The organism is Mumia zhuanghuii, assembly GCF_042681565.1.
Taxonomy (GTDB): domain Bacteria; phylum Actinomycetota; class Actinomycetes; order Propionibacteriales; family Nocardioidaceae; genus Mumia.
Map to the genome: position 1 here is coordinate 221647 of NZ_JBHUFT010000002.1, position 57671 is coordinate 279317.

46 protein-coding genes (2 of these 46 only partly in view) are annotated in these 57671 nt (G+C 70.2%); 30 read left to right on the plus strand and 16 right to left on the minus strand.

Going from position 1 to position 57671, the window contains the following annotated elements:
* The 13 genes from ACFSDF_RS04270 to ACFSDF_RS04330 all read left to right on the plus strand — a co-directional run.
* Window positions 1–1137 carry the 3' portion of a bifunctional metallophosphatase/5'-nucleotidase gene (locus ACFSDF_RS04270; RefSeq protein WP_377156334.1) on the plus strand. 555 nt of this gene lie to the left of the window's left edge, so the window shows 1137 of its 1692 coding nt (coding positions 556–1692); its start codon lies off the left edge, out of view; its stop codon occupies window positions 1135–1137.
* A 9-nt stretch (window positions 1138–1146) separates the two neighbouring features.
* Window positions 1147–2616, plus strand: a complete 1470-nt coding sequence (gene dacB / locus ACFSDF_RS04275) for a D-alanyl-D-alanine carboxypeptidase/D-alanyl-D-alanine endopeptidase (RefSeq protein ID WP_377156336.1) — start codon at window positions 1147–1149, stop codon at window positions 2614–2616.
* Window positions 2617–2626: 10 nt separating this feature from the next.
* On the plus strand, window positions 2627–3709 hold the full coding sequence (locus tag ACFSDF_RS04280) for a zinc-dependent metalloprotease (RefSeq protein WP_243843046.1): 1083 nt from the start codon (window positions 2627–2629) through the stop codon (window positions 3707–3709).
* A 10-nt stretch (window positions 3710–3719) separates the two neighbouring features.
* Window positions 3720–4706 carry a tRNA lysidine(34) synthetase TilS gene (gene tilS, locus ACFSDF_RS04285; protein WP_377156338.1) on the plus strand — a complete coding sequence of 329 codons (987 nt, stop codon included), beginning with the start codon at window positions 3720–3722 and terminating at the stop codon, window positions 4704–4706.
* Between the two features lie 50 nt (window positions 4707–4756).
* On the plus strand, window positions 4757–5314 hold the full coding sequence (gene hpt / locus ACFSDF_RS04290) for a hypoxanthine phosphoribosyltransferase (RefSeq protein ID WP_167006245.1): 558 nt from the start codon (window positions 4757–4759) through the stop codon (window positions 5312–5314).
* A 171-nt stretch (window positions 5315–5485) separates the two neighbouring features.
* On the plus strand, window positions 5486–7525 hold the full coding sequence (gene ftsH / locus ACFSDF_RS04295; RefSeq protein WP_377156340.1) for an ATP-dependent zinc metalloprotease FtsH: 2040 nt from the start codon (window positions 5486–5488) through the stop codon (window positions 7523–7525).
* Window positions 7526–7550: 25 nt separating this feature from the next.
* Window positions 7551–8120, plus strand: coding sequence for a GTP cyclohydrolase I FolE (folE, locus tag ACFSDF_RS04300; RefSeq protein WP_243843074.1), 570 nt, complete (start codon window positions 7551–7553; stop codon window positions 8118–8120).
* Window positions 8120–8971, plus strand: coding sequence for a dihydropteroate synthase (gene folP, locus ACFSDF_RS04305; protein ID WP_377156344.1), 852 nt, complete (start codon window positions 8120–8122; stop codon window positions 8969–8971). Before folE ends, folP begins: the two co-directional genes overlap by 1 nt.
* On the plus strand, window positions 8964–9368 hold the full coding sequence (locus ACFSDF_RS04310) for a nuclear transport factor 2 family protein (protein ID WP_167006236.1): 405 nt from the start codon (window positions 8964–8966) through the stop codon (window positions 9366–9368). The genes folP and ACFSDF_RS04310 overlap by 8 nt, the downstream gene beginning before the upstream one ends.
* Window positions 9365–9742 carry a dihydroneopterin aldolase gene (gene folB / locus ACFSDF_RS04315; RefSeq protein WP_167006233.1) on the plus strand — a complete coding sequence of 126 codons (378 nt, stop codon included), beginning with the start codon at window positions 9365–9367 and terminating at the stop codon, window positions 9740–9742. Before ACFSDF_RS04310 ends, folB begins: the two co-directional genes overlap by 4 nt.
* Complete coding sequence (gene folK / locus ACFSDF_RS04320; protein WP_167006230.1) at window positions 9739–10302, plus strand: 2-amino-4-hydroxy-6-hydroxymethyldihydropteridine diphosphokinase; 564 nt, start codon at window positions 9739–9741, stop codon at window positions 10300–10302. The genes folB and folK overlap by 4 nt, the downstream gene beginning before the upstream one ends.
* A gap of 4 nt (window positions 10303–10306) precedes the next feature.
* On the plus strand, window positions 10307–10789 hold the full coding sequence (locus tag ACFSDF_RS04325; protein WP_377156347.1) for a DUF3180 domain-containing protein: 483 nt from the start codon (window positions 10307–10309) through the stop codon (window positions 10787–10789).
* Between the two features lie 53 nt (window positions 10790–10842).
* A complete protein-coding gene (locus ACFSDF_RS04330) occupies window positions 10843–11463 on the plus strand; it encodes a hypothetical protein (RefSeq protein WP_167006224.1) in 621 nt (206 codons plus the stop codon).
* Window positions 11464–11475: 12 nt separating this feature from the next.
* Here ACFSDF_RS04330 and ACFSDF_RS04335 read toward each other — a convergent pair whose 3' ends face one another.
* On the minus strand, window positions 11476–12618 hold the full coding sequence (locus ACFSDF_RS04335; RefSeq protein WP_220471278.1) for an ABC transporter ATP-binding protein: 1143 nt from the start codon (window positions 12616–12618) through the stop codon (window positions 11476–11478).
* 3 nt (window positions 12619–12621) lie between these two features.
* Between ACFSDF_RS04335 and ACFSDF_RS04340 the strand changes: the two genes are divergently transcribed.
* Genes ACFSDF_RS04340 through ACFSDF_RS04350 form a run of 3 tightly spaced genes read left to right on the plus strand, consistent with a single transcriptional unit; the run spans window position 12622 to window position 15076 of the window.
* Window positions 12622–13341: an ABC transporter permease gene (locus tag ACFSDF_RS04340; protein ID WP_377156349.1), complete on the plus strand. Its 720-nt coding sequence runs from the start codon at window positions 12622–12624 to the stop codon at window positions 13339–13341.
* Window positions 13338–14075, plus strand: coding sequence for an ABC transporter permease (locus ACFSDF_RS04345; RefSeq protein WP_167006222.1), 738 nt, complete (start codon window positions 13338–13340; stop codon window positions 14073–14075). The genes ACFSDF_RS04340 and ACFSDF_RS04345 overlap by 4 nt, the downstream gene beginning before the upstream one ends.
* A 41-nt stretch (window positions 14076–14116) precedes the next feature.
* The gene (locus ACFSDF_RS04350; RefSeq protein ID WP_167006219.1) at window positions 14117–15076 is read left to right on the plus strand and encodes an ABC transporter substrate-binding protein; all 960 of its coding nucleotides are present in this window, start codon (window positions 14117–14119) and stop codon (window positions 15074–15076) included.
* Window positions 15077–15091: 15 nt separating this feature from the next.
* Here ACFSDF_RS04350 and ACFSDF_RS04355 read toward each other — a convergent pair whose 3' ends face one another.
* The 3 genes from ACFSDF_RS04355 to ACFSDF_RS04365 are packed head-to-tail and all read right to left on the minus strand — an operon-like array spanning window position 15092 to window position 18584.
* Window positions 15092–15877 (minus strand): metallophosphoesterase, encoded by a 786-nt coding sequence (locus ACFSDF_RS04355; RefSeq protein ID WP_167251437.1) that lies wholly within the window; start codon window positions 15875–15877, stop codon window positions 15092–15094.
* A 53-nt stretch (window positions 15878–15930) separates the two neighbouring features.
* Window positions 15931–17157 (minus strand): NADH-quinone oxidoreductase subunit D, encoded by a 1227-nt coding sequence (locus ACFSDF_RS04360; protein WP_377156352.1) that lies wholly within the window; start codon window positions 17155–17157, stop codon window positions 15931–15933.
* Window positions 17158–17204: 47 nt separating this feature from the next.
* The gene (locus ACFSDF_RS04365) at window positions 17205–18584 is read right to left on the minus strand and encodes a M14 family zinc carboxypeptidase (RefSeq protein WP_167006212.1); all 1380 of its coding nucleotides are present in this window, start codon (window positions 18582–18584) and stop codon (window positions 17205–17207) included.
* A 186-nt stretch (window positions 18585–18770) separates the two neighbouring features.
* On the opposite strand from ACFSDF_RS04365, the gene ACFSDF_RS04370 reads away from it, so the two are divergent.
* The gene (locus ACFSDF_RS04370; RefSeq protein ID WP_167006210.1) at window positions 18771–20408 is read left to right on the plus strand and encodes a long-chain fatty acid--CoA ligase; all 1638 of its coding nucleotides are present in this window, start codon (window positions 18771–18773) and stop codon (window positions 20406–20408) included.
* A gap of 1 nt (window position 20409) precedes the next feature.
* Here ACFSDF_RS04370 and ACFSDF_RS04375 read toward each other — a convergent pair whose 3' ends face one another.
* The 6 genes from ACFSDF_RS04375 to ACFSDF_RS04400 all read right to left on the minus strand — a co-directional run bounded on the left by ACFSDF_RS04375 (window position 20410) and on the right by ACFSDF_RS04400 (window position 28264).
* Window positions 20410–21327 (minus strand): SAM-dependent methyltransferase, encoded by a 918-nt coding sequence (locus ACFSDF_RS04375; protein ID WP_377156355.1) that lies wholly within the window; start codon window positions 21325–21327, stop codon window positions 20410–20412.
* Window positions 21324–22151, minus strand: coding sequence for a class I SAM-dependent methyltransferase (locus ACFSDF_RS04380; RefSeq protein ID WP_377156357.1), 828 nt, complete (start codon window positions 22149–22151; stop codon window positions 21324–21326). The genes ACFSDF_RS04375 and ACFSDF_RS04380 overlap by 4 nt, the downstream gene beginning before the upstream one ends.
* 64 nt (window positions 22152–22215) lie before the next feature.
* Window positions 22216–23595 carry a sugar nucleotide-binding protein gene (locus ACFSDF_RS04385; RefSeq protein WP_377156359.1) on the minus strand — a complete coding sequence of 460 codons (1380 nt, stop codon included), beginning with the start codon at window positions 23593–23595 and terminating at the stop codon, window positions 22216–22218.
* Window positions 23592–24590: a dTDP-glucose 4,6-dehydratase gene (gene rfbB, locus ACFSDF_RS04390; RefSeq protein WP_167006199.1), complete on the minus strand. Its 999-nt coding sequence runs from the start codon at window positions 24588–24590 to the stop codon at window positions 23592–23594. The genes ACFSDF_RS04385 and rfbB overlap by 4 nt, the downstream gene beginning before the upstream one ends.
* A gap of 80 nt (window positions 24591–24670) precedes the next feature.
* Window positions 24671–26464, minus strand: a complete 1794-nt coding sequence (locus ACFSDF_RS04395; protein WP_377156361.1) for a glycosyltransferase — start codon at window positions 26462–26464, stop codon at window positions 24671–24673.
* Window positions 26465–26500: 36 nt separating this feature from the next.
* The gene (locus ACFSDF_RS04400; protein ID WP_377156363.1) at window positions 26501–28264 is read right to left on the minus strand and encodes a glycosyltransferase family 61 protein; all 1764 of its coding nucleotides are present in this window, start codon (window positions 28262–28264) and stop codon (window positions 26501–26503) included.
* Between the two features lie 69 nt (window positions 28265–28333).
* Between ACFSDF_RS04400 and rfbA the strand changes: the two genes are divergently transcribed.
* Both rfbA and ACFSDF_RS04410 read left to right on the plus strand, forming a co-directional pair.
* The gene (gene rfbA, locus ACFSDF_RS04405) at window positions 28334–29197 is read left to right on the plus strand and encodes a glucose-1-phosphate thymidylyltransferase RfbA (RefSeq protein WP_167006191.1); all 864 of its coding nucleotides are present in this window, start codon (window positions 28334–28336) and stop codon (window positions 29195–29197) included.
* Window positions 29194–31446 (plus strand): CDP-glycerol glycerophosphotransferase family protein, encoded by a 2253-nt coding sequence (locus ACFSDF_RS04410; RefSeq protein ID WP_377156365.1) that lies wholly within the window; start codon window positions 29194–29196, stop codon window positions 31444–31446. Before rfbA ends, ACFSDF_RS04410 begins: the two co-directional genes overlap by 4 nt.
* On the opposite strand, the gene ACFSDF_RS04415 is transcribed toward ACFSDF_RS04410, so the two are convergent.
* Entirely contained in the window at window positions 31447–32553 is a 1107-nt protein-coding gene (locus ACFSDF_RS04415) for a mannose-1-phosphate guanylyltransferase (protein ID WP_377156367.1), read from the minus strand.
* Window positions 32554–32663: 110 nt separating this feature from the next.
* On the opposite strand from ACFSDF_RS04415, the gene ACFSDF_RS04420 reads away from it, so the two are divergent.
* From ACFSDF_RS04420 to ACFSDF_RS04440, 5 genes are all read left to right on the plus strand, one after another.
* The gene (locus tag ACFSDF_RS04420; protein WP_377156369.1) at window positions 32664–34796 is read left to right on the plus strand and encodes an acyltransferase family protein; all 2133 of its coding nucleotides are present in this window, start codon (window positions 32664–32666) and stop codon (window positions 34794–34796) included.
* 112 nt (window positions 34797–34908) lie between these two features.
* Complete coding sequence (locus ACFSDF_RS04425) at window positions 34909–35832, plus strand: Rossmann-like and DUF2520 domain-containing protein (protein WP_377156371.1); 924 nt, start codon at window positions 34909–34911, stop codon at window positions 35830–35832.
* On the plus strand, window positions 35829–36695 hold the full coding sequence (panC, locus tag ACFSDF_RS04430; protein WP_377156373.1) for a pantoate--beta-alanine ligase: 867 nt from the start codon (window positions 35829–35831) through the stop codon (window positions 36693–36695). Before ACFSDF_RS04425 ends, panC begins: the two co-directional genes overlap by 4 nt.
* Window positions 36695–37120, plus strand: coding sequence for an aspartate 1-decarboxylase (panD, locus tag ACFSDF_RS04435; protein WP_167006182.1), 426 nt, complete (start codon window positions 36695–36697; stop codon window positions 37118–37120). Before panC ends, panD begins: the two co-directional genes overlap by 1 nt.
* 26 nt (window positions 37121–37146) lie before the next feature.
* Window positions 37147–37914: a type III pantothenate kinase gene (locus tag ACFSDF_RS04440; protein WP_167251487.1), complete on the plus strand. Its 768-nt coding sequence runs from the start codon at window positions 37147–37149 to the stop codon at window positions 37912–37914.
* A 14-nt stretch (window positions 37915–37928) separates the two neighbouring features.
* On the opposite strand, the gene ACFSDF_RS04445 is transcribed toward ACFSDF_RS04440, so the two are convergent.
* Window positions 37929–38825 carry a CmcI family methyltransferase gene (locus tag ACFSDF_RS04445; protein WP_377156376.1) on the minus strand — a complete coding sequence of 299 codons (897 nt, stop codon included), beginning with the start codon at window positions 38823–38825 and terminating at the stop codon, window positions 37929–37931.
* A gap of 126 nt (window positions 38826–38951) precedes the next feature.
* Between ACFSDF_RS04445 and lysS the strand changes: the two genes are divergently transcribed.
* Window positions 38952–40457, plus strand: coding sequence for a lysine--tRNA ligase (gene lysS, locus ACFSDF_RS04450; protein ID WP_377156378.1), 1506 nt, complete (start codon window positions 38952–38954; stop codon window positions 40455–40457).
* A gap of 60 nt (window positions 40458–40517) precedes the next feature.
* Entirely contained in the window at window positions 40518–40856 is a 339-nt protein-coding gene (locus tag ACFSDF_RS04455) for a histone-like nucleoid-structuring protein Lsr2 (RefSeq protein ID WP_377156380.1), read from the plus strand.
* Between the two features lie 34 nt (window positions 40857–40890).
* On the opposite strand, the gene ACFSDF_RS04460 is transcribed toward ACFSDF_RS04455, so the two are convergent.
* Both ACFSDF_RS04460 and ACFSDF_RS04465 read right to left on the minus strand, forming a co-directional pair.
* Window positions 40891–42204 (minus strand): UDP-glucose dehydrogenase family protein, encoded by a 1314-nt coding sequence (locus ACFSDF_RS04460; RefSeq protein ID WP_377156383.1) that lies wholly within the window; start codon window positions 42202–42204, stop codon window positions 40891–40893.
* A gap of 43 nt (window positions 42205–42247) precedes the next feature.
* Window positions 42248–43075: a class I SAM-dependent methyltransferase gene (locus ACFSDF_RS04465; protein WP_377156385.1), complete on the minus strand. Its 828-nt coding sequence runs from the start codon at window positions 43073–43075 to the stop codon at window positions 42248–42250.
* A gap of 352 nt (window positions 43076–43427) precedes the next feature.
* On the opposite strand from ACFSDF_RS04465, the gene ACFSDF_RS04470 reads away from it, so the two are divergent.
* Window positions 43428–46421 (plus strand): glycosyltransferase, encoded by a 2994-nt coding sequence (locus tag ACFSDF_RS04470; RefSeq protein ID WP_377156387.1) that lies wholly within the window; start codon window positions 43428–43430, stop codon window positions 46419–46421.
* Between the two features lie 33 nt (window positions 46422–46454).
* Complete coding sequence (locus ACFSDF_RS04475; protein ID WP_377156389.1) at window positions 46455–47042, plus strand: class I SAM-dependent methyltransferase; 588 nt, start codon at window positions 46455–46457, stop codon at window positions 47040–47042.
* Between the two features lie 3 nt (window positions 47043–47045).
* Here ACFSDF_RS04475 and ACFSDF_RS04480 read toward each other — a convergent pair whose 3' ends face one another.
* Window positions 47046–50378: a glycosyltransferase gene (locus tag ACFSDF_RS04480; protein ID WP_377156391.1), complete on the minus strand. Its 3333-nt coding sequence runs from the start codon at window positions 50376–50378 to the stop codon at window positions 47046–47048.
* Window positions 50379–50960: 582 nt separating this feature from the next.
* Here ACFSDF_RS04480 and ACFSDF_RS04485 point away from each other — a divergent pair.
* Both ACFSDF_RS04485 and ACFSDF_RS04490 read left to right on the plus strand, forming a co-directional pair.
* Window positions 50961–53600, plus strand: a complete 2640-nt coding sequence (locus ACFSDF_RS04485) for a rhamnan synthesis F family protein (protein WP_377156393.1) — start codon at window positions 50961–50963, stop codon at window positions 53598–53600.
* Window positions 53597–56116, plus strand: coding sequence for a CDP-glycerol glycerophosphotransferase family protein (locus tag ACFSDF_RS04490; protein WP_377156395.1), 2520 nt, complete (start codon window positions 53597–53599; stop codon window positions 56114–56116). Before ACFSDF_RS04485 ends, ACFSDF_RS04490 begins: the two co-directional genes overlap by 4 nt.
* Here ACFSDF_RS04490 and ACFSDF_RS04495 read toward each other — a convergent pair.
* Window positions 56102–57671 carry the 3' portion of a rhamnosyltransferase WsaF family glycosyltransferase gene (locus tag ACFSDF_RS04495; RefSeq protein ID WP_377156397.1) on the minus strand. The gene runs 32 nt beyond the window's last position, so the window shows 1570 of its 1602 coding nt (coding positions 33–1602); its start codon lies beyond the right edge, outside the window — the gene reads right to left on this strand; the stop codon is at window positions 56102–56104. The two genes, ACFSDF_RS04490 and ACFSDF_RS04495, sit on opposite strands and share 15 nt — an antisense overlap.

Genomic DNA, 57671 nt, shown 5'->3' on the forward strand with positions numbered 1-57671 from the left:
CGCTTCACCGACGTCGTCGACGCGGCTGGGCCGCTGGTCGCCGAGGTGCGGGCGGCCGGCGCGGACGTCGTCGTCGCGGTCGTGCACTCGGGGATCGTGGAGCCGTCGACCCCGGAGAACGCGGCCCTCGACCTCGCGCGCTGCGTCCCTGGCGTCGATGTCGTCGTGGCGGGCCACGCGCACGTCGAGGTCGCCGAGCGGCACGTCACCGGACCGGACGGGCGTCCGGTCCTGCTCACCGAGCCGCTGTGCTGGGGGATGCGGGTGGCGGTGGTCGAGATCGACCTCGCACGCACGGCCGACGGCTGGGCCGCTCACGAGGCGCGCTCGCGGCTCGTCGACACCGCCGATGCCGAGGAAGACCCCGAGATCGTCGCGCTTGTCGCGCCCCAGCACGCACACGTCCGTGCCTGCGGCGACCGCGTGGTGGGCCACGCCGAGGCGCCGATCGAGACCGAGCCGGCGCGCTACCGGCCGACCACGGCGCTCGCCCTCGTCGCCGCCGCACAATCCGGCGCGCTGCGCGGGATGCTACCGGGCGACCTCCCCCTGCTCAGCCTCGTGAGCCCGACCAACCGGTACGCGAGGGTGCCGGCGGGCCCGGTGCGCCAGCGCCACGTCGCGGCGTTGTGCCAGTTCGACAGCGGGCTGGTCGTGGTCGCCATGACCGGGGCCGAGCTGCGTGCGCACCTCGAGCACGCGGCCGCGTTCTTCGCCGCCACACAGGCACCCGGCCCCCACCATCCCGACGCGCTCACCAACGCCCCCACCCCGCGGACGCCGCACGGCACGCCGGACTTCGACTACGACGTCGCGTACGGGGCCGAGGCGCCTCTCACGTACGACATCGACCTCGCGCGCCCGCTCGGTGCACGGATCGCTGCACTGTCGTACGACGGCCGTCCGCTGCGAGACGCGCAGCACTTCTACGTCGTCGTCAGCCGCCATCGTGCCTCGGGCGCCGCCTCGTACCCGCACGTCAGCGGTGCGCCCGTCGTCCACGAGCTCACCGAGCCGCTGCGGACACTGGTCGCCAGACACCTCGCCGACGGGCGCCCGTACGCGCAGGAGCCGCACTGGCGGCTGATCCACGACGGTCAGCCGCTCGCCGTCCTCGACCTTCCCCTCCTTGGCTAGGCTCGAAACATGCCTTCACACCACTCCGAGCGCGGCCGCGCCTGGCCGTACGTGCTCCTCGCGGTGGTGCTCGTCCTGACCGGCGGGGGCGTCGCCGCGTACAGCCTCGGCCACCTCGACCGCTGGCTCTGCGAGGGCGGCACCTGCGAGTCACGCGAGGCCGATCCCGCGTCAGTGCCTGTCACCCCGGCCGAGCCCGAACTCGCGCCGGTTCTCGCCGCGCCGCAGTCCCGTCCTCTCGACGCGGACCGCGTGCAGCGCGCGATCGCGCCGCTGCTCGGCCGCAAGGCGCTCGGCACGCACGTCGGGTTCGCCGTGTCGGATCTCTCTTCGGGGGAGCAGGTCTGGAGCTCCGGGACGGGCGCGTTCATCCCCGCGTCGACGCTCAAGCTGTTCACGTCGCTCGCCGCGATGCAAACGCTGGGGCCGGAGCACCGCTTCCGTACGACCGTGCTCCGTGACACCACCGGAGAGGATCAGCCGTCCGCGACCGACGCGGCACCGACGACCGGCGCGCCCGCACCCGGGCCCGCGAAGCTGGTCCTCGTCGGGGGCGGCGACCCCTATCTCACGGCGACGTCGAACGCCGCCGCACGGGCGTCGTACCCGCAGCAGGCCTCGCTCGCACAGCTCGCCCGCCAGACGGCCAAAGCGCTGCAGGCCGACGGCGTCACCGAGGTCTCGCTCGGGTACGACACCTCGCTGTTCACCGGGCCGGCGGCGAACCCGACCTGGGAGCCGAGCTACATCACCTCGTTCGTGACCTCGCCGGTCAGCGCCCTGTGGGTCGACCAGGGGCGTGACGGGTGGCGTCGCACCGCCGACCCGGCCCGCCAGGCCGCCGCGACGTTCGCCAAGCAGCTGAAGGCGCGCGGCCTGAAGGTGACGGGCGTCGCGAGCACGGGCCGGCCGGTGGAGTCCGAGGAGCTCGCCGCGGTCAGCAGCGGCACCGTCGCGCAGATCGCGCAGTCGGTGATCGAGCACAGCGACAACCAGGCGGCGGAGGTGCTGCTGCGCCACGTCGCGATCGCCGAGAAGCAGCCCGCGACGTTCGAGGGCGGGGCCAAGGCCGTCCGGGACGTGCTCACCGGGCTCGGGGTCGACTGGGAGGGCAACCGCGTCTACGACGGGAGCGGGCTCTCGCGCGACAACCGCGTCACGCTCGCCTCGATGCTCCAGGTCGTGTCGACCGCGTCGGAGCTCTTCGACCGCTATCCGATCGCGGGCTTCAACGGCTCGCTGGCGACGCGCTTCACCGACAGCGGTACGGAGGCGGGGCTCGGTGTCGTCCGTGTGAAGACCGGCACGTTGTCCGGTGTCCACTCCTATGCCGGCACGACCGCCACCCGCGACGGGACACCCGTCGGCTTCGTGATCTTCACCGACCGCGTGCCCGATCGGCGTACCCTCGACGCCCGGACGATGCTCGACCGCATCGCCGCGCGGCTGTCGGCCTGCTCCTGCGCAGCCGCCGCGTAGGCTCGCAGGCATGACGGACAGCATGATCGACTGGGACTTCGCGCTGACCACCGCCGCGCGGATGACCCGGCCCGGTCCCGAGATCGCCAGCGCCGAGGCCGAGCAGGTCGTCGCCGAGCTCCGTGAGGGCGCGGCGCGGTCGGAAGGCCCCGTACGCGAGTTCACCGGGCTCGTGGCGGAGTCAGCGACCGCACCCGTCCTCGTCGTGGACCGCCCGGGCTGGGTCACGGCCAACGTGTCGTCGTTCGAGGTCGTGCTCCGGCCGATGCTCGAGAAGGTCCAGGCGGCGGCTGAGGCGAAGGGGCAGGCTCCCGGGCGCTTCGGACGGGCGATCGGCGCCCGCGTGACGGGGGCGGAGGTCGGCGCTGCGCTGGCCTTCATGTCGACAAAGGTGCTCGGGCAGTTCGACCCGTTCTACACCGCACCCGCAGCAGACGGTGGGCTCCCGGTCGGCGGACGCCTCCTGCTGGTGGCCCCGAACGTCGTGCACGTCGAGCGCGAGCTGGACGTGGACGCGCACGACTTCAGGCTCTGGGTCTGCCTGCACGAGGAGACCCACCGCGTGCAGTTCACGGCAGTGCCGTGGATGCGGGCGCACATCCAAGGTCTCGTCGACGGGCTGATCGACGCCACCGACACCGATCCCGAGGGCGTCTCGCGCTCGCTCGGCGAGGCGTCGAAGGCGGCAGGCCGTTTCGTACGAGGCGAGCGCGTCTCCTTGATGGACGTGCTCCAGAACGATCGCCAGCGCGAGATCATCGCGCAGGTCACCGGCGTCATGTCGCTCCTGGAGGGCCACGCCGACGTGGTGATGGACGGGGTCGGGCCCTCGGTGATCCCGACCGTGCGCCACATCCGGCGTCGCTTCGACAAGCGCCGTCAGGGCGGTGGTCTGCTCGACCGGCTCGTACGCCAGGTGCTCGGCCTCGACGCGAAGATCCGCCAGTACCGTGACGGCGCCGCGTTCGTCCGATCTGTCGAGAAGTCGGTCGGTCGTGAGGGCTTCGACGCCGTGTGGGCCTCGCCGGTCAACCTGCCGTCCGCGGAGGAGATCGAGCAGCCCGACCAGTGGGTCGCACGCGTTCACGGATGAGATCGTCGCCGTGACCGTGCGCCGTACGCCGCCCCTCGACCCCGTGGTCGCGCGCGGGCGTCGTGCGGTCTCGGACGCGCTCGCCGACCTCCCGGGCGACGCCACGGTCGTGCTCGGCGTCTCGGGCGGCGCCGATTCGCTCGCGCTGGCCGCGCTGACGTCGTTCGTCGTTGCCGGCCGTGGCGGTCGTGCGCTCGCGCTCGTCGTCGACCACGGCCTGCAGGCGGGGTCGGACCAGGTCGCGCAGCACGCCGCCGCGCAGTCGCGCGACCTCGGGGTCGAGGCCCGCGTCGAGCGGGTCGACGTCGGGTCCGACGGGGGCCCGGAGGGTGCGGCGCGCGTCGCACGTCGTGAGGCGTTGCAGGCATGCGCCGACGAGCTCGGTGCCGCCGCCGTCCTGCTCGCGCACACCCGCGACGACCAGGCCGAGACCGTGCTCCTCGGGCTGGCCCGAGGGTCCGGTGCACGCTCGCTCGCCGGCATGGCACCCCGTACGGGAATCTGGCGGCGCCCGCTGCTCGGCCTCACCCGCGCCGACACCGAGCAGGTCTGCCGCGCGGTCGGCCTCACCTGGTGGGACGACCCTCACAACGACGATGCCCGCTACGCCCGGGTGCGCGTCCGTCGCACGGTCCTGCCGTTGCTCGAGCGCGAGCTCGGACCGGGCGTCGCAGCCGCTCTCGCGCGTACGGCTGACGGCCTGCGCGACGACGCCGACGCCCTCGACGTGCTCGCCCGTACAGCAGCGCGCGAGGTTACCCGCGACGACGGGGCGCTCGACGTCGCCGCGCTCGCTGTCCTCCCTCGCGCCCTACGGACGCGGGTGCTGCGCGCTGCCGCGATCGGCGCCGGATCGACCGCGAACGACCTCACGGCAGCGCACGTCGCCGGGGTCGAGCAGTTGGTCACCGCCTGGCGCGGCCAGGGCGGCCCGGCGCTTCCCGGCGGCCTGACCGTCCGCCGCGCGGGCGGTGTACTCCTCTTCATCCCGTCGTGAGCGGCGGGCCCCCGGACGCGTCGTCAGGGTCGCTGTGCGAGGCTGGCTCCGTGGACGCGAAGCAGATCGAGGGCGACCTCGCGCTGGACCAGACGTACATCCCCGAGGCCGACATCCAGGCCCGCCTCCGAGAGCTCGCCGCTGAGATCGCGCGCGACTACGAGGGCGAGGACCTGCTGCTCGTCGGCGTGCTCAAGGGTGCGGTCATGGTGATGGCCGACCTTGCCCGTGCGCTCGAGCGCGACGTCGAGATGGACTGGATGGCGGTCACCTCGTACGGGTCGGGCACGACCTCGTCCGGCGTCGTACGGATCCTCAAGGACCTCGACACCGACCTCTCGGGCCGGCACGTCCTGATCGTCGAGGACATCATCGACTCGGGCCTCACGCTGTCGTGGCTGACGTCCAACCTGCGCTCGCGCAAGCCGGCCTCGGTCGAGATCTGCACGCTGCTGCGCAAGCCTGAGGCGCTCAAGATGGCTGTCGACGTCAAGTACGTCGGTTTTGAGATCCCCAATGCCTTCGTGGTCGGCTACGGGCTCGACTACGACGAGCGCTACCGCAACCTGCGCGACATCGCGACGCTCGCCCCGCACGTCTACTCCTGACCCAGGCAGCCGTCACGGAGCAAGATCCGCGCGGCTTCTGGGAACATGTGGACGGGTGCCAGACGTTGAAGCACCAGGGGACAAGACTCGCCCTGCCCTCATGGCGAGGGCGTGTACCGTCGGTTCCCGTACCCATTCCTACGCAGGAGGAGCGAGGCGCGGCCTCGGATCATGGACGTCAAACGCATCTTCAAGGGCCCGTGGCTCTGGATCATCATCAGTGTCATCGCGGTTCTGGCCCTGCTCCAGCTGGTGTCGTCCAACAGCGGCTATCAAGAGGTCAAGACCGCGACGATGGTGCGGTACTTCGAGCAGGGCAAGGTCGCCGAGGCGACCTTCGTCGGCGCCGGCGACAACGAGATCCGCGCCACGCTCGACGATGACAAGAAGGTGCGCGCCAACTGGCTCGGCGACCAGGGCAACCAGCTGCGCAAGCTTGCGGATGAGAGCGTCTCCGACAAGGAGATGAAGACGTACGACGTCGATATCCCCAAGCCGAGCTTCCTCGGCAACCTGCTCGGACTCCTGCTGCCGTTCGCGCTGATCTTCCTGCTGTTCATCTTCTTGATGAACTCGATGCAGGGCGGCGGCGGACGCGTCATGCAGTTCGCGAAGTCCAAGGCCAAGCTCATCTCCAAGGACACGCCGCAGACGACCTTCGCCGACGTCGCGGGTGCGGACGAGGCCGTCGAGGAGCTCGGCGAGATCAAGGAGTTCCTGGCCGACCCACAGAAGTTCCAGGCGGTCGGTGCCAAGATCCCCAAGGGCGTCCTCCTGTACGGCCCTCCCGGCACCGGCAAGACCCTCCTCGCGCGCGCCGTGGCCGGCGAGGCGGGCGTGCCGTTCTACTCGATCTCGGGCTCGGACTTCGTCGAGATGTTCGTCGGTGTCGGTGCGAGCCGTGTCCGTGACCTGTTCGAGCAGGCCAAGGAGAACGCGCCCGCGATCGTCTTCATCGACGAGATCGACGCCGTCGGGCGTCACCGTGGCGCCGGCCTCGGCGGCGGGCACGACGAGCGCGAGCAGACGCTCAACCAGCTGCTCGTCGAGATGGACGGCTTCGACGTCCGCGGCGGGATCCTCATCGCCGCCACCAACCGTCCCGACGTCCTCGACCCAGCGCTGCTGCGCCCGGGCCGGTTCGACCGCCAGATCGCGGTCGAGGCGCCCGACCTCAAGGGCCGTCTGCAGATCTTGCAGGTCCACTCGCGCGGCAAGCCGCTGGCGCCCGACGTCGACCTCGAGTCGGTTGCGCGGCGCACGCCCGGCTTCTCCGGCGCCGACCTCGCCAACGTCCTCAACGAGGCTGCGCTGCTCACCGCCCGCAGCAACCAGGCGCTGATCGACAACCACATGCTCGACGAGGCCATCGACCGCGTCGTCGCTGGCCCGCAGAAGCGGACCCGCCTCATGAGCGAGCACGAGCGCAAGATCACCGCGTACCACGAGGGTGGCCACGCACTGGTCGCCGCAGCGCTGCCCGGCAGCGACCCCGTGCACAAGATCACGATCATGCCGCGAGGCCGTGCCCTCGGTTACACGATGGTGCTGCCCGACGAGGACAAGTACAGCCAGACGCGTGCCGAGATGCTCGACAAGCTGGCCTACATGATGGGCGGTCGCGCCGCCGAGGAGCTCGTCTTCCACAACCCGACGACCGGCGCCGCCAACGACATCGAGAAGGCGACCAACCTCGCTCGCGCGATGGTCACCCAGTACGGCATGACCGAGCGGATCGGTGCCGTGCGCCTCGGCGAGAACGGCTCGGAGCCGTTCCTCGGCCGCGACATCGGCCACTCGCGCAACTACTCCGAGGAGCTTGCGGCGATCGTCGACGAAGAGGTGACCAAGTTCATCAGCTACGCCCACCAGGAGGCGTTCGACATCCTCGCCGAGAACCGCGCCGTCCTCGACGACCTGGTGCTCGCGCTGCTCGAGAAGGAGACGCTCAACAAGGCCGAGGTCGCCGCGATCTTCGAGTCGCTCAAGCGTCGGTCCGCGCGTCCGGCGTGGACCGGTTCGGAGACCCGCAAGCCGTCGTCGTTGCCGCCGGTGCTCTCCCCGAAGGAGATCAACGGCCACGAGCCCGAGCGTGACGGCGACGAGGGCACGATCGTCCTCGCGCCCGGTCAAGGTGGCACCGACCTGCACGGCCCGGGTTCCGACCCGGCGGGAGGAACGCCCGAGCCGCCGTCGCCCGGAGCGCACTGACGTGGCGCAGGCCGAGAGCGGGGCGCTGCCCGAGTTCGACACGCCGCGTGCCGAGGCCGCGATCCGTGAGCTCCTCGCCGCGATCGGGGAGGACCCTCACCGCGACGGGCTCAAGGACACGCCGGAGCGGGTCGCCCGCGCCTACAAGGAGATCTTCGCCGGCATGCGCCGGGATCCCCAGGAGGCGCTGTCGCGCACCTTCGAGGTCGACCACGACGAGATGATCCTGGTCAAGGACATCGAGCTGTGGTCGATGTGCGAGCACCACCTCGTGCCGTTCACGGGGGTCGCGCACGTCGGCTACATCCCCGCCGAGGACGGCCGCGTGGTCGGGCTGTCCAAGCTCGCGCGGCTCGTCGACGTGTACGCCCGCCGCCCGCAGGTGCAGGAGCGGCTGACCACGCAGATCGCGGACGCGCTGACCGAGACCTTGCGCCCGCTCGGTGTGATCGTCCAGATCGAGGCCGAGCACCTGTGCATGACGATGCGCGGCGTCCGCAAGCCCGGGGCCAAGACGATCACCAGCGCCGTACGCGGACAGCTGCGCGATCCTGCGACCCGGGCCGAGGCGATGGCCCTGATCACGGGCCGCTGATGTTTGCGCGTCGCGTGGTGCCGCTGCTCCCCGACGCGGGTCGGTGCCAGGTGATGGGCGTCGTGAACGTCACCCCCGACTCGTTCTCGGACGGGGGGCTGTGGCTCGACGCCGACGACGCGGTCCGTCACGGCCTCGAGCTCGTCGCCGCCGGTGCCGACCTCGTCGATGTGGGCGGCGAGTCGACCCGTCCCGGGGCCCAGCGCGTCGACGCGGCCACCGAGCTGGCGCGGGTCGAGCCGGTCGTCCGTGCTCTTGTGGAGCGCGGTGTCGTCGTCTCTGTCGACACCATGCGCGCCGAGGTCGCGGAGCGTGCTGTCGCCGCAGGTGCGCGGGTCATCAACGACGTCTCCGGCGGGCTCGCCGACCCCGACATCCTCGAGGTGGCCGCGCGCACCGGTGTCCCGTACGTCGTCATGCACTGGCGAGGGCACTCCGACACGATGCAGGGCGACGCCGCGACGCACTACGACGATCTCGTGCCCGACGTCGTCGACGAGCTGGGCAGCGCCGTCGACCTCGCGCTCGCCAAGGGGGTCCGGCCCGAGCAGGTCGTGGTCGATCCCGGCATCGGCTTCTCCAAGCGAGGCCCCCAGAACTGGACCGTCCTCGCTCACCTCGAGGCGTTCGCCTCGCTCGGCTATCCGCTGCTGGTCGCGGCGAGCCGCAAGCGGTTCCTCGGCGAGCTGCTCGCGGACGACGACGGCCTGCGGCCTCCAAGGGAGCGCGACTCCGCGACGGTCGCAACCACCGCGCTAGCGGCGGCGGCGGGCGCGTGGTGCGTGCGTGTCCACGACGTCGCGCCCAGCGCCGACGCCGTGCGCGTCGCCGAGCGGTGGCGCGATGGCTGAGCGGCGTGACCCGGTCCTCGTGACCCACCAGGCGTTCTACGACGCGATCGAGCACGGTGACCTCGACCTCATGTCGTCGCTGTGGCTGCCCGGCGAGGACACGGTGTGTGTGCACCCTGGCGCCGAGCCGATCCTCGGCCGTGGCGCGATCCTGCGGTCGTTCGCGATGCTCATGGCCAACGTCGGCTACATCCAGTTCATCCTCACCGACGTCGAGGTGCGGCGTCGTGACGGCATCGCGATCGTGTCGTGCGTCGAGAACGTGCTCTCCGAGGCCGAAGGCGAGGCGCCCACGGTGTTCGCCGGCGGGCGCGGCGTCGCGACCGACGTCCTCGTCGAGACCGCGACCGGGTGGAAGCTCTGGTCGCACCACTCCGGGCCGGTGATGGAGGGATGACCGTGCCGAGCGGACTGGACCGGATCACCGTGACCGGGATCGAGGCGTACGGCTACCACGGCCTGCTCGCGTTCGAGCGCGACCGGGGCCAGCGGTTCGTCGTCGACGTCGTGCTCGGGCTGGACCTCGGGCGTGCGGCGGAGACAGGGGACTTAGAAGCGTCGGTTCATTACGGTACGTTGTCGGAGAGGGTCGCGGACGCCGTGGCGTCGGACCCCGTGGACCTGATCGAGACGCTCGCTCTCCGCATCCTCGGGATCTGCTTCGGTTTCGCACCGGTGCAGTGGGCGAGCGTCACGGTTCACAAGCCGGATGCACCGATACCGGTGACGTTCTCGGACGTCGCCGTGACGATAGAGCGGAGTCGTACGTGACCGAGACGCCCAACCCACACATCCCCGACGCGGACACGATGACCGGGGGCATGCGCCCGATCCGGCAGGCCGTGATCGCGGTCGGGTCCAACCTGGGGGAGCGGCTCAACAACGTCCAGGGTGCCGTCGCCGCGCTTGCCGACACGCCGGAGGTCACGGTCGTGTCGGTGTCGTCGGTCTACGAGACGGTGCCGGTCGGCGCGCCCGCGGGCTCGCGCGACTTCCTCAACGCCGCCGTCCTCATCGACACCACGCTGACCGTGCACACGCTGCTCGACCGCTGCCTCGCGATCGAGGACGCGTTCGGTCGCGAGCGCGGTGAGAAGAACGCGCCGCGCACGCTCGACGTCGACCTCATCGTCGTCGGTGACCGCGTCGCGCACGACGACCGACTGACGCTCCCGCACCCGCGTGCCCACGAGCGTGCGTTCGTGCTGATGCCGTGGCTCGAGCTCGACCTCGAGGGCGAGATCCCCGGCAAGGGCTACGTCGTCGACCTCGCGCAGGGCCTCGACACCTCCGGCGTCACGCGGCGCGAGGACCTCGAGATCCTCGTCTGATCTGATGGCTCGCCGTCCGCTACGCCGGTCGTCAGCAGTCCAGCTCGCCGTCCTCGGAGTCGTCGGTCTGGCTGTCGGACGAGCGATGCGTCCCTTCCTGGAGTGGCGCGACTCCGTCGTCCCCACGGTCTCGTGGGTCGCCGCGGGCACGATGCTCTTCCTCGCCGCGATCCTCGCCGTGCTCGCATGGACGACCTTCCAGTCGCTCCACCGCGAGCAGCGGACGATGCACGCGACGCGAGCGCTGCGGCTGCTCGCGCTCGCCAAGGCCTCGGCGATCGTGACGGCGCTGATCGCCGGCTACTACGTCGGGTTCGCGTTGTCGTTCGCGGGCGACATGGAGCTCGCGCTGCCCCGTGAACGGGTGGTCAGGTCTGCCGCTGCGGCCATCGCCGCACTCGTGGCGCTGGCCGCCGCGCTCGCCCTCGAGCGTGCGTGCGAGGTGCCCCACGATGACGAGGATTCCGACGAGGCCGCACAGGCCTGAACGCTTGGTGTCGGTAGGCCAGAACGGGTCTTCCGTAGCGTAGGGTTCTCACCATGTCGAACGATCGCCGCCGCCAGCGCTCCGTGCGCATCCTCGCCGCCAGCCTCATGCTGGCGGCTTCTGCCGTCTTCGTCGCCGTCGCAGTCGTGTCGGCCTCGCAGGGGGTGCTGGTCGCGGCGTCGGTGACAGCGGTGATCGTCGGAGTCGCAGCGGCCCGGGTCATCGCCGACGAGGTCCTCACCACCCGTCGCGCATGGTTCAAGGACCGCGCCGAGCAGGCTCAGGCATACCGCGACATCTCGGTCGACCGGACCCGCGAGAACATGGAGTTCATCGAGGCCGTGAACGAGACGCTCTCGATCACCACCAGGCGCATCACCGAGCTCAACGGCACCCTTCGTCTCGCCGAGGCGCGCGCCGACGAGTCCGACGCGCGCCGCGAGGAGCTGCAGCGCGAGGTCGAGACGCTGCGCACCGACGGCGACGACGAGGCGGCGCCGAGCACGATGACGCTGTGGGACGGCGCCGACGTGCCGACGATCGTCGACCTGCTCAGCTGGGAGGCGACCGCCGCTGCGCGTGCGCAGGCGGCCGACGAGGCCGCCGATGCGGTGGCCGAGGACAAGGATGCCAAGGACGCCGTCGAGGAGCTTCCCGAGGCCAAGGAGGCCTGAGCCGGCTCAGGCTCACGGGGCGCTGGACGGCTCCGTCGTCCGTACGGACCGGCGCAGCGCCGCGTGCAGCGACTCCGGTGTGAGGACGCCTAGGAAGCGTCGGTCGTCGTCGAGGACGGCAACCCACCCGGCGTCGTAGCGCAGCATCACCGACCACGCCTCCTTGAGCGTGGCGTTGCGGTGCAGCGTGGCCTCCATCGGACGCGCGCGCAGGGTCTCGGCGGTGGTGAGGTGCTCGGCGGCAACCCACCCCACAAGACGCTCGGACTCGTCGACGACGATCGCCCACGGCACGTCCGCCCGCGCGGCACGGCGGCGAACCTCATCGAGCGGCGTGTCCACGCGGACGACGGGCGCCTCCTCGAGCTCGTCGACGTCGATCGGTGTGACGGCGAGGCGTCGAAGCCCTCGGTCGGCGCCGACGAACTCCGCGACGAAGTCGTCGGCCGGCGCACCGAGGACGGCCGCAGGAGAGTCGTACTGGCGGAGGTCGCCGCCGTTGGCGAGCACCGCGACCCGGTCGCCCAGGCGCACCGCCTCGTCGATGTCGTGGGTGACGAGCAGGACGGTCTTGCCGAGCTCGTGCTGGAGGCGGAGGAACTCGTCCTGAAGACGCCCGCGGACGATCGGGTCGACGGCGCCGAACGGCTCGTCCATCAGCAGCACGGGCGGGTCCGCGGCGAGCGCGCGCGCGACACCGACGCGCTGTCGCTGCCCGCCGGAGAGCTGGTGCGGGTAGCGACCGGCGTACGCGGCAGGGTCGAGGCCGACGAGGTCGAGCAGCTCGTCGGCGCGGGCCCGTGCCCGCTTGCGGTCCCAGTGCAGCAGAGTCGGCACGGTCGCGACGTTCTCGCGGACGCTCTGGTGCGGGAACAGCCCGACCTGCTGGATGACGTAGCCGATGCCGCGCCGTAGAGCGACCGGATCGGCCTTCATGATGTCCTGCCCGTCCAGGAGGATGCGGCCCGACGTGGGCTCGATGAGGCGGTTCACCATCTTGAGCGTGGTCGACTTGCCGCAGCCCGACGGGCCGACGAGAGCGACGAGCGACCCCTGAGGGACGGACAGCGAGAGTTCACGTACGGCGACGGAGCCGTCGTCGTACCGCTTGCCGACGCCTTCGAGCACGATCATCGCGTCCTCGGTACGGTGCATGTCGTGAGCCTAGCCGTCGGCGCGACCTCGTCCGCACTCCTCGCGGCCGACCCACCGTGCTACGCACGCAGCGTCAACGCATGGGTGTGCCCGGAGTACGTGGAGCGCTATGCACCGGAGCTGGTCGACGCGACGATCCAGCACCTCATGCTGACCGTGGCGTCGGTGGCGCTCGGGCTCGTGCTCGCCGTCGCGCTCGCACTGGTGGCACGCAACCGGCCGAGGATGCGCTCGCTGCTCATGGGGAGCACCACGATCGTCTACACGATCCCGTCGCTGGCGATGTTCTCGCTGCTCGCGCAGGCGACCGGGCTGAGTCCGACCACGGTGATCGTGGGCCTTGGCCTCTACTCGCTCGCGATCCTCGTCCGCAACGTCCTTGCCGGTCTCGACGCCGTGCCCGCCGAGGTGGTCGAGGCGGCGACAGGGCTCGGGTACGGGCGCCTGCGGCTGCTGACCCGCGTCGAGGCGCCTCTCGCGGTGCCGATCGTCATGGCAGGCCTGCGGGTCGCCACCGTCTCGACGGTGGCGATGGTGACGCTCGGCACGATCGTCGCGTACGGAGGCCTCGGCAACATGCTCGCCAACGGGATCGACGACAGCTTCAAGGCGCAGGTCTTCACGACGAGCGTGCTGTGCGTCGTCCTCGCCGTGCTCCTCGACCTGCTCCTGGTGGCCTTCACCCGCCTGGTCACTCCCTGGGCGAGGGGGGTGGCGGCATGAACGAGCTCGGCGAGGCGTTCGCGTTCCTCCTCGACCCGGCCAGCTGGACGGGCACCGACGGTCTTGGCAAGCAGCTGACCGAGCAGGCGCTCCTCACGGTGACCGCACTGCTGGTCGTCGCGGTCGTGGGGCTGCCGCTCGGACTGTGGCTGGGGCACCGAGGACGCGGCGGGACGTTCGCGATCAACGTCTCCAACGTCGGTCGGGCGATCCCCGTGTTCGCCGTGCTCGCGCTGCTGTCCCTCGGTCCGGTCGGGACGGCCGTCCTTGGGCCGTACGGGCGTGCCGGCATGGCGACGCTGATCGCGCTGGTGCTGTTCGGGCTGCCCCCGGTGATCACCAACGCGTACGTGGGGGTGCGCGAGGTTGACCCCGAGGTGGTGGAGGCCGCGCGCGGCACCGGGATGAGCGAGTGGCAGGTGTTCCGTACCGTCGAGCTGCCGCTGGCTGCGCGGCTGGTCGCGAACGGTGTACGCCTCGCGGTCGTCCAGCTGTGGGCGACGGCCACCATCGCAGCCCTGGTCGCGGGACCGGGGCTCGGCAACACCATCACGTACGGGTTCAGCAACAACACGTACAGGTACGTCATCGGCGGGGCGATCGTCGTCGCGCTGGGTGCCCTCGTCCTCGAGGGGATCGCCGCGCTCGTCGAGCGGGCGGTCGACCCGATGCGCCGTGTCAGAGGTTCCGGCGATGATGGTCTGGTCCAGACACCGCAGATCACGACACCGTAGAAGCCATCGCGGCCGCCGGTCGTGACGACGAAAGGGACTCCATGGACAGCACGACACTGCGCCGCGTCCGCCGCGCAGCAGCCACTCTCGCCTGCGCCGCCGCGCTGGTCGCCCTGCCCGCCTGTGGTGGGGACGACCCCGACCCGGAGTCGGGGGTCAGGTCCAAGGGCCCGGTGACCGTGTCCGGCCAGAACTTCACAGAGATGCAGATCCTCGCCGAGCTGTACGGGCAGATGCTCGAGGACGAGGGCTACGACGTCACCCAGAAGCTCGTCGACACCCGCGCGGTCTACATGGACCAGCTCTCGAGCAACAAGGTTCAGGTCGTTCCGGAATACCTCGCCGGGATCGGCGACTACCTCAACACCCAGGCCAACGGGCCCTCGGCGAAGCCGGTGACCAGCAACAACGTCGAGCAGACCCTCGATGCGGTCAACACGCTCGCCGAGAGCGTCGGCATCACGCTGCTCGAGCCGGCCGCAGCGACCGACCAGAACGCCTATGCGGTCACGGAGGACTTCGCCAAGGAGCACGATCTGACCACGCTGTCCGACCTCGCGGCTTCCAAGGTGCCGGTCAAGCTCGCGGCGGCCCAGGACTGCAAGGACCGCCAGGACTGCGCCAAGGGGCTGCGTGAGGTCTACGGCATCGACATCACCGAGGTCCTGCCGCTCGGCTTCGGCAGCCGCGAGGGCAAGGACGCCGCGACCAGCGGTGAGGTCCAGCTCGTGCAGGTCGCGACGACCGACGGTGCTCTCGAGGACGACGGGCTGGTGCTGCTCGAGGACGACAAGGGCCTTCAGCCCGCACAGAACCTGATCCCTGCCGTCAACACGGAGTTCCTGGATGACAACCCGACGGTCGCGACCGCTCTCAACGAGCTCTCCACGGCGCTGACCACCGAGGATCTGGCCGAGCTCAACGTCAAGGTCGACATCGACCGCGAGAAGCCTGCCGACGTCGCCAAGGAGTACTTGGAGGATCAGGGCCTGCTGGGCTAGGCGCGCAGGCGACCGTCACGCCGGCTCGTCCAGGCGGACGAGCTGGCACGGTCCGCCGAGATAGATCCCGCCGTCGATGTCGAGGACGAGCCCGTCCGCGTAGAGCACGGGCTCGTCCTGCGGCGTCACGGTGCCTCCGCGGATGAGGGCGCCGATCGTGTGGCCGTGCACGATCCGGCGCCCGCCCAGCGCCTCGAGCATGCGGGTCGCCGTCTCGACGCCGTCCTCCCGTGCGAACGCGTAGCGCGAGGTCAGCCGCCGCCACATCTCCCACCACGTGTCGAGGTCGGGCATCTGCAGCTCCGCACGGACGGCGGCGTTGATCTCGTCGACGGCATCGCCCCACAGGAGGTAGGCGGTGGTGTCGGAGTGGAGGAGGAGCTGGTCGGCGTCCTGGCCGAGCGCGGGGCGCGTGGTGAGCCAGTCGAGGTGACGCTCGTCGAGACGTTCGAGGTCGCTCACGATGCCGCCGTTGCCGAACCAGTTCGCCTCGAAGCTGTAACGGTTGTCGCCCGGGACCGGTGTCGGGCCGTACCGGTGCATGCCGAGCATGAGGATCTCGTGGTTGCCGAGCAGCGCGGTCACCTGGCCGCCGGCTTGCTCCGCCTCGTCCTCGAGGCGCATCGCCAGCTCGATCACGCCGACCCCGTCCGGGCCGCGGTCGACGTAGTCGCCGAGGAGCCACAGACGTGCGTCACCGCCTGCCCAGTGGCCGTCTTCGAACAGGCCCGCAGCAGTCAGCGTTGCCTCCAGCTCGTCGCGGTGCCCATGGATGTCGCTCGCCGCCCAGACCTCTCCCACCCCCCGACCCTAGGGCGATCCGCGCGAGGCGGCCCGTCGAGGGTCGGTGGGCGCTACTTGTCGATGTCGCCGACGACGAAGAACATCGAGCCGAGGATCGAGATCAGATCGGCCACGACGCAGCCTCGTACGACCTCGGGCAGGACCGCGATGTTGTTGAACGACGCCGAGCGCAGCTTGAGCCGCCACGGCGTCTTCTCGCCGCGCGAGACGAGGTAGTAGCCGTTGATGCCGAGCGGGTTCTCGGTCCAGACGTACGTCGACCCCTCGGGTGCCTTCACGATCTTGGGGAGCTTCACATTGATCGGACCCTGCGGAAGGTCGCGCATCCGCGCGACGCAGGCATCGGCGAGATCGAGCGAGACCCGCACCTGGTCCAGCAGGCACGAGAACCGCGCATAGCTGTCGCCCTCGGTCCGAGTCACGACCTTCAGGTGCTTGTCGGCGGCCAGGTCGGCGTACGCGAGGTAGGGCTCGTCGCGGCGCAGGTCGAAGTCGACACCAGACGCGCGAGCGATCGGCCCGGAGACTCCGTACGCGTGGACGAGGTCGGGACTGAGAACGCCGACGCCCTTGGTCCGGGCCGCGAAGATCTCGTTGTCGAGGAGCATGTCCTCGATCTGGCCGAGACGGCCCCGTACGGCGCCGACGGCGGAGGTGACGCGGTCGAGCCAACCGGCCGGGAGGTCCTCCTTGAGCCCACCGACGCGGTTGAACATGTAGTGCATCCGGCCCCCGGAGATCTCCTCCATGACCTCCTGGATCGTCTCGCGCTCGCGGGTCGCATAGAACAGCGGCGTGATCGCGCCGAGCTCGAGGGGGTAGGAGCCGAGGAAGAGCAGGTGGTTGAGGACGCGGTTGAGCTCGGCCAGCAGCGTACGGGCCCAGGTCGCGCGCTCGGGCACCTCGAGCCCGAGCATCCGCTCGACCGCGAGGACCACACCGAGCTCGGAGGAGAACGCCGAGAGCCAGTCGTGGCGGTTGGCGAGCACGAGGATCTGGCGGTAGTCGCGGACCTCGAAGAGCTTCTCGACGCCGCGGTGCATGTAGCCGACGATCGGCTCGCACCCGACGATCCGCTCACCGTCGAGGGTGAGGCGCAGCCGGAGCACACCGTGGGTCGCCGGATGCTGCGGGCCGACGTTGAGGACCATGTCGGCCGTGCCGAGATCGACGCCGCCGCCCCGCTCGTGACCGAACCCGGCGGCACCCGCGCCGACGCCGACGGTGAGGCGGGTCGGGGTGCCGGGCTGGTCGCCTCCGGGCTCGCTCACGGACATGCCGTTCAGCCTAGCGGCGCGGGCGCCGCGAGCGAGCCCGGTGCGCCTCAGCAGCTCTCGAGCGGTGTCCCGTCGGCGACACGCCACTCGGAGCGCTCGTCGAACATCAGCGGGACGAGCGCGCGGTTGGCCTGCGCGAGGCTCACGACGTACGAGTCGGCAGCCCGCGTGGCCTTGAGGTCGTGCAGGTCGAGTGCCTGACGTACCTGCGCGAAGACCTCGGGCGTGATCCGGTAGCCGCACATCGGTTCCGGCTCGACCTGCTCGGGGAGGGTCGGCACCATGTCGTCCTGCCCGCCGAAGTAGACGATGCCGCCCTGCGACGCCCCCAGGTCGATCGCCCGCTCGGCGGCCGCCGCCGTCTCGCGCGCGAGCGTCCGGCGGTTCTCCGCGATCATCTGCGCCGAACCGAGCGCGCTGGCGTAGTTCGTGTCGACTCGTCGGTTGTTGAGGACACGGACGTCGGCCGCCTCGTCGTCGTTGAGCGGACGGGTGGCCGTCTCGCTCAGCATGCCGACGACGTTGACGAGCCCAGCGTAGTTGCGCAGGATGCGCACCTGCTCGTCACCGGCGACCTGGAGGAACGGCTCGCCGTCCTTGACGTAGTGACCGTAGATGCCGGCTGTGAAGCCTTCGTCGCGGGCCTGAGCGGCGGAGTACTCCTCGCTCATCTCCTCACTCAGGCTGTGGATGGTGTCGTCGACGTTGCGGTTGCGCGGCCAGAGGTGGAGGAGGTCGGTCCGGTAGTACTCGCTCGGACCGTACTCGTGGAGGTCGTTGAGCACGTCGGGGTTCCAGTCGCGGATCACCTTCGTGATGGCACGGGCCTCGGGCGTCGCGAGCCCGAGGTAGTCGCGGTTCACGTCGACGCGGTCGGCGTTGCCGCGGGTGTTGGCGACCCAGCCGTCCGGGTTGGCGTTGACGAAGAGCACCGTCGTACGCGAGAGGAGCCGGGTGACGGTGGAGGACTTGCTCGTGGCGAGGTCACGCGCGAGCTTCATGCAGGCCTCACGGCCGGACGGCTCGTTGCCGTGCACCGAGCAGACGAACATCGCGACGGAGCCCTCTGCGGCCTTCGCTTGGTTCTTCGGTGCGGGGGCGCCGATCGAGACGAGCTGGAGCGGGCGGCCCTGCGTCGTACGTCCGATGTCGCTGACCGAGACCCGCTTGCTGGACTGGTCGAGCTGGCGGTAGAACGCGAGCGACTCCGGGTGGGTCGTCCACTGCGCACCACCCGACCTCTCGAACGGGGTCTGCAGAGTGGCCGGCGCCTTGCCCGCGGCTGCGGTGAGGGCCTTCTCGAGGGAGTCGTCGCGCTGGTCGGCGCCGGCCGACGTCCCGCTTGCGGCGAGGAGCGATCCTGCCAGCGCCGCTCCCGCGGCAGTGGCGAGGACCTTGGACCAGGGGATGGGTCGTGTGGAGCGCAAGGGTGTTCCTTTCGCTGGTGGCAGACCGTGCCCGAGCGACGTGCTGTCCTCGCGGTTGCCACGTGAGGTTCCGCTCACGTTCGTGGACCGGAGCAGGCTCGGCAACCCGAGTTCGTGAAAATCGAAGACAAGATGGGCGTTGAGATGTTAAAAGGTCGCTCCCAGGTCACACCTTCGGAGGTTGCGATGCGCAGCACGATGCAAGACGTCCCGCTCGGGCTAGGCCGGCTCATGCAGTACGGCACGACCGTGCACGCCGAGGCCACGGTCGTGACGGCGACGGCCGACGGCACGAGAACGACCACGTACGGCGAGATCGGACGTCGCGCGGCCCGCCTCGCACGCGTCCTGCGCCGCCTCGGCGTGACCGGGGACCAACGGGTCGGCACGTTTATGTGGAACAACGCCGAGCACCTGGAGGCCTATCTCGCGGTCCCGTCGATGGGGGCCGTGCTCCACACGATCAACATCCGGCTGTTCCCAGAGCAGGTCACCTATGTCGTCAACCACGCCGAGGACTCCGTCGTCCTCGTCGACGCGTCGCTCGTGACACCGTTCGCGCCGCTGCTGCCGACGTTCGAGACCGTCACGCACGTGCTCGTGACCGGGCCCGGCTCCGACACGATCGACCTCGCTCCTCTGCAGACGTCGGGCAAGGCCGTGCTCCGGTACGAGGACGCGCTCGCGCTCGAACCCGACTGGTTCGCGTGGCCCGAGATCGACGAGCGTGCCGCGGCGGCGATGTGCTACACGAGCGGCACCACCGGCAACCCGAAGGGTGTCGTCTACAGCCACCGTTCGGCGTACCTGCACTCTATGGCGATGGCGATGGGCGACAACGCCGGCATCGGGCCGAACGATCGCGTCCTCCCAGTGGTGCCGATGTTCCACGCGAACGCCTGGGGCCTCCCGTACGCGGCCGTCCTCGTCGGCGCCTCGCTCGTGATGCCGGACCGGTGGCTCCAGGCCGAGCCGCTGGTGCGGTTGATCGAGGAGACGCGTCCCACGCTCACGGGCGGGGTGCCGACGATCTTCAACGACGTCCTCGGCTGGGTGGACGAGCACCCGGCCGACCTCACCTCGCTCAGGCTCGCCCTCTGCGGTGGGTCCGCGGTGCCGCTCTCGCTGCAGCAGGCGCTGTGGGAGAGGCACGGTGTGCGCGTCCAGCAGGCGTGGGGGATGACCGAGACCTCACCCGTGGCGACCTCGGGCATGCCGCCGGTCGGCGTCGCCGACGAGGAGGCCTGGCGATACCGCGCGAGCCAGGGCAGGATGCTCGGCGGGGTCGAGGGACGTCTCGTCGGCGACGACGGGCAACCGCTGCCGCACGATGGGGAGGCGGTCGGCGAGCTCGAGGTGCGCGGCCCGTGGATCACCGGCGCCTACCACCGCGACGACGACCCGGAGAAGTTCCGCGACGGGTGGCTGCGGACCGGCGACGTCGGCACGATCGATCCGCGCGGCTACGTCACGCTCACCGACCGCGCGAAGGACGTCATCAAGTCCGGCGGGGAGTGGATCTCTTCGGTCGACCTCGAGAACGCGCTCATGGCCCACCCCGATGTCGTCGAGGCCGCGGTCGTCGGGATCCCGGACGAGAAGTGGCAGGAGCGCCCGCTCGCGACCGTCGTGGTCCGGGCGGGTGCGACGGTCACACCGAAGGACCTGCGCGAGCACCTGTCGGGCTCGGTCGCGAAGTGGCAGCTGCCCGACGCGTGGACGTTCGTCGAAGCGGTCCCGCGGACCTCGGTCGGCAAGTTCGACAAGAAGGTGCTCCGCAAGGCGTACGCCGACGGCGACCTGGAGGTCGTACGGGGGGAGTGACTCAGCGAACGGGGGTGATGACCCACCAGAAGTCGCCGAGGCCCCCCGACGCGGTCAGCTCGGCCGCCTCCGACGCCGCGACGAGCGCGGCGACATAGGCCTGCGGGTCGGACGAGGCGAGCGAGAGCGGCGGGCGCGAGCCGTCGACGCCGAGATCGCGGAGGACGTCGCGCTGGCGGGCGAGGGTGCCGCCGACGGCGGTGGCGAGGGCGTCCACCGCCACGTGCGCGGTGACGTCGCAGCTGCCGTCGGGAACGACATCGGCCTCCACCCCGTCGCGGTAGGCTCGCAGGCTCCCGTACGGGGGCCGGTCGGCTGCACGGTGCCCGTAGTCGACGGCGATCGCCGCCCCACCCTCCACGCGTGAGACCACGTCGCGCCAGAGCGCCTCCCTGGCGATCCCGACCTCCGCCCGCTCACCGGGTTCGGTCAGCGGCCACCAGGCCTCGACCCACTCCAGCGTTCGAGGGTCGCGTACCGGGGCGCCCAGCTGCTCGGCGCCGGTCGCCGGATCGACGAGCACCGTACGGAGGATGCCGTCGCGGTCCCGCTCGACGATCTCGCACGGCACGTCGTCGAGCAGCTCGTTGGCGAACATGAGCCCCTCGAGCTGCTCAGGGAGGTGGTCCCTCCACCCGATCCGTTCGGGGAGCTCGGGGGGACGCGGACGGACGTCGACCCCGAGGAGTGCGAGCTGGCCCGGCGCCATCGCGTCGAGCGCCGTCAGCAGCTCTCCGCGCCCCGCGCCCACGTCCACCACCGCATGCAGGTCATGGCGGCGGACATAGGCGAGGATCGCGGCCGCGAAGACCGTCGACGCGTGCACGGACGTCCGGAAGTGCGTCGCCGGTGACTCGCGGCGATAGAAGCCGTCAGGTCCGTACAGGGCGTCGTCCCACGCCTCACGCCAGCCGATCACTGCTCCGCGTACCGCGACCGGAGGATCGCCCGTCGCCGGGTGCCTTCGCGGTTGTCGCCCTTCTCGATGATCACGAGGTTGTGGTAGCAGTGCACGGCGACGACGTGAAGGTCCGTGTAGGTGGGCTCGTACGACTCGTCCACGAACTCCTCGTAGTTCAGACCGTCGACGAGGGACTTGACCAGCGCCATCGTGGTCGTCGGATCGTCGAAGTCGTCGCTGCCGCCGCGTTCGGGCCAGTACGACGTCTGGGTGTCCTCGATCGCGTACAACCCGCCGTTGGCCAGCCTGGGGAACAGGTAGGCGAAAGTTGCGCGGACGTGCTCGGAGCGGTGGCTCCCGTCGTCGATGACGATCGTGAGCTCGCCGACCTCGTCAAGGATGCGTTGGAGCACCGCAGGGTCGGCCTGGCTGCCTTGGTAGGTCGTGATCCGTTCGCCGTCGACGAACGACTTGTCCTGGAGGTCGAGCCCAACGACCTGCGCATGGCGGAAGAAGTGCTTCCACATCCGCAGGGACTTGCCGCCGCGGCCCTTGCGGGCGTAACCCCCGATGCCGATCTCGAGGAGGTTGATCGGCTGGTCGCGGAGGGGCGCGAAATGGCGCTCGTAGTGCGGCGTGTAGCGGTGGGTCCCCCACTTGTCCGTGCGGAAGTGCCGCGCCAGTTGCGTGAGGTCCATCTCCGCGAGCCGCTGCGCGCGAGGCTTGCGGGGTGGCGCAGGCGTGGGGCGGCGCCGGAGCGGGTCGCGCAGGCGGCCCCACGCGGCGTCACCGACCAAGGGCTTGATCCACTTGACGGCGAAGGACTTCGCAGGCTGGCTCACGTCTGCCTCGTTCCGCGGGTCGGCTGCAGAACACTGTAGCCAGCCGGACGGTTCGTGCAGCCGATCAGGCGAGGTAGGAGTCCAGCGATTCGCTCACTGGCAGCGGCACGAACCCGGTCGCCTCGATCTTGGCGAGGTCCAGGACCGAATGTCGGGGGCGCGGCGCGAGGTCCTTGCCCTCGCCGTACGCCTCGGTGGAGATCGGCGTGACGTCCTCGGGGTCACGACCGCAGCGGGCGAAGACGTCGCGCGCCACCTCGTACCAGGACGCGGGCTCGCCGCCCCCACTGAGGTTGTACGTGCCGTAGGGGGCGCCCGTCTCGAGCAGGTGGACGATCCCGCGTGCGAGCTCGGTGGTGAACGTGAGGCGGCCGACCTGGTCGTCCACGACTGACGGGTTGACGCCGTCCTTCGCGAGCCGTGCCATGGTCCGGACGAAGTTGCTGCCGTCGCCGATCACCCAGCTCGTCCGTACGACGTAGTGGCGCGGGGTCGTCGACACCACCACGTCGCCGGCGGCCTTGGTCTGCCCGTAGACGCCGAGCGGCGAGAGCGGCTCCGACTCGTCGTGGACCTCGCGCGTGCCGTCGAAGACGTAGTCGCTGGAGATGTGCACGACCGTCAGCCGGTGGCGTGTGGCGGTCGTCGCGAGGTGCACGAGCGCGCTAGCGTTGGACGCCCATGCAGCGATGCGGCCCTCCGGGGTCTCGGCGACGTCGACCGCTGTGTAGGCCGCAGCGTTGATCACCGTGTCGTAGCGCGACCAGTCGACCGCGTCGTACGCCGCAGGGTCGGTCATGTCGAAGGTGTCGAGGTCGACGGCGTCGGCCTCGGGGAGCATCGCGCGCAGGGCACGCCCGAGCTGGCCGTACGCGCCGAGGACGAGCGCGCGACGGGGCTCCATTGGAGTGACGTCGGCCAGGAGGGGATTGGCGCGGTCCTTGTCGGAGACCTCCGCGTCGGCGAGCGGGATCGGCCAGTCGATCCCCAGGGCCGGATCGTCGAGGGCGACCGCCGTGTAGGCGACGTCGGGACGCCAGTGCTCGTTGACGAGGTAGGCATAGGTCGTGCCGTCCTCGAGCGCCTGGTAGGAGTTGCCGACGCCCCGGGGGACGAAGACTGCGACGCCCGGGTGCAGGTCGACGGTGACGGTGGTCCCGAAGTTCGGGCCGGGACGCAGGTCGACCCACGCCCCGAAGGCCTTGCCGGTCATCAGCGACACGAGCTTGTCCCACGGCTCGGCGTGGATGCCGCGGGTCGCGCCCGCGCTCGCGTTGTAGGAGACGTTGTTCTGGACGGGGCCGAAGTCGGGCAGGCCGAGCGCGAGCATCTTCTCGCGCTGCCAGTTCTCCTTGAACCAGCCTCGGCTGTCGCCATGGAGCGGAAGGTCGACGACGAGGAGGCCCTCGATCGAGGTGCTCCGGACGGAGGGGCTCGTGCTCACTGGCCAGCCTCGGCGTAGCGCGCCTCGACGGCTTCCTTCTTGGGGCGCCACCACGCGTCGTTGTCGCGGTACCACGCGATCGTCGCCTCCAGGCCCGCGCCGAAGTCGGTGAACTGAGGTGCCCAGCCGAGCTCGGTACGGAGCTTGGTCGAGTCGATCGCATAACGCATGTCGTGGCCGGGACGGTCGGTGACGAGGTCGTACGCGTCGGCGGGCTGGCCCATGAGCTCGAGGATGGTCTCGACGACCTCGCGGTTGTTCTTCTCGCCGTCGGCGCCGATCAGGTAGGTCTCGCCGATCTTGCCGTGCTCGAGGATCGTCCGCACCGCGCTCGAGTGGTCCTCGGTGTGGATCCAGTCGCGGACGTTGAGGCCCTGGCCGTACAACTTCGGGCGGCGCCCGTCGAGGACGTTGGTGATCTGACGCGGGATGAACTTCTCGACGTGCTGGTAGGGCCCGTAGTTGTTGGAGCAGTTGCTCAGCGTCGCCGGGACGCCGAACGACCGGACCCAGGCGCGTACGAGGAGGTCGGAGCCTGCCTTGGTGGACGAGTACGGGCTCGAGGGGTTGTACGGCGTCGACTCGGTGAAGCGTGCCGGGTCGTCGAGCTCGAGGTCGCCGTAGACCTCGTCGGTCGAGACGTGGTGGAAGCGGGTGCCGTGACGGCGGACCGCCTCGAGCAGCGTGAACGTGCCGATGAGGTTCGTCCGCACGAACGGGCTCGGGTCGGACAGCGAGTTGTCGTTATGCGACTCGGCGGCGAAGTGGACGACCGCGTCGTGGTCGGCGACGAGCGGGTCGACGACGTCGGCGTCCGCGATGTCACCGACGACCAGGCTCACCCGGTCGGAGGGCAGTGCGTCGATCGCCTCGCGGTTGGCGGCGTAGGTCATCTTGTCGAGCACGGTGACCGAGGCATCGGTCGTCTCGACGAGGTGCTGGACGAAGTTGGAGCCGATGAACCCGGCGCCGCCGGTGACGAGAATCGCGCGCATCGGACCAGGGTAGCGAGCGGTTGTTCGAGACGGAGACTGTAGACCCCACTTCGTCTCACGTGACGAGGTCCCCGGGCGGCTCAGGAGACGGTGTCGAGCGCGAGGCGGCCGCCGGTGGCCTGACCGCGTGCGACGTTCGTCATCCAGCAGTCGTTGTGCCACACGACGGCGAGGCGGAAGCGAACGGGCTGCTCGCCCATCGAGGTCGCGAGCGTAGGCGTGTCGAGGTCGCCCGTGATCCTGAACCCGTCCACCCATGGCGAGATTTTCGGGGCCCGCACGTCCAGCGGGGTCTGTACGACGTCCCCGGTTTCCTCGCCAATGACGTCGAGCGTCGCGGTCACCGTGCCGACGTGTGAGGCGCCCGTTCCGGTGGCACGAGTCCGAAGCCGGGCGCCGAACCGGTCTGCGCGGAGGCGTACGGCGTGGACCATGGCGCCGTGGAAGGTCACGCGTGAAGACGCCTGCGCCTTGACCGTGCGGAAGACTCGCGCCCAGTCCTCGGCGAAGCGCTGCGGTGAGTGCTCCGAGGCCTTCACATAGGCGGCGGCGCTCATCCGAGCCACGAGGTCGGGGTCGGAGGTCAGGTCCAGGATGCGGGCGGCGAAGGACTCGACGTCCCCGGGCGGCACGAGGTAGCCGTCGATGCCGTCGCTGATCTGCTCGCGCGGTCCATACCGGATGTCGTAGCTGATCACGGGGCAGCCTCGGCTCATCGCCTCCAGCGTGGCCAGCGGATATCCCTCGTGGACGCTGGTGAGGACGAAGGCAGCAGCTGTGGCGATCGCATCTCGGGCACTCGGGTCGTACCCGTGGAAGGTGACCGCGTCGTCGATCCCGAGATCTCGGGCCGCGGCCTCGAGGACCGCGCGGTTGGCTCCGTCGCCGTAGATGTCGAGCCGGAGCGCAGGGTCTGTGCGTCGGGCGATCTCGAGGGCGCGCAGCGCGTGCGAGACCCGCTTCTGCCCCTCCAGGCGGGCGACCGTCACGAGACGTTTGAGGTCGCGCGGAGGGGTCGGGTCTGGGAACGTGCGCGGCTCCACGGCGTTGGGGACGACGAACAGGTTGTTGGTCGCGCCCTCCCTGAGGGCGAGCTCGTCTCGGTGTCGTTCGGTGAGGAGCACGACGCCGTCGAGGGCGTGAAGACGCCCCAGCACTTTCGCGTAGGGGGCTTTGAGGGCAGAGTCCCACCGACCGCCGCCGGGAGTGTGGGGATTGTGGAACGCGGCGACCAGGTGCATGCGGCGCTCGCTGAGTCCGAGCAGGAGCGGCAGCACGCGCCGCGAGTCGGACACGACGAATCCGTCGCCAGGACCGACCAGCTCACGAAGCCACTGCTGGACGAATGCGGCGCGGCTCTCGTGGCAGCGCACGACGCGCGCGTCGTGGTCAACGATCTCGACCAGTCGCGGCGCGAGGGTCGTCCGGACGGCCACGGACCCGTCCGCCCGCAGGTAGTCGACCACCTCGGGCCTGGCGTCGGTCGCGGCTCCGGGGTGCCGGTAGACGACCTGGTACGGGGTGCCGTCGGCGCGATTCACCGCAGTTGCGGCGAGGTCGACCGCGGGGAGCGCCTCCGTGCCGGTGCCGATCGTCGCGGGGTCGCGGGTCGCGTAGTCGTCGTAGATGTTCGCGACCTCGACATGCTCGGTGAGCGTGCCGCGCTCCAGGAGGACCTCGCAGGTCCGGTCGAGATCGGGGAGATCGCCGACGGTGGCGATCACGCTCCTGACACCGTCGTGCTCGGCGAGCATCCGCGCCCGCATCAGCATCACCGCCGTCCGGCCGCCCTTGTCGAGCCTCAACGCGCTCGCGAACGACACGTACGTGCCCTCGGGAACGAGGGCACGGTGCGGGCACACGGTCGTCACCATACTCGCGCAACCCTTTTGCGCACCATGCGTGAAATCTCAGCGGAGCAGCCGCCGCAACGCCCAGCGGTGTCGTCGGAGGTTGAAGGTGAAGTCGTCGCCGAAGGCGATCTTGCGCATCGTGGGGTCGCGCTCCTGCGGGATGCTCCGGCCCCAGAAGTAGTGGATGTCGTTGCCGTTGACAGCGGCGATGAGCGCCTCGTTCTGTGCGCGGTAGCCGTCTCCGGAGATGAGGATGATCCGCGCCTGCGGAGCGTGCATCATCGTGAACATCCCGCTCCCGCCATACCCGGCGACGATCCGCGCCCGGGCGAACAGCTGCACCTGCTCGCCGTACGAGTACTGCTCGGGATGCACGATCGCGAACCCGCGGTCGGCGAAGAGATGCTCGATCGCCGGTCCCTGGTGGCAGAGGCGCCGCGAGCTGCGGGTGACGAAGATCCGTTCGGCGCGCAGAGGTGGCTCGATGTCGGCGAACGCCTCGCGGATGCGGGCCCAGGTCTGCGCGATCGCCGGCGAGACGTAGCGCGGGTTCTCGAACTCCGGGTCTGCGGCGACGAGGTTCTCCACGTCGAGCACCTCGTCTCCGTACTGGGTGACGATGCTCGACCGCGGGATGCCGTAGGCGGTCAGGATGTCGTGGACGTACTGGGGCACGCGCGACTGACCCGGGCGGAGGCTGATGAGCGGCCTGATGTCGGGGTGCTCCTCGCGGGCACGCTCCCAGCCCCACAGCCGCGACACCACCTCGGTGGACACGTGGCCGAAGTGCCCGGGGTACTCGGTGTCCAGGTAGTAGAGCGTGCCGTCCCACGTTCGGTGCTGGTCCGGACGCCACCGCGGCCGGATCACTGCCATGTCGTCACTGGACCGGACGAGCCCGGGGTGCCGCAGCCTGGGCGCGTACTGGTGTCGGAACGAGTCGGGGAGCCAGTAGTCGCCATAGGAGACGAGCTGCCGAGGGTAGGTCTGGGCCCGCGTGTAGTGCCGCAGCGCGAGCGGCGGGACGGTGAACGGCCCGGCGGCGACGTCGGGCCCCCTCCCGTGCGTGGTGACCTCGGCCCGTCCGGTGAACGTGGTGCCGGGGAGCTCGAGGAGGCCTGTCACCGGCGATCCTTCGCCGTACCGGGCCTCGAGAACCGGCACGGTCTCGGCGATGTGCAGCATGCGCAAGAGCGTGTGCCGCTTGGTCACGAGCGCGAGATCGCGGTGGTACGAGACGCTCTCGAGAGAGTGAGCGAAGGCGTCCAGCCAGCTCGACCAGCCGTGGGCAGCCGGTGGCTCGGGGGAGCGTCGTACGGCCTCCTCGATGACGGCCCTGACCGACTCTCCGACGTCGGCGACAGTCTTGTCCCCGGGGGTGCGATCGATGTGCTCGACCGCGAGCACCCCGCCTGCCTCGACGTATCCGTGGAGCTTGCGCAGCGCCGTCACCTGGCCCAAGGTCTTGCGATGCAGCGCGATCACCAGCAGCTGCGGGCGCGGCAGCACGGACAAGATGGCGCTGAACCCCCCGCTGCCGTGCCACGGGTGTCGACGCACGTTGTCGAGCGGTTCCTGGTCGGACACTCCCTCTGGGGGGTTCCACGGCGCTGCGAGCACGTGCACGGTCGCCTCCGGATAGCGCTCCGCGAACGTGTCGGCGAGCGCGGTGGCGTAGGCACGCCCGACGACGACCACCTCGGTCAACGGCATTGCCATGCCATCGACGGCTGCCTCGTACGCGTGGAGATGGTCGAGCGCGGCGGAGGCCTGCGGGACCCCCCGCCGCAGCCCGATCGCATCGAGCGACTCGTCCGTCATGCAGCCATCGTGCCGGTCTTGCGGGCTCGCGCCACTCGTTGTGCACGCGTGTCCCTCTACGATGGCCCGATGCGTGGCATCATCCTGGCGGGCGGCACCGGCTCGCGCCTTCACCCGATCACCCTCGGCACCAGCAAGCAGCTCGTGCCGGTCTACGACAAGCCGATGATCTACTACCCCTTGTCGACGCTGATCCTCGCCGGGATCCGCGACATCCTCGTGATCACGACACCTGAGGACGCGCCGCAGTTCGAGCGCCTCCTCGGCGACGGCTCGCGTTTCGGCATCTCCCTGACGTACGTCCAGCAGCCCAGCCCCGACGGGCTCGCGCAGGCCTTCATCCTCGGCGCGGACCACCTCGACGGTGGCGCGGCGGCACTCGTCCTGGGCGACAACATCTTCTACGGACCCGGCATGGGCGGCCAGCTCACCCGGTTCGATGCGCTCGAGGGCGCGGCCATCTTCGGCTACCAGGTCAGCGACCCGACGGCGTACGGCGTCGTCGAGTTCGACGACGCCGGCAAGGCGCTCTCGTTGGAGGAGAAGCCCGCCGAGCCGCGCAGCAGCTTTGCGGTTCCTGGCCTCTACTTCTACGACTCCGACGTCGTGGACATCGCCCGTTCGCTCGAGCCGTCGCCCCGAGGCGAGCTGGAGATCACCGATCTCAACAGGGTGTACCTCGATCAGGGCAGGCTCCAGGTCGAGATCCTGCCGCGTGGCACCGCCTGGCTCGACACGGGGACCTTCGACTCGCTCAACGACGCGTCGAACTTCGTCCGGACGATCGAGAGTCGTCAGGGCCTCAAGATCGGGTGCCCGGAGGAGGTTGCCTGGCGGGCCGGGTTCCTCTCGGACGACGAGCTGCGCGAGCGCGCCGAGCCGTTGGTCAAGAGCGGCTACGGCGCTTACCTGCTGGGCCTTCTCGGCTCGTGAGCGAGGTCGCCTTCGGCGGCGCCCTCCTCGGCCGAGCCAGCTGGAGCGGCCTACACGCGCTCGAGCTGCGTGGACGCCTCACCCGAGGCGGCGTGCCCGTAGCCGTCGCGGTCAAGGGACCGCACGGTGAGGACGTCGTCCGCGCCGACGTCACCGGTAGCGCTGACGCCTTCGTCGCCACGCTGGACCTGACAGCGCTGAGCCCCGTGCCTCGCCGATGGTGGCGGCGCCCTGCGCTGGACGGTCCGGCCCAGGTGCTCGTCGTCGTCGAGGCCGGCGGGCGCCGGCACGAGCTGCCCTGGGAGGCACGCCCGCGCGGGGCAGCGAGTCGTCGCCTGTCGTGGTCGGGGGCACAGGGCGGGCTGGGCATCCGCCTGCGTTGGGACGACGAGGCAGGTCTCATCGTGCAGTCAGAGTCGTGCGTCGCCGTGCTGCGCGAGGTTCGCGTCGACGGCGACGCCCTGGTGCTCGATGTGGAGGGCACCTACGACGCGCTCGGCGTCGGAGGACTCGAGGGAGCGGGTCCGACCCGGATCGCGGTGCGCGACGGTGCCGGGCAGGTGTCGGCGACCGATGTCCCCGACGGGTCGTCCCCGCTCTGGGCCCGTCGCCGCAGGACGTGGGAGCCCGTCACATGGGCGGTCGGGCATCCGGTGACGGGCGCGACCGCCGACGGCCTGCGTATCGACGCGATGCGCGACGGTCGGGTGCGGCTGGGCACGCAGCCGGCGATGCTCGCCGACGCGGTCGAGGTGACGGGCGGCGGATCGTCCGGGCGCGCCGTCGTCGTCCGGGGGCGGTCGGTCGGCCAGGTCGAGCGCCCGAGCGAGATGTGGATGATCGGTCCTCACCGACGCTTCTCGGCCTCGATCTCCTGGGACGGCGATCGGTTCTCGGTCCGGCTGCCGCTCGAGGTGACCGGCTGGTACGGCGAGCCCTCGACCCCACCGAGCGGCCGGTACGACCTCGCGTTCGACCAGGAGGGTGAACGGCTCCTCAAGACCACACCGTGTGGGCTGCCCGATGCCCCGGTCCGCGGAGTATGCGACCGGTGGTCGGCAGCTGTCCAGGTCACCACCGCCAACCGCGTCATGGTGGAGGTCGAGTCGCCGCTTCGCCTCGACGAGCGTGCGCCGGCCCTCCAGCGCGCACTGCACAACCAGTACCGCGCCACGTCGCCATCACCGCTGCGCATCGCCTACTTCGAGTGCTACAGCGGTTCGAGTGCGACCGACGCCGCGCGTGCGATCCATGACGAACTGCGCCGACGGGGGTCGGACCTCGAGCTCGTGTGGGGTCTCCAGGACTGGTCCGTCCCCGTCCCCGAAGGCGGCCGCGGAGTCGTCCGGTTCTCCCGCGAGTGGTGGGACGTCGTCTCCACGGCGTCGTACCAGACGTACGACGCGGCCGTCCCGGCTCAGCTCGAGCGCCGGCCTGGCCAGACCATCCTGCAGACCTGGCACGGCACGCCGTTCAAACGACTCGGGAGTGATCGCGGCGTCGTGCGCGCCAACCAGCCCCGATACCAGGAGGCATGGGAGCGCGCGATCTCCCGGTGGGACGTGCTGCTCTCGCAGAACCCGTGGAGCACGGAGGTCTTCCGTCGGGCGTGGAACTTCCAGGGTCCCATCCTCGAGCTCGGCTATCCCCGTAACGACGTCCTCGCCCTCGCGAGCGACGACGACGAGGCTGTGGCGCGAGTCCGACTGGGTCTCAACCGTGACGACCTGGTCGTCCTTTATGCGCCGACCGTGCGCGACGGCGACCGGGTGATGCCGATGCTGCTCGACGTCGAGCGGGTCGCAGCTGCCCTCGGACCAGGCGTGACCGTGCTCGTACGAGGGCACATGCTCACCCGCCGGTGGGCATGGGCGGGCACGAGCCGGTCGATCGTGGACGTGACCGACTATCCGGAGATCAACGATCTCTTCCTCGCCGCCGACGCCACGATCACCGACTACTCGTCGATCATGTTCGACTTCTCGGTCACAGGGAAGCCGCTGGTCTTCTTCGCGCCCGACCTCGAGGACTACCGCGACCGGCGTCGCGGCACGTACTTCGACCTCGCGGAGAGGGGCCCCGGTCCCGTCGCGTCCACCACGGAGGAGGTCGTGGCCGCGCTCGCGGACCTCGAGTCCGTCCGTGCACGGTACGCGGAGCGGTACGCCGCCTGGCGGGCCACGTACAACCCGCGCGACGACGGCCACGCCGCCGCACGTGTCGTCGACGCGGTGTTCGACGGCGGCTGATCAGACGAGGTCGTCCCGCCCCGCGTCGCGCCAGCGTGCGACGAGCTCCTTGACCTGCTGGGCGTGGGTTGTCGTGGTGACGAGCAGCGCGTCGGGCGTATCGACCACGACGATGTCGTCGACTCCGAGGACGGACACGGTCCGTCGATCGGTGACGATCAGACCGCCGCTCCGTACGGACTCGACGAGAGCAGGGTCGCCGAGCACGGTGATCTCACCCGGCTGTGCGCCGAGCGCCTCAGCGACGGCAGCGAAGTCCCCGACGTCGGTCCACTTGAAGGTGCCGGGGACGGTGGCGACGCCGCCCGCTGTGGCGACCGGCTCGGCGACCGCGTGATCGATCGCGATCCGGGTGAGAGTCGGCCAGAGTCGCTTGAGCGTCGTCGCGCGCTCCGGGCCGTCCCACGCGTCGGCGATGGCATCGAGGCCTTCGCGCATCCGCGGCTGCTGCTCACCGAGGTGGCGCAGGAGGACGTCGGCGCGGGCGACGAACATCCCGGCGTTCCATCGGAACGCATCCGACTCGACATAGCTGCGGGCCGTGTCGGCATCGGGCTTCTCGACGAATCGGGAGACGGCCGTGGCGTCGGGCGCACCGGAGAGGCCCAGAGGCGCGCCCGCCTCGACGTACCCGTACGCCGTCGACGGCGCGGTCGGTGTGATCCCGATCGTCGTGACGTAGCCGGACTGCGCCGCGGCGGTCGCCTGGCGCACAGCGTCGGCGAACTCCTCCTCGCCCTCGACGAGGTGGTCGGCAGCGAACGAGGCGACCACGGCGTCGGGGTCACGCCGCGCGATCAGCGCGGTCATGAGGCCGATCGCGGGCATCGAGTCGCGAGGCGAAGGCTCCGCGATGAGGTTCTCAGCCCGCAGGTCGGGCAGCTGGGCAGCGACTGCATCGCGGTGGTGGACGCCGGTGACGACGTTCACGCCCGCGGGCCCGACGAGCGGCACCAGCCGGTCGTACGTGTGCTGGAGCAAAGAGCGGCCACTTCCGGTCAGGTCGAGCAGAAACTTGGGCCGTGACCTGCGCGAGACGGGCCACAGCCGCGTGCCCGCGCCGCCGGCCGGCACGATCGCCTGCAAGGACGGGACGAGTTCGGACATGGCGCTCCTCGGGAGGTCGGACGTCGCTCGCCTCAGCGTAGGGGGCCGCCGCTTCACAGGCGCCCAGCCCACGGCGAGACCCGACTCGGCCACGGTCTACCATGCTCGGGATGTCCGCGACCGTTCAGAGCCGACGCGCTCTCCCCACGGTCGGGACACCTGCGTCCGCGAGCAGCTATCTCCGCCCGGAGATCCAGGGGCTGCGCGCGATCGCGGTCGGGCTGGTCGTGATCTTCCACCTCTGGCCCCACCGGCTGCCGGGCGGCTATCTCGGCGTCGACGTCTTCTTCGTCATCTCCGGCTACCTGATCACGGCCCACATCCTGCGTGAGTCCGACCGGACCGGACGGATCGCGCTCGGCAAGTTCTGGGCGCGACGGGCACGGCGGCTTCTGCCCGCGGCCTACCTCGTGCTCGGGGTGTCGCTGGTCGCGGTCTTCCTGTGGGTGCCCCGGATGCTGTGGCAGCAGTTCGTCCGCGAGGTCGGCGCCGCTGCGCTGTACGTCGAGAACTGGGCGCTGGCCGCCGACGCCGTGGACTACCTCGCTGCCGACAACGTCGCCTCACCCGCGCAGCACTACTGGACCCTGTCGGCGGAGGAGCAGTTCTACATCGTCTGGCCGGTGCTGGTGATCGCCGCCCTGTGGTGCGCGCCGATCCTGTCGACGCGGCTGGGCCAGCGCCGCCAGCACATCGCAATCTTCGCCATGCTGGCGACCGTCACGGTCGCGTCGTTCGTGTACTCGCTCCACCTCACCGCCACCGATCCCGCCACGTCGTACTTCGTCACGACGACCCGTGCCTGGGAGTTCGGCGTCGGAGCGCTGCTCGCCTTCGTGCCGGTGCTGGCCGGGCGCGCGAGCCTGCGGGCGCTGGTGTCGCTGCTCGGCCTCGTCACGCTCGCGGTCTGCGCGATGCGCATGGACGAGGCGACCCCGATGCCAGGCACGGCGGCGGTGTGGGTCGTGCTGGGGACGGCGGCGCTGCTGTGGGCCGGCCACCCGTCGTCGGTCGCCTGGTCGCCGACGCACGCGCTGTCCTGGCGCCCTGCGCAGTTCATCGGCGACATCTCGTACTCGGTGTACCTCTGGCACTGGCCGCTCATCGTGATCCTCCCGTACGCGACGGGCTCGTCGCTCGGGACGCTCGACAAGATCGCCATCGCCGTCGTGACCATCCTGCTGTCCTGGGCGACCAAGAAGTGGGTCGAGGATCCCGTACGCACGACGCGGCGCCTCGGCATCCCGCGCTCGGGCGTGACCTTCGGCCTGGTTGGCGCGACCGCCGGCGCCCTCGTCGCCGGCTGCTTCGTCGGTTGGAGCGTCGTCGACTATGACAACGCCGCCCGCGCGGAGGCAGCGGAGTCGCTCCTCAAGCAGCACGGCGCATGCTTCGGCGCGGCGGCGCGTGACCCGAAGCTCGCCGACACATGCCCGGACCCGGCGCTCGACAAGGTGGTGATCCCCGACCCGTCGGAGGTCAAGAAGGACCACGCCGCCTACCGCCGCTGCCTCAAATACCTCCGCGGCGACGACTTCGAGGGCTGCCCCTTCGGCACCCCGCGCCGCGGTGTCCCGCACGTCGCCGTCGTCGGCGACTCCCACGCCCGTGCGCTGATGCCGATGTTCGAGATCCTCGTCGACCAAGGCGTCCTCACCGCCGAGATGATCGCCTCGCCGAGCTGTGGCTGGTCGACCCTCCCCCCGGCGGCGGGCAACCCCGAGTCGCGCAAGGTGGCCTGCGCCGAGATGAAGGCCAACCTCGACGAGCTGCTGAGGGCCGAGCCGGACCGCTTCGACTTCATCGTCACCACCAGCCGCGCCTCGAGCCAGCGAGCGAGCGAGGAGGCACGCGTCCAGGGCGTGCTCGACGTCTGGGAGCCGGCCCTGAAGGCGAAGACGCCGATCGTCGCCATCCGCGACAACCCTGAGGGCGGTCGGCGTGCAGAGGACGACCCCAACATCTGCCTGGGCGAGGTCGGCGCCGCCCGCGCGGCCGAGTGCGCGCTGTCGCGCAAGGCCGCCATCACGGACGTCTTCGACCCGTACGAGCAGGCGGTCGAGCGCTCGAAGCGAACCACGTACGTCGACATGACGAAGTGGTACTGCGACAAGGACAAGTGCCCGGTGGTGATCGGCGGCGCGAACGTCTTCAGCGACAGCAACCACGTGACGATCACGTACGCCCGCACGCTTGCGCCGTACTACAAGGCGGCGTTCGCGAAGGCCGGGCTCCTCGACTGAGCCTGGATGTGACCCGCCCCACAACTCGGTTACAGCAAGGTTTCGCGCACGTAGACTTAAAGAGTCCATTTGTCTGGTACCCCGTACGGGGACTGGAACGAAAGGCACGTCGATGAAGTCCCTCCACGCCGTAGGTGTGATCGGCGCAGGTCGCGTCGGAGCGGTGCTCGCCGCCCGGCTGCGCGAAGCCGGCCACGAGATCGTCGCCGTCAGCGGCCGGTCCGCCGCCTCTCGCACCCGCACAGACACGCTGCTCCCTGGCGTCCCCGTGCTTGCGCCCGCACAGGTCGCGACCCGCGCGGACCTCCTCCTCCTCGCCGTCCCCGACGACGCGCTCCCCGGTCTTGTCGCCGAGCTCGCCCTCGACGGCCACCTGCGACCCGGCCAGGTCGTCGCCCACACGAGCGGACGCCACGGCCTCGGCGTGCTCGCCGCCGCCGCGCACGTCGGCGCGCGCCCCGTCGCGCTCCATCCCGCGATGACGTTCACCGGCACCGACGTCGACCTCGCGCACCTGTCCGGAGCCGTCTTCGGCCTCACCGCCGGCGAGGACGAGCGCGAGATCGCGGAGACCCTGGTCGCCGACCTCGGTGGACGCCCGATGTGGGTCCGCGACGAGGACCGGACGACCTACCACGCGGCGCTCGCTCACGGCGCGAACCATCTCGTCACGATCGTGTCGCAGGCCATGCAGATCCTGCGTCGTACGGGCGCTGCCGACCCGGCCGCGGTCCTGCGCCCGCTCCTGACCGCTGCGCTCGAGAACGCGCTCCTCTACGAGGACGCCGCACTCACCGGCCCGGTGGTGCGTGGCGACATCGAGACCGTGCGCGCCCACCTGGCGGCGATGGCAGACCAGCCCGTGCCGACGATGGACGCGTACGTGGCGATGGCACGTGCCACCTCCGCCCACGCCGTCGCCGACGGCCGACTCGATGCGGGTGGCGCGGTCGAGATCCGACGGATCCTGCGCGAGTCCGAGTGGGATGTCCTGGCGACCCTGGTCGCCGACGAGGGCACCCGGACCGGCGCGTGAGCGCCCCGGTCGTCGCCACGACGCGCGAAGAGCTCGACACCGCACTTGCCATCCCACGCCGCGACGGCCGCACCGTCGCTCTCGTCCCCACGATGGGTGCCCTCCACGAGGGCCACCTCAGCCTCGTCTCGTACGCCCGCGAGCGCGCCGACCTCGTGGTCGTGTCGATCTTCGTCAACCCGACCCAGTTCGGTGCCGGCGAGGATCTGGCCCGCTATCCCCGGACCTTCGAGCGCGACCTCGCCCAGCTGACCCGGGCCGGGGCCGACGTGGTCTTCCATCCGGCCGACTCCGAGATGTACCCCGACGGTCCGGACACGAGCGGCGTCACCGTCGACCCGGGACCTCTCGGTGCCGAGCTCGAGGGCGCCGTGCGGCCGGGCCACTTCCGGGGTGTCCTGACGGTGGTCGCGAAGCTGCTCGGCCTGACGCGTCCGGACGTCGCGGTCTTCGGCGAGAAGGACTACCAGCAGCTCGTGCTGATCCGCCAGATGGTGCGCGCGCTGTGCATGCCGGTCGCCGTCGAGGGCTGCCCGACCGTACGGGAGGACGACGGCCTGGCGATATCCTCGCGCAACCGCTACCTCGACCAGGCGCAGCGCGCGCTCGCCGTCACCCTGTCCAGGGCGCTTGCCGCGGGCCGCGACGCCGCACCGCTCGGTGGGGAGGCCGTGCTCACCGCCGCGCGCGAGGTCCTCGACTCCGAGAGCGCGGTCGTCGTGGACTACCTGGCCCTGCGTGCACCCGACCTCACGCCGCTCCGCCCGGGGTGCGACGCGCGCCTCCTGGTCGCCGCCCACGTGGGCGAGACCCGGCTGATCGACAACGTCGCCCTCGCCCTCGGACCGCCGGAGGACCGCTGATGCTCCGCACGATGATGAAGTCCAAGATCCACCGCGCCACCGTGACCCAGGCGGACCTGCACTACGTCGGCTCGGTGACGGTCGACGCCGATCTGCTCGAGGCGGCCGACATCCTGCCCGGCGAGCTCGTGCATATCGTCGACATCGACAACGGCGCGCGGCTCGAGACGTACACGATCGCGGGCGAGCGAGGTTCGGGCGTCATCGGGATCAACGGCGCCGCCGCGCGACTCGTCCACCCCGGCGACCTCGTGATCTTGATCGCCTACGCCCAGGTGACAGACGCGGAGGCCCGCGCCCTGGAGCCGCGGGTCGTCTTCGTCGACACCGAGAACCGACTCGTCGCCACCGGTTCCGACCCTGCCGAGCCCGTCCCGGGGTCCGCGACCGTACGCGGCGATGTCACTGCAGCCCGGTCGGTCTGAGGAGGGCCTTGCGCCATGATGGAGCGGTGAGCCTGCTCTGTCTCGACGTCCGCAACAGCCAGACCGTCGTCGGCGTGTTTGACGGTCTGCGGCTGGTCGCGAGCTGGCGGGTGGCGTCGGTCGACACGCGGACGGCTGACGAGTGGCACCTGATGATCAAGGGGCTCCTCGCCGAGCGGGGGATCGCGGACATCGACGCGGTCGCCCTGTCGTGCACCGTCCCGGCGATCCTGCACGAGATGCGCGCCCTGCTCGAGCGGCACTACGACGACTGCACTGTCTCGATCGTGGAGCCCGGCACCCGTACGGGGGTCTCGATCCTGATGGACAACCCGCGCGAGGTCGGTGCCGACCGGATCGTGAACGCCGCCGCCGCCGGCGAGCTGTACGGCGGACCGTGCGTCGTGGTCGACCTCGGCACCGCGACGACCTTCGACGTCGTCGACGAGCGCGGCCGCTACGTCGGCGGCTCGATCTCGGCAGGCATCGGCATCTCGCTCGAGGCGCTGGCGCGACGCGGGGCGCAGCTCCGGTCGGTCGAGCTCACCCGGCCCCGCGGCGTGATCGCCAAGAACACCGTCGAGGCGATCCAGTCGGGCATGGTGTTCGGGTTCGCCGGGCTCGTCGACGGGATCGTGTCGCGGATGGTGCGCGCGCTCGACCACGACGACGTCACGGTGGTCGCGACGGGGAGCCACGCCGACGTCGTCCTGGGGGAGTGCGCGACGATCACCCGGCACGAGCCCGACCTCACGCTCATCGGGCTGCGGATCGTGGCGGAGCGCAACGCCTAGCGCTCTAGGTGGGTTCAGCGCTCCCGGCGCAGGTAGCCCGATGGGTTCTGGGTGAGGAAGTAGCGCTCGCAGCGCGGATCGACCGCGTAACGGCGGTCTTCGGCGAGGAACTCCGCCACCGCCTCGTAGGGGCCTGGCCCGTGGTCGGGTGCGGCCGGGTGACCATTGACGTTCGTGTCCTCGACGATCAGGTACGAGCCGACGGTCACCAGTGGTGCGTAGGTGTGCAGCTCTGCGGCGACGTGCTGCTGGGAGTGGTCGGAGTCCAAGATGACCAGGACCGGGGAGCCGTCGGTGGGGATCCGCTGGCGGATCTCGTTGACGATGTCCGGCGCGACCGATGACCCGATCAGGTACGTCAGCCGCGGATGCGTCGGCCGCTCGTCGCCGTGGGGGTCGATGTCCACCGACACGACCTCGCCGTGGCCGAGCGTCTCGAGCCGGTCGGCGAGGAACAGCGCGCTGCCACCCCTGAAGGTTCCGGTCTCGACGACCAGGCCGGGACGGAGCTCGTCGATCAGCTCCTGGTAAACCCACATGTCCGTCGGGCACTTGTACGTTGCGATCCCGCGGTACCACGTGTCCTTCCAGGTCTGCCGGGACACGTGGTAATAGAGAAGATGGAACTGGTTGCGGATGACGTCGCCGACGATCGCGGGCGGCGGATCGACGGGCTGCGACTGAGGGCTCCAGAGTGCGGAGAAGGCTGCTGCGACGGCCTTCTGCTCCTTGGGAGTGAGGGCGCCCTTCCTGGCGCGCGCCGCGGTGGAGCGCAGTGCCATCGTGACGAGCGCATCGGCTGCCTCCCCTCGCTCGCTCCTCGCGATCAGGGTCTGTGCCCGGCCGAGAGCGAGATCGTCGATTCGGCGTACGAGGCGGGCACGAACGCGCTGGACGGGGGAGCGAGGCACGGGGGCTCCTTCGGGAGGGAGAAGTCGATCCCGCAAGGTAGCAGGGGCACCGTCCGCGGTCACGGGTCGTGGCCGACCTCGGACGTGCGGAAGGCTCGCACAGGCCGCCCGACTACCCTGGGACGCATGACAGACGCCGTCCCCGCCGTGCCCGCCGACGACCTCCCGGAGCAGATGCGCGTCCGGCGCGAGAAGCGTCAGCGGCTGCTCGACAAGGGCGTCTCGCCGTACCCGCTCACCGTGCCCTACACCCACACGATCCGCGAGATCGTCGCGGCGCACGACGCTGAGGCTCTCGGGCTCGACGCGCACACCGGCGAGGACGTCGCGACGGCCGGGCGCGTGATCTTCCTGCGCAACACTGGCAAGCTCTGCTTCGTCCGGCTGCGCGAGGGTGACGGCTCCGAGATCCAGGGCATGATCTCTCTCGCCGAGGTCGGCGAGGAGTCGCTCGCAGAGTTCAAGGCGCTCGTCGACATCGGCGACCACCTCGCGGTCGAGGGCGAGGTCGTCACCAGCCGTCGCGGCGAGCTCTCGATCCAGGTGCGTGCCTGGCAGATTGCCGCCAAGACGCTGCGGCCGCTGCCCAACGAGCACAACCCGTTGTCCGAGGAGCTGCGGGCGACGATGCGCTACGTCGACCTCGTCGTGCGGCCCGAGGCGCGCGAGGTCGTCCGCGCCAAGGCGACGATCCTCCAGTCGCTGCGCCGTACGCTCGACACCCGTGGATTCATCGAGGTCGACACCCCGGTGCTGCAGTTCACCAACGGCGGTGCCGCAGCGCGTCCCTTTGCCACCCACATGAATGCGTTCGACCAGGAGATGCTGCTCCGCATTGCGCTCGAGCTGCACCTGAAGCGCGCGCTGGTCGGAGGTGTGGATCGTGTCTACGAGATCGCGAAGACCTTCCGCAACGAAGGGGTCGACAACACCCACAATGTCGAGTTCGCGATGCTCGAGGCCTATCAGGCCTATGGCGATTACCACACGATGGCCGATCTTCTCCGTGACCTCGTCCGTGACGCCGCCCGTGCACTCGGTCGCACCGTCGTGACCGGACGCGACGGCAGCGAGATCGATCTCGAGGCCGAGTGGCGCTGGGCCAGCATCCACGAGCTCGTCTCCGAGGCCGTCGGTGCTGACGTCGCGCTCGACACGGACGAGGAGACGCTGCGCAAGCTGGCCGCCGAGCACGAAGTCGCGCTGCGAGACGGCTGGGGGCCGGGCGAGATCGTCCTGGAGCTGTTCGAGAAGCTCGTCGAGCACACGCTCATCCAGCCGACCTTCGTCGCCGACTACCCCCAGTCCGTGCGCCCGTTGGCCAAGCCCCACCGCAGCAAGCCCGGTCTCGCCGAGGCGTTCGACCTCATCATCAACGGCGTCGAGCTTGCGCCGGCCTACTCCGAGCTCAACGATCCTGTGCTGCAGCGCGAGCTGCTCACCGAGCAGGCGGCGCTCGCCGCAGCGGGTGACCCGGAGGCGATGGATGTCGACGAGGACTTCTTGCGCGCGTTGGAGTTCGGCATGCCGCCGGCCGGTGGAATGGGTCTGGGTGTCGATCGCCTTGTGATGCTTCTCATGGGCGTCGGTATTCGCGAGGCAATTCTTTTCCCGGCGTCTCGCGAGGCCTGATTTCGTCGCACCCCGTGTCGGTCATTGTCGGGATTTCTTGCGAGGCGTATTGTGCCAAGCATGGCTCAAAAAATTCAGGTGATCCTGGTCGACGATATCGATGGCGGCACGGCAGAAGAGACCGTTTCGTTCGCGCTTGACGGTGTTTCGTACGAGATTGACCTCTCTGCGAAGAATTCCAAGAAGCTGCGCGATGCATTTGCTCCGTACGTGGCTGAGGCACGCAAGTCGCGAGGCGGGCGCCGGAGGTCTGCGGCCGGCGGTACGAATCGTCGTCGTAGCGGCGGCGCGGGCAGCGCGTCCGAGATCCGCGCATGGGCGCGCGACAACGGCTATGAGGTGTCCGAGCGGGGACGCGTGAGCGAGGAGGTCCGCTCGGCGTACGAGGCGGCCCGTTGAGGGCACGGCCACGGCATCTGGTGGGGGTTGATGTCTAGGGTCGGCCAAGTCCGCGGTAGGTCCAGCCGGCGTTGCGCCAGGCCTGGGGGTCGAGCACATTGCGGGCATCGATGATGGTGGTGCTGCGGACCTGGATGGCGAGCTCGGTGGGGTCGAGGTCGACGTACTCGCGCCACTCAGTGAGAAGCAGCACCAGGTCGGCGTCGGCGACGGCTTGCTTCACGTCGGCGACATACCTGAGGTCCGGGTGGATCCGGGCCGCGTTGGCGAGCGCGTGCGGATCGGTCACCCGCACCTGGGCGCCGTGCCCGTGCAGCCGCGCGGCCACGTCGAGGGCTGGGGAGTCACGGACGTCGTCGCTGTTGGGTTTGAACGCCGCACCCAGCACCGCGATCGTGCGCCCGGCCAGGGACCCGTCCAGGACCTGCCGGGCGATCTCGACCACCCGGTCACGGCGACGCAGGTTGATCGTGTCGACCTCACGCAGGAACGTCAACGCCTGGTCCGCCCCAAGCTCCCCAGCCCGGGCCATGAAAGCCCGAATGTCCTTGGGCAGGCAGCCGCCGCCGAACCCGAGGCCAGCGTTCAGAAACCTACGCCCGATCCGGTCGTCGTGCCCGATCGCGTCAGCCAGCGCGCTCACGTCACCACCGGCGACCTCGCATAGCTCGGCCATCGCGTTGATGAAGGAAATCTTGGTCGCCAGGAACGAGTTCGCCGCCACCTTGACCAACTCCGCGGTCGGGTAGTCGGTGACCACCAGCGGCATCCCCTCGGCCAGGGGCGCCGCATACACCTCGTCGAGTACCGCCCTGGCTCGTTGCCCCGCAGGTCCTTCGGGCAGCCCGTAGACGATCCGGTCAGGATGCAGGGTGTCCTGCACCGCGAACCCCTCCCGCAGGAACTCTGGGTTCCACACCAAAGTCGCTCCCGGCTGCACCTCAGCGACCCGCGCCGCCAACCGCGTTGCCGTCCCCACCGGCACCGTCGACTTCCCCACCACCACATCACCCGGCGCCAGGTGGTCAGCCAGTGCGGTAAACGCCGCGTCGACATAGCGCATGTCGGCGGCGTTTTCGCCCGCCTTCTGGGGCGTCCCGACACACACGAAGTGCACCTGGGAACCGGCAGCGTCAGCCGACTTGGTGCTGAAGCGAAGACGCCCCGAGGAGAGCGCACGTTCCAGGAGTTCGCCGAATTCCGGCTCGAAGAACGGGGTCTCGCCTGCCGACAGGGCCGCGATCTTGGCCTCGTCGACGTCGATACCGACGACCTCATGACCTACCTCGGTCATGCATGCGGCGTGAACCGCACCGAGATAGCCGCACCCGACCACCGACACTCGCATGCCCGCGACCCTAGCAACCGCCCGGGAATCGCCTGATCCCGACCTAGCTCGCCCTAACGGCCACGCGGCGGAGCCTGCGCAGACACCTGCGCAGTGAGGAGGCCAGGCGGACCTCGGGACGGCGGGCAAGGTTCTCCTCCCGGCGCGTCGCCTGGTCCCGCTCGCGCCTCGCCGTGCGCACTCGCGAGCGAAGCCGCTTGATCTGCCCTGCCGTGCGGGTTCGCTCTGAGCGTGCGGCCTCGCGCTCTGCGAGGACGCCAGAGGTCATCGCCCTCACGGCCGCGTGCGCGGTCTCGCGGCAGCGCTGCGCGAGCGCGCTCACGTCCACCTCCGCGTCGGTCGTGCACAACCAGAACGGCTCGTTGCGTAGGATGCCGAGCAGGTCTGCCTCGAGCTCGTCGTACAGGTCGCCCATGGTCACGCGCTGGACCTTCAGCCCAGCACCCGCCAGTCGCGCTTCGAAGTCCTCGAGCCCGTAGTAGCGGACATGATCGGACTGCCCGAACCGCGCGATGCGCTCCTGCACGTCGGCGGAGGGGTCCTCGTCGGTCGGCACGCCTCGTCGTGCGGGAACCTGGACGAGCGCGAGACCGGACGGGGCGAGCACGCGTCGGATCTCCGCCATCGCCACGTGGTCATCGGGGATGTGCTCGAGCACGTGGAAGCACACGAGGAGGCCGACGCTGTCATCGGCGAGGGGAACCGAGGTGAGACTCGCCTGGACATCGACATCACGGTTGTCGGCGGCAGGATCGAAGTCCATCCCGACGTACGGCACGCCGACCTGTGTTGCCAGCGCCGCGAGACGCGTGGAGGTCAAGGGGGACGGGGCGACATCGAGCAGGGCACCCTCGCCGGCGACGTCACACATGCCGGCAACGATGCCGACCAGGCCACGGTGACGCTCGAGGCTGCCGCACTGCGTGCACGCAGCGTGCGGCCGGCCCCCAGGGCCCCGGCCAAGCTCCCCGAGGTGGCCGCAAGCGGGACACAGAACGATCAAGGAACGGAGCATCTCATCCTCCCAGAGCGGGCCTGACGGAGAGACCGAACCTACACCACTGTGCGGCGTCGGTCAGCCGTCTCGCTCGGTCGAGAAACAGGGTTGGCGCCGTCCTCCCTACTATGGGGCAGGGCGTCGGAGGTCGCGGGCCGCCGGTGGTCGCCCTTCCCCTATCGACAAGGAGCGAGTCATGCGCCTCGGCGGTGCAAGGCAACGCGACATGAGGCGTGCGATCCAGAGTCTGCGACGGCGTTTGTCGGCTCGGGAGCGCTCCGTCCTGATGGAGTCCGGCCTCTTCGACCGTGACTGGTACGAGGCCGAGGCCGGGCGGACGTTCGCCGACCTCGCCGACGCCGTCGACCACTACGTCCGCGAGGGAGCCGGGGCGCAGTTGTCCCCACATCCCTTCTTCGACCCCGGAGTTGTGCGGGAGACCGCGCCCGGCTCCACTCCATTCGAGACGCTCCTCACCCGCAAGCGGTTCCGCGGCCGCGCGCCGCACCCTGCGATCGATGTCGACGCCTACCTCGCCACGCATCCGCGGGCTGCTACCCATCCGTATGGCGTGTTCGGTCATCTCGCGGGTAGCGTCTCCGACGAGACCCTGCTCCCGATCGTCACGGCCGAGGGAGTGCGAGCGGTGCGGTGGGGTGCGGTCCGGTCCCGCTGGCGCGAGCACGCGACGACGTGGACGGCGACCGAGCGTCTCCGTCGGCCGGGCTTCGTCGAGGAACTGCCCGCGGGGCACGAGCTTCCGGCGTACCCGCCAGTCGAGGCGACCGCGCAGACGCTGGTGTCGATCATCATCCCGACCTGGAACCGCGCCACGAGCCTGCGACGCGCCCTTGCCTCGGTTCAGGCACAGACGTGGCGTCACTGGGAAGCGCTGGTGGTCGACGACGGCTCGGTCGACAACACTGTCGCGCTGGTCACCCACCTCGCCCAGCAGGATCCCCGCATCCGCCTTCTACAGCGACCGCACGAGGGGGTGTGCGCAGCTCGCAACGCCGGTCTTGATGCCGCGGTCGGCGGGTTCGTCGCGTTCCTCGACTCCGACAATGAGTGGCAGCCCGACTACCTCGACGCGATGATCCGCGCGATGCAGGCCGAGCGCCTCGACGTGGCGTACGGGACCCTCATGGCGCAGACGCCCGACGGCCCCCGGTATCGGGCGACGCCGGTGACGCGCGACGTGCTCATGGTCGCGAACCACGTCGACATGAACGTGCTCGTTGTCCGAGGGTCGCTGTTGGCCGAGGTCGGCGGCTTCGACGAGTCGCTGCGCCGCACCGTCGATTATGATCTCGTGCTCCGCCTGGCCGAGCACACCGATCTCGTGCACCTCCCGATCATCGGCGTGCACTACGACGACCGGCGTGAAAGTGCCGACCGCATTAGCGTCCGTGAGCCCGCGGCGTGGATCGACCGGGTGCGCTTGAAGCATGCCGTCGACTGGGCAGCCTTGCGCGAGACCGAGCGTGATCCTGGCCTGGTCAGCGTCGTCCTTCCGGTACGAGGAGGTGCGCGCGAGGTGCGGGAGAAGCTTTCGGCCCTCGCGCACGGGCTGGTCGGCCGCCGGTGGGAGATTGTCGTCGTCGACAGCGCCGAGGAGCGCTCGGTGGCCAGCACGGCGCTCGGCGCGTTCGTCGACGACAACCGCATCCGCTACGTGCGCTGGCCCATGCGGGTGTCGTTCGCCTACGCGGCCGACTTGGGCTTTGCGCGGACGAGCGGGGCAACGGTCGTCTTCGTCGACTTCGACACCCTTGCGACGAGTGATGCCGTCCAGGCTTTGCTCGACTACGCGGCGGAGGCAAGCAACCCGTTCGTGGTCCAGCCGGTGACCCTCGATCGTGAGTCCGTCGTCGTTACGGCGGGTGGGGTGCTCGGACCGCGCCACCGTCTTCCTGCGGCCTTCCTCGGGGACTTCCTGGCCGAGGACGTCGACAGGCTTGGCAGCGCTCCGTACGCGCCCCCGCTGGCCGACGGGCGGACCTTCGTCATCCCCGGCGACGCGTTCGCCGCGCTCGGGGGTCTGGACCCGTTGCTTGACGACGAGCTCGAGCTGGCCGACCTCGCTCTGCGCCTGGTCGGCACCGTGCCGTCAGCGCGCGTCGACCTGCTGCCGAAGGCGCGGGTGCTGCGCCGTGCGGGCGAGACGACGAGCCCGCGGTCGGTGACCAGTCGCGCGGTGTTCGCCGAGCGTCACGCGGCGACGCTGCGGGAGACGCCGCCCGAGGTGTGGAAGCCGTGGGATGCGCGGGTCGCCGGCTGGGAGCGGCTCGACGGTCGTGCCCACGCTTTGCGGCCGCTCCTGGTCCGTGAGCCGGGCGAAGGGCGGCGCTGGGTCCTGCTCGCCGGGGGCCGAGAGGCGACCGGCTGGGTTCGGATCTGGGCTCACGCCCTCGCGGCCGCGCTGGAGGACCTTGGCCAGGACGCGGTAGTACGCCGCGGGATGCGTGCCACGCGCAGGCTGTCGTCGCTCGACGACGTTGTGGTCGCGCTGCACGGCTCCTGCCCGCTCGAGTCCTCCGACCCCGAGACCGTCCAGGTGGCGTGGCTGGTCGACGATCCCGCCCCGGCGACCCGCTGGTCGCGGCGTGCCGACATCATCCTTGCTGCCGCTCCGGGACGTGACGAGGCGAGCGTCATCGAGGGCCCGATGACGGCCTCTGCAGAGGGGGGATGGGTCGGTGCGACGGTCGCGACCCTGCCTGACGTGGCCGTCGGTGCGGACGCGGCTGGGGAGGTGCTGCTCATTGGTGCAGCCGCCGAGGCCGGGGACGTCGTCCGCGCCCTGCGCGAATCCGGGGTAGAGCCCCACGCCGTCGGCCAGGAGTGGGAGCCACTTCTGGACGGGGCATGGACCTCGTGGCCGGAGGACGCCGACACGTGGGTGCGCCTGCTCGCCGGCGCGCGCCGCGTCGTCGTCCTCGTCCCCGCCGTGGTCGCCACCGAGGGCGTCCTCCCGCCACCGCTGCTCGACGCGCTGCTCGTCCGTGGAGAGGTGCTGAGCAACGCGCGCGTGGGTGAGCGGCTCGCTGGTGGCGTCACGACCTTCGTCGATGGTGACGATCTTGTGCGAAAGCTTCAGGACGCACCTCGTGCGCTCGACCGGCCGGCACGCGTGCAGCTGTTCGACCGGGTGGCGCCGGGCACGGTCGCTCGGCGTCTCGTCGCGCGCGTAGAGTCGACGTTCGAGCCAGCGTCATAGACTAGTCGATCGCCGCGGGCTACGGTGGCGCGCATGACGAATACCCCCGCCGCAGTGGAGCACGCACGTTTGTCGACCTTCGACACCATGCTCGGGTGGTTCCCACCGGGCAGGCTCGTCGACATCGGGGCGGGTCACGGCGCTTTCTCGACCCGGGCGGCCGATTGTGGCTGGACCGTTACCGCTGTCGACGCACGCTCGGTGCGCTTCCCCGACGATCCGCGCGTCACCTGGGTCGAGCGGGACGTCCGCGAGGCCGAGCTGTACGGCTACGACTTGATCGTCAACCTCGGTCTCCTCTACCACCTGACCCTGGATGACCAGCTGTCGCTGCTGGACCGCGCCAGCGGCATCCCGATGATCCTCGACACGCACGTTTCCCCGCCGAAAGCGCAAGGTTGGGGCCTGTCAGAGCCCACCAGGCTGCGTGGCTACACAGGGCGCCTCTACTCCGAGGAGGGTCTTCAGCACAAGCCCACCGCCTCCTGGGGAAACGACCAGTCGTTCTGGCCGACCCCGCGGGCACTGCGCAGGATGCTCCACGAGCGAGGCTGGAACGTCCTCACGCAGACGCCGTACTACATGCCGACGCGGACCTTCTTCCTCTGCATGCCTCGCTGACGCTCAACGCAGGGAGTGCGCCACGCCCCGCAGATCCAACACGTCGGCGAGCAGGGTTCTCGCACGAGCCGTGAACGAGTGCTCGGTGGCGATTCTGCGAGCGTTCTCCACGACTGCGGCGTCGTCGTGCCACAGTGATGTTGTGGGGTCGAGGAGCTCGCGGAGCTCCTCGACCGAGCGGTAGACGCGGACCGACGGTCCGAACACCTCCTCGAGCCCGGGTACGGGGTCGCTGATGACCCGCGCCCCGGCAGCCGCCGCGTCGAAGAGACGGTTGGAGAGGAAGCCCAGCCGCGCCATGTCCGACCAGTGGTCGTTCAGCACGAGCCGCGCGCCCCGATAGGCGTTGGGAAGCTGGTCGTTGGGCAGGTGCTCGGCGGCGATCCAGCGCGCCTCGAGGTACTCCTCCCACCCGTCTCCGAAGATGCTAAGTTCCGCACCCGCCGCGACGGCGTCGCGCACGATCGGACGGAATACCTTGCGCGTACGACCGACGAAGACGGTGTCGAGCCCCGCGAGAGCGGGACCCTCCGGGGTGAAGCGCCGGGTGTTCGTCGCCTGGAGCAGGGTGCGGATCTCACGTCCGCTCCTGTGCGTCATCTCCTTGGCCCAGGCCGGACCCGCGGAGTAGACGAGGTCGAAGTCGTCCCCGACCTCGTCGGGGACGACTTTGTCGGGGTGGCTGATCACCCACAGCAGGTTTGTTGCGCCCGGGAGGGCGTGCCCGCGGTCAAGGCCGCGGATCGTCAGCGCGACGTCGTCGAGGTAGTCCGAGGGCGGCCGCTGGTGCGCGTCGTGGCGGTCTATCACGACCTCCTGGCCCCACTGCCGCAAGGCGTGTGCGAGATCGTCGGCGAATGCGGTGTCACCCCAGAGGTCACCGCGCGGCCCGCCCGGAGCAGCGATCTTCAGTGCCCAGCGCAGGCGCGGCAACCCCGCCGCCGGGCCGTCGGGCACCACCGACGCGCGTCGGGTCACGACGGGGGTCACCGCTGTGCGGCGCCTGCTCTCCGGCAGCGGGTTCTGGACCGGGAGCGCCGCGAGCTCGAACCCGGCTGCCTGCCACAGGTGCGCCTCCGGGCCGGGCAGCTGAGGGCCCCACCGGTCCAGGAAACGGATTCGGTTGGCCTCGCTTCGTGCGAACCGACCTTTCGATTTGCTCTCGTGGTGCGCCACCCGGGAGGCCGCCGCGAGCGTGAAATACCCTCCCGTCTCGGCGACCAGCCGCAGGCAGAGGTCGACGTCCTCCATGCCGTTCACGAACAACGGGTCGAACCCGCGTGTCCGGATGACGGCGTCCGCCTTCATAGCCATACACGCCGCGGTGACCGCGTGCAGCCGTAGCGGCGACCTTGGGCAGTCCTCCGCCGGGTGCGATGCCAGCAGGTGTCCGGGGATCACGTGCTGGCCGTAGAAGACGGTTCCTGCCGTTTGGATGGAGTCGTCGGGGTAGAGGAGCACGGGTTGCGCACCGACAACACCGTCATCACGCAGTGCCTCGACGAGTGGCGGCAGCCAGCCGGGTCGAGGCTCGGTGTCGTTGTTGAGGAAGACGACCGTCTTCCCGGTCGAAGCGGCGAAAGCGAGGTTCGAGCCGGTGGCGAAGTTCGTGTTGCGCGGGACCCTGTGCACGAGGACACGCGGGTCCGCTGCGAACAATGACGTGAGCAGTCCCGTGACCTCGCGGCGCGAGCCGTTGTCCACGATCACGACCTCGACGTCCCCGTCGCCCCACTCCAGCGCTTGCGAGACGGCTCGCCGCGTCAGCTCCCAGTCGCGGTAGGTCGGTATCAGCAGCGATATGCGGCCGGCGACGCGGCCGTCGCCAGCGCGGGCGACGGCGTCCCAATCGATGAGGTGCTCCGCGCGCAGCAGATTCTCGGTTGTGCTCCTGAACCCCGGTGGAGCGGGGAGGTCGCCGAGGGTCGTACCGCGGACGCCGGTGAACGGGACGTAGGTCAGCGGCAGGTCGACGCGCAGCAAGAGGTCCCAGGCGTAGCGGTCATCGGCGGCGGGCCGGAACGGTCCGTCGAGCGACCGGAGGGCATCGCTCGGGATGAGCATGCCCGCGAGTGACCGCGGTATTGCCCACAGCGCTTCCTCCCGGGTCGGGAGCTCGCACCGCCACGTCACGTCGTCCTCGGGTGACTCGGGCTCGTCGGCGACGGCGGCGTATGCGCCGGTTCCGGGTGAGGTGGCGGCGAGCAGCCCGCTCAGGAGGTGAGGGGCCCACCGCTCGCTCGGCTGCCACGTCGTAACCCACGGCTCCTCGACACTCGCGACGAGCGCGTTGGCACGCTCGGCCCACTCCTCGGCGTTGGTGCGCACGACGTGAAGCCGGTCGCCGAGAGACTCGAGGTCGGCCGGGACCACGCCGTCGGTATCGACCGCCAGCCGGAGGACCCAGTTCGGGTGGCTCTGGCCGAGCAGGCTTTCCAGACTCACCGCGCCCTCGCCCCACGTGCGGGCGTCCGCCAGGACGGCCACCACGTCGTCGGTGCTCGTCTCGGGCGGTCTGGCGGAGTCGAGGAACCAAGAGGACCACCGGGTTGGTGCGTGCAGGATGAGCCGTCTCTGGGTGCCGTACTCGGTCGCGGCGGCGACAACCTTCGTACGGAACTCGTCCCACCGTGCAGGCTCGACACGGTTGCCGTCGCGAGGAACGGTCAGCGTGTCGGCGTCGGCGTGCTCGGCGAAGTGGCCGAGTGGCCCGCCTGGGTGCTGCGCCGCCTCGGGGTGGCGCTCCAGGTAGGTGAGGGCATGGAAGTGCGGTCCTGCCTCGCCCTCGACCTGGCCGGTCCGGACGAAGTGCGCGAAGGAGAGGACGGCCTTGCGTCCGGCGGTGCGGTGGTACCAGTCAGTCTCGAACAGCGGGTGCGGGGCGAGACGCTGAGGCTCTCCGACCTCGAGGTAGTGCCAGAGTGCCTGGAGATCGCTCGCGAACGCCGATCCGACCTGCAGTTCATAGTAGGCTCGGTCGAAGAGGCCGGAGGCCGTGATCGCACGGATCGCCCGCGACTGACGGGTGCGCAGCTCGCGGAAGCTGCGCCAGGTGCGTGGCCCGAGCGACGGCACCGGGCCCCCCGCGTGAGCGTGCTCCAGGTAGTAGCCGACAGGGCCTCCGGCGTGTTCGGCCGCCGCCGGGGCGGCCGCGACGAGGGCAGCGGCGTCGAGGAAGGTGCGGACGGGGTAGGTGCGCGCGGAGCCGTCGAGGAGGTCCCGGACGATCTCGTCGGCAGGGAGCCTCGTCGCGGCGAAGTCCGTCAGGGGGTTGGCCAGCAGCCCCTGGCGTGCGCCTCGAGCCAGGAAGTGCGCCGCGGCACTCGCCGGGTCCATGTTCTTGCACCGCTGGAGACCGTAGTACCAGGGATCGAAGAGACCGGTGGCCAGAAGTCGTGCCTCGTCGCCTCGAGCGCGACGGCGCGGTCGGAGTGCCGACACGCGTCGGCGGGAGCGAGCGGCGGCGCCGCGTAGGCGGTTGCTGGGGCCGGTAGGCATATCTCTCCTCGTACTCTGCTCTCAGCAGGATAGGGAGTCGTCTGTGCACCTCGGGCGTGGGCCGGGTGCCACGGCATCGGGCGCTCGCTCGTCAGGTCGTGGCTGGTAGCCTAGCGAGCGGCGCGAGGGGACACCCTGCTGGCCCGAGACCGAGGAGAGTTTGACATTGGCGGATGCCCATGAGGAGGCCGAGCGGCTCCGGGAGGCTCTCCGGCAGTGCCAGTTGGAGCTTGCCGCACTTCGCGCCGACCAGGAGACGTGGGCGGAGGAGCTGAGCAAAGTGAAGCAGCAGCGCTCACGTGCCCGTGCGCGCGCCGACAAGCTCGCGGCCCGCGTGCGCCAGCTTGAAGCCTCCTCGCGGCGATGGCGCCGAATCCCCCGTCGCGTGGCGCGTGCCGTGAGACGCTCTGACACCCGCTCATGACGAGCCGGCCGTCGCCCGGAGCCGCCTTCCTCGACGCGCGCCGCGAGTTCCTCGCGTCCTCTGGGTGGTTCGACGCCACCTGGTACGCCGCGCGGGTCGGCCGCGCAGGGTTTTCCGACGCGACCGAGGCGCTTGAGCACTTCCTCACGGTGGGCAGCGTTCGCGGCATTGCCCCGAACGCCGACATCGCCCGGATGCAGAGCGGACCGTACGCGGTGCGTGCTCGCGACGAGGACGAGACGGACGTCCCTGCCGCAAACGATCCTCAGCTACGGCGTGAGATCGCGCTCGTCGCCGCGTCCGGGATCTTCGACGCCGACTTCTACGCCGCGACCTACCCGAAGGTCGCCGAGCGTGTCGCCGACCTGGTACTGCACTTTTGCCGGTACGGATGGCGAGAGGTGAAGCAGCCCAGCGCGACCTTCGACCTCTGGCACTACTGGTACGCGCACCTTGACCCGGCGCGCGACGAGCTCAACCCGTTGATCCACTACCTGCTGATGGGGATGCCGGCCTCGTGGTCGACCCGGGCCGCGTGGAAGCCGCCGCGTCCTGGTGCTCGCCTGCCAGGAGACCGGCCAGTTCGGCGGGCATGCCTCTTCGCGGCCTACGACGCCGACGGCGTGCTGGACGACAGCCTCGTCGCGTACGTTGAGGAGCTCTCACGGCACTGCGACGTGTTCTTTCTCGCCGACTGCTTCGTGGAGGCCTCCGAGCTGGAGAAGGTAGCCGGGATCACCGAGGCGGCGTGGGCGATCCGTCACGGTGCCTACGACTTCGGCTCGTACAGCATGCTCGCTCGCGACCTCGTGGGGTGGGAGTGCCTGAGCGGGTACGACGAAGTGCTGCTGGTCAACGACAGCTGTTACCTGCTGCGTCCGCTCGACGAGGTGTTCGCCCGCATGGACGGCCGCGCTTGCGACTGGTGGGGGCTCCAGGCGACGAAGGGTGTCGCCCGCACGGCCACGCCTGTGCAGGATGTGACCGCTGCTCCGGTGCCGATGGACACGGTACGCGACGAGCTGCTCCGCGAGTTCGCCGAGGAGCCCGAGTACGACTTTCTTGTCGGCTCCTACTTCCTCGCGTTCCGGCATCCCGTCGTCGAGGACGCGGGATTCCGCCGGATCCTCGACTCGGTGCACCGTCAGCGGGGCAAGGCCGCGATCATCCACAAGTACGAGATCGGCCTCACTCAATATCTCCTATCGAAGGGCTTCGGCATCGACACCTTTGTCGATGCGCTGTTCCCGTTCCAGCCGGTCTTCACCAACCAGTACTTCCGCCTCTTGGCACAGGGCTTCCCGCTGCTGAAGAAATACTTCCTCTACCAGAACCATTACGACACCCCCGATCTCCGTGACTGGAAGAAACGCATCCGCGAGGTCGTGCCGGGTGCGCCGGTCGAGATGATGGAGCGCAACCTGCTGCGGACGTCCCCAGACGACCGTCTCCAGCGCAGTTTCGCGATCGTCACCGAGACCGATGGCAGCGTGTCGGTGCCCCACGAGAGGGACGCCGACGAGTTCCGAGAAGCCGATCAAGCGACCCCGGTCTTCTCGCACTGGTGGGCTTTCGTCGTCGGTGGGGACGGCTGGCTGTCGACGAGCAGCAGCGTCCTTCTCCACGAGGTCGCCCAGGATCCGTCGCTCAAGAAGATCGTGCTGACCCGGAACCGTTCCGTGGCCGTGGACGGTGAGAATATCGTCGTCGCCCCGATGGCGAGTCCGCAGGGTGAATACCAACTGTTGCGTGCCGGAGTCGTCGTGGTCTCGGAGGCTCCGCGGGTGACTCTTCCGCTCCCGCTCGACGACCGGCACCGTGTCGTCATGCTGCGTGACGGGGTCACGTTCGAGCGGCGCACGCCGCCAGCGGTGCGTCCGTTGCGGGTCCGCCGTGATCGGCACAGCCCCGTCAGCATGTTCTCCGCCGCCTCCGACGTCGACCGCGCGGCCGTGACCGCCGACCTGTACCCGGTGTCGTACGAGGCGGGCTTCGCAGGCGGGCTCCCCGCTCACGACGTCCTTCTTTGTCCGAGCGACGCGCTTCCGGCCGCCCTACGCGAGCAGGAGCAGCGGCTGTCTGCGCAGCTTCGGGGCAGACGCCTGGTCGTCGTGATCCCGCCGTCAGGCGATCCCGGCCATGCGTTGTTCGACGAGGAGGACGTCGCGTGGCTGAGCGACTGGAGCACGCGTCACGAGGCCGTGCTAGGCGTGCGCGACGACGCTGATGAGCACCGGCGCGCGACGTGGCGAGCGCTGAACGGGGTCGCCCTCGATCTCGGAGGACGCCGCTACCCGAGCACGACCGTCGTTTTGCGCATCGCCGACGCCGTGGTCGCCGCGCGCCCGGGCCAGGTCCTCGACTTCAGCATCACCGGCCGACCGGTGGTGCCGTACCTTCCCGACCGTGCGCCGGCCAGGTCGTGGTATCACGAACTAGACCACGCGATGCCCGCGCCAGTCGTCCGCGATCCGGCGCATTTGCGCACAACGCTGGAGACGCTCTTCGGCGAGCCTCCGGCGCCGGTGGACCGGAAGTACCAGCGTGCGCGGAAGCTCTTCGCCGGCTCGCCCGAGGCGCACTGCGGATGGCGTGTCGCTCAGCGGCTGCGACTCCTCGCCACGGAGGGGCGATGACCGGTAAAGAGCAGGACCTGGCTACGTGGTGGGCGTTCGCGCGTGCCTGGGACCAGGAGCGGCGATCCTCTCCCGAGCGCGCCGAGGAGATGCTGCGCGAAGCGATCGACGCGGGGCCTGCGACGCCCTGCGGCAAGGTATCGGTGGAGCGCCCCAGCGCCAGCATGCTGCGCAACTGCGCCGTCGCTCTTGTCCGGGCGAGCGGGGTGCTCGACGAGAGTGCCTACCTCGAGGCCCACGGCCTCGCGGGGGACGGGACCGTCGACGCGGTCGAGCACTTCTGCACCCGCGGGTGGCGTGAGCTCCTGAACCCCGCTCCGTCGTTCGACGTGTGGTGGTACTGGCACGAGCACCTGGACCCGGGCTCCGACGCGCTGAATCCCGTGGTCCACCACCTGCTCGTCGGGCGTCGTGCCGGCTTGTCCACCTCGCCGCTCGGCCCGGTTCCGGCGGACCTGCCGGCGACCGCTCCACGGGCTGAACCCCGGCGCGCCGTGTTATTCGCTGGCAGCGATCCCGACGGACGTCTGGACGAGACGACACTGTCGTACGTCCATGAGCTCGACCGCTTCGGTGACGTGCACCTGCTGGTCGGTGAGGCGACCAGCGCGTCGGAACTCGCCGCGCTGCCGGACTCGGTGGTCTCGGCGACGGCGCGGTCTTACGGCGACGGATCATCCGGAGCAGCCTTCGCGCTCCTCGCCGACGAGGTGGTCGGATGGGAGCGCCTCGCCGAGTACGACGAGATCATCCTCGTGGACGACTCCAGTTACCTGGTGGGCGCACTGGACGACCTGTTCGCGTCGGCGGCGCGCGCGACCGCCGATGTCTGGACGCCGCAACGCCTCCTGACCACCGCGACGTGGTCGGCGTCGCAAGCCTGGCTGCCGGGAGCCATGTTCGTCGTGTTGCGGCGCCCGGTGGTCGTCGACCGTGCGTTCCGCAAGCAGTTTCTGTCGTCCGTGTCCGGTGTGCCGCGCTCGATGGCCTCGACTGCCTTCTGGGCGGGCTTGGCACACCGCGTCCACGCCGGTGACCACCGTGTCGGCGGACGGTGGGAGGCCCCCGACGGCGAGGACATGCCGCTCACGGAGGATGCGTTCGCGCTCCTCGGCGACGGCTTCCCCCTGCTGCGGCGTGCCCTGCTCGCTGAGAATCCCTACGACGTCCCCGACCTCGCCCAGTGGGAGCGTCGGGTCCGTGCGGTCCTCCCGGAGGCGCCGGTCGAGGCGGTCGGGCGCCATCTGCGACGCGTCGCACCAGACGACGCGTTGCGGCGGAGCTTCGCCATCACGCGGCGCGAGACCGGTGAGGTCGTGGTGCCCGAGATGCTGACCGACGACGATTTCCGCGCCGCTGACGTCGCGTCGCCGACCTTCGAACACTGGTGGGCGTTCCCGGTCTGCGCCTACGACCACACCTTCGCCGGTAACGAGCGCGCCGTGTTCGAGGAGGTGCGCGACGACCCCTCGATCAAGAAGATCGTGCTCACGCGATCGCGTCGTGTCGAGGTCGGGGGCGAGAACGTCGTGGTCGTCCCGTTGCGGAGCCCCGAGGGGCAGCATCACCTGCTGCGTTCCGGCCAGGTCTTCGTCAAGCACACGCCGCTGGTGAACGTGCCCTTCCCGCTCTCTCCCGACCGCCACAACTTCGTCAACTTGTGGCACGGCATCCCGTTGAAGCGGTTCGGCTACGTGGCGCACGACACGACAACGCGTCGCGCGACGATTGTGCGGCACCACGTGGGCTGTCGTGCGGTCATCACTTCATCGCACACCGACTCGCTGTCAATGAAGGCGGCGTTCCATCCGTTGACTCTGGACCAGATGTGGCGCACAGGCTTGCCACGCAATGACTTCGTCACTCGCGAGGACTCGCGCCTTCCGGTCGACCTGCTCGCCTCCGTCGAACGGCTGCGCGGCGAAGTGGGCGACCGACGGCTGGTGATGTTCCTACCAACGTTCAAGAATGACCAGGCGAAGGCGTACTACGAGTTCTCCGACGACGAGATCGGCTGGCTCGCCGACTGGTGTGCGCGGGAGAACGTCGTGATCGGAATCCGCGAGCACATGGCCGACACCGCGCACAGTTACTCGCGCATGCTGGCGCCGCTGCAGCCCGTCGACATGTCGTCGCGTAAGTACCCCGACCTCGAGGTGCTCTACCGGGTCGCCTCGGGGCTCGTCACGGACTACTCGAGCTGTGTCGTGGACTTCCTTCTGACCGGCAAGCCGGTGGTGAGCTTCGCGTACGACTACGAGCACTACACGAGCACCGAGCGCGGGCTCTTCTACGACCTCGACCAGGTGCTGCCCGGGCCGGTCTGCCGCGACTTCGCCGCGTTCGGTGACGCTCTCGACGTGCTGTTCGTAGACCGCACGCCCGCCGAGAAGGAGGAGTATGCCTGGCGCCGGCAGGTGTTCTTCGACCATCTCGACGACCGGAGCGCCAGCCGCGTGGTCGAGCGGGTCAAGGCGCTCTACGTCGACGGGATCTTGTGCTCAGAGCCCACGTAGCTCCGAGCACACGGCGCGGACCGCCGCGTTCAGCGAGCCGCCCAGCGTGCTGGGAGCGTCCGGCGGGACGTGCGTGATCAACCGCTGTGCGCTCGCCGTGGCCGCGTGCAGCACGGCGACCAGCGAGCGGGCGTCCGCCGAATCGGCGACGACGAGCCCGTCGACCCACGACGTGCGGTAGCCCTCGAACGGGTTCGTGACGGTGGGGATCCCGGCCATCGGGAGCTCGAGTGCGAGGTGGCCCGGGTGCGGGCTGCTCATCAACGCCAGTCCGAGGTCGGTCTCGGCGAGGAGACCGTAGTATTCGGCATAACTGACCTTGCCGAGCGCCTCGGTTTCGATGCGCGGTCCGAGGTCGACGGCACCGAGCGGCTCGCCGGCGAGTCGTACGACCACGCGGGTCGTCTCGGGGATCTCGTCCGCCCACGCCCTGAGCGTCTGGAGCCCGAGGTTGAACATGTTCCGCGGTTTGGACGGGCGGGCATAGAAGAGGACACGGAGGGCGTGATCCTCGGCGGGGACCCACCGCTTCGCGGCCTCACGGAGGGGTTGAGGGTCGAGCTGCGGCGCGAAGACGCGTGCAGGGTCAACTGTCGTGCCGGTCTGGTCCTGGACGTAACGGGCGAGCGGCGCTGAGTTGACGACGTGGTGGAACCCGGCGTCGTAGGTGCTGAGGGTCTTCGTGCGCTGGTCGCCCCACGGGTAGAAGCCGGGCTCCCAATCCTGGACGAGATAGACGACCCGTCGACGGTCGACGTGTCCGGTGCGAGCCAGCTCGGCGAGGTTCCACGCCGTCGTCCAGTACGTCGCCACCCAGACGTCGGCGTCGTGGAATCCGTCCAGCGAGCCGAAGTTTGGTGCACTGAGCTGGACGTCGGACGAGAGATTGGTTGCGACCTCCTCGCGGACGAGCTCGGTGAGTGCCGTGAAGGCGTCGTCGGGTCGGCCCTGGAGCGGGTCGAACACCACCACGCGAAGCGGGCGCCCGAGCTCGCGTGCGATCTCTGCGGCGGCGAGGACTGCGGTTCTGATCCCCGCGAAGAGCACCTGCGCACCGAAGGTCTGGAGCAGCAGCACGACCTGTGGCCTGCTCCCGTTGAACCGGAGGTCGGCAAGGGCGCGAGCCCCAGCAGAGGTACTGTCCTGGCCGGTCAGCGGCGGCTTCGGTGGCGGGGTCCGCAGCGCGGTGACGTCCTTGCGTAGGGCGGCGACCTGCACCTCGAGCGGAGCGAGTCTGGCAGTCGAGGCTTTGACCGCCTGGGACGCGGCGGCAAGGTCCGTGGCGGTCGTGCGCACCGACTTGACGACCCGCATGGTCTGGCGCTGCTGGCGGCGGAGCTCGCGCACGCTCGCACGGACCTGCTTGGTCGCCTTTGTCTGGGCCTTCTGGAGGTCACGCGACGCGCTCTGCGCCGTGAGCGTCCGGCGGGCGAGCAGCGCCGTGAGCGCGCTCACGGCCACGGCGAGGACGACCAGCGCGAGGCACGCGGCGGCGGTGACGCGCACAGGCGCCAGAAGCCCGACGACGAGTGCGACGAGGGTGAGAGACGCGGCG

Coding starts and splice junctions, on each gene's coding strand:
- dacB (WP_377156336.1), top strand. CDS start 1,147: ATGCCTTCACACCACTCCGAGCGCGGCCGCGCCTGGCCGTACGTGCTC.
- ACFSDF_RS04425 (WP_377156371.1), top strand. CDS start 34,909: ATGAAGTCCCTCCACGCCGTAGGTGTGATCGGCGCAGGTCGCGTCGGA.
- ACFSDF_RS04460 (WP_377156383.1), bottom strand. CDS start 42,204: ATGCGAGTGTCGGTGGTCGGGTGCGGCTATCTCGGTGCGGTTCACGCC.
- ACFSDF_RS04475 (WP_377156389.1), top strand. CDS start 46,455: ATGACGAATACCCCCGCCGCAGTGGAGCACGCACGTTTGTCGACCTTC.
- ACFSDF_RS04370 (WP_167006210.1), top strand. CDS start 18,771: ATGCGCAGCACGATGCAAGACGTCCCGCTCGGGCTAGGCCGGCTCATG.
- ACFSDF_RS04465 (WP_377156385.1), bottom strand. CDS start 43,075: ATGTGTGACGTCGCCGGCGAGGGTGCCCTGCTCGATGTCGCCCCGTCC.
- ACFSDF_RS04485 (WP_377156393.1), top strand. CDS start 50,961: ATGACGAGCCGGCCGTCGCCCGGAGCCGCCTTCCTCGACGCGCGCCGC.
- ACFSDF_RS04415 (WP_377156367.1), bottom strand. CDS start 32,553: ATGTCCGAACTCGTCCCGTCCTTGCAGGCGATCGTGCCGGCCGGCGGC.
- ACFSDF_RS04400 (WP_377156363.1), bottom strand. CDS start 28,264: ATGACGGACGAGTCGCTCGATGCGATCGGGCTGCGGCGGGGGGTCCCG.
- ACFSDF_RS04310 (WP_167006236.1), top strand. CDS start 8,964: ATGGCTGAGCGGCGTGACCCGGTCCTCGTGACCCACCAGGCGTTCTAC.
- ACFSDF_RS04480 (WP_377156391.1), bottom strand. CDS start 50,378: ATGGACCCGGCGAGTGCCGCGGCGCACTTCCTGGCTCGAGGCGCACGC.
- ACFSDF_RS04280 (WP_243843046.1), top strand. CDS start 2,627: ATGACGGACAGCATGATCGACTGGGACTTCGCGCTGACCACCGCCGCG.
- rfbB (WP_167006199.1), bottom strand. CDS start 24,590: ATGCGCGCGATTCTCGTCACCGGCGGCGCCGGGTTCATCGGCTCCAAC.
- panD (WP_167006182.1), top strand. CDS start 36,695: ATGCTCCGCACGATGATGAAGTCCAAGATCCACCGCGCCACCGTGACC.
- folP (WP_377156344.1), top strand. CDS start 8,120: ATGTTTGCGCGTCGCGTGGTGCCGCTGCTCCCCGACGCGGGTCGGTGC.
- ACFSDF_RS04490 (WP_377156395.1), top strand. CDS start 53,597: ATGACCGGTAAAGAGCAGGACCTGGCTACGTGGTGGGCGTTCGCGCGT.
- ACFSDF_RS04395 (WP_377156361.1), bottom strand. CDS start 26,464: ATGGTGACGACCGTGTGCCCGCACCGTGCCCTCGTTCCCGAGGGCACG.
- ACFSDF_RS04325 (WP_377156347.1), top strand. CDS start 10,307: ATGGCTCGCCGTCCGCTACGCCGGTCGTCAGCAGTCCAGCTCGCCGTC.
- ACFSDF_RS04350 (WP_167006219.1), top strand. CDS start 14,117: ATGGACAGCACGACACTGCGCCGCGTCCGCCGCGCAGCAGCCACTCTC.
- ACFSDF_RS04330 (WP_167006224.1), top strand. CDS start 10,843: ATGTCGAACGATCGCCGCCGCCAGCGCTCCGTGCGCATCCTCGCCGCC.
- ACFSDF_RS04420 (WP_377156369.1), top strand. CDS start 32,664: ATGTCCGCGACCGTTCAGAGCCGACGCGCTCTCCCCACGGTCGGGACA.
- ACFSDF_RS04360 (WP_377156352.1), bottom strand. CDS start 17,157: ATGTCCGTGAGCGAGCCCGGAGGCGACCAGCCCGGCACCCCGACCCGC.
- ACFSDF_RS04345 (WP_167006222.1), top strand. CDS start 13,338: ATGAACGAGCTCGGCGAGGCGTTCGCGTTCCTCCTCGACCCGGCCAGC.
- rfbA (WP_167006191.1), top strand. CDS start 28,334: ATGCGTGGCATCATCCTGGCGGGCGGCACCGGCTCGCGCCTTCACCCG.
- ACFSDF_RS04470 (WP_377156387.1), top strand. CDS start 43,428: ATGAGGCGTGCGATCCAGAGTCTGCGACGGCGTTTGTCGGCTCGGGAG.
- lysS (WP_377156378.1), top strand. CDS start 38,952: ATGACAGACGCCGTCCCCGCCGTGCCCGCCGACGACCTCCCGGAGCAG.
- ftsH (WP_377156340.1), top strand. CDS start 5,486: ATGGACGTCAAACGCATCTTCAAGGGCCCGTGGCTCTGGATCATCATC.
- ACFSDF_RS04335 (WP_220471278.1), bottom strand. CDS start 12,618: ATGCACCGTACCGAGGACGCGATGATCGTGCTCGAAGGCGTCGGCAAG.
- ACFSDF_RS04455 (WP_377156380.1), top strand. CDS start 40,518: ATGGCTCAAAAAATTCAGGTGATCCTGGTCGACGATATCGATGGCGGC.
- folB (WP_167006233.1), top strand. CDS start 9,365: ATGACCGTGCCGAGCGGACTGGACCGGATCACCGTGACCGGGATCGAG.